This window comes from Streptomyces sp. NPDC044033, from assembly GCF_056434425.1.
Map to the genome: position 1 here is coordinate 1 of NZ_JBWKFF010000031.1, position 57,671 is coordinate 57,671.

The window sequence follows — 57,671 nt, forward strand, 5'->3', positions numbered from 1 at the left end:
GCGTTGACTTTTGGCACGCTGTTGAGTTCTCAAGGAACGGACGCTTCCTTTGTGACCGTTTCACCGGTCTCTCCGGGCGCTTCCCTTCGTGTTCCACCACTCTATCAGTTCTTTTCCCGCTCTCTTACCGCCTGTTTTCCGCAGAAATGCAGACACACAGAAGCGAATCCGAGAATTGGATCAGTATCCGATAGGTGCCGCCCTCCGACTCGCTCGCAGTTGACTGCGTGCCTCGGTCGTGGGCAGGGATACGACAGTACATGCCCCGCAGGACCGAGGCAAATCGATTCCGCGCTCCCCCTGATGATCTGGATGACCGAGTGGGCCTCCAAGGGGGCTCGCATGGGACCGCACTCTTATGGATCTTGTGTGCGGAATCCGCCGTTCCTATGACTTACCCTTCTGACCAGTGCGTCGTCCGGTACAGGTAGTGGCGGCGCGTGATGAATCTCCGCCCCTGGGAGGCTTCCCATGACCACCGTGACGTCCCCGCTCACCGGACGCGCCATCGGACTCGCGGCAGTGCCCGACCCGGTCTTCTCCGGCGCGATGGTGGGACCCGGTACCGCCGTCGACCCGGTTCGTGAACCGTCCGAGGCCGTGGCGCCCGTGGACGGTGTCATCGTCTCCCTGCACCCCCACGCGTTCGTCGTGGTGGACGCCGAGGGACACGGTGTGCTGACCCACCTCGGCATCGACACCGTTCAGCTCAACGGCGAGGGCTTCGAGCTGCTCGTCAACAAGGGCGACACCGTCACCCGCGGCCAGGCCGTCGTGCGCTGGAACCCCGCCGCCGTCGAAGAGGCCGGCAAGTCGCCGGTCTGCCCGGTCATCGCGCTGGAGGCCACCGCCGACGCGCTCGGCGACGTCCGCGAAGAGGGCGACATCAAGACCGGTGACACGCTCTTCACCTGGCAGTGATCCCGGGCCGTCGCTGACGGCGCGTACGACATCCACCGTGGCGGCCGGAGCCGCCGCATCAACTGGAGACAGGTGAAATGGAGACAACGCTGCGAGGCGTCGGTGTGAGCCACGGTGTGGCGATCGGCGAGGTACGGCACATGGGCACGGCGGTCCTGGAGCCGCCGGCGAAGCAGATCCCCACGGACGAGGCTCCGCGTGAACAGGGGCGCGCGCGCCAGGCCGTGGAGGCCGTGTCCGCCGACCTCATCGCACGCGGGAACCTGGCGGGCGGCGAGGCCCAGGCCGTGCTTGAGGCCCAGGCCATGATGGCTCAGGACCCCGAGCTGATGGCCGACGTCGAGCGGCGCATCGCGGTGGGCAGCACCGCGGAGCGGGCGGTGTACGACGCCTTCGCCTCCTACCGGGCGCTGCTGGCCGGGGCCGGCGAGTACCTGGCGGGCCGGGTCGCCGACCTGGACGACGTACGGAACCGCATCGTGGCGCGGCTGCTGGGCGTGCCGATGCCGGGCGTGCCGGACAGCGACGAGCCGTACGTGCTGATCGCGCGGGACCTCGCGCCCGCCGACACCGCGCTGCTGGACCCGGCGCTCGTGCTCGGCTTCGTGACCGAGGAGGGCGGGCCGACCAGCCACAGCGCGATCCTCGCCCGCGCGCTCGGGGTGCCGGCCGTGGTCGCGCTGCCCGGTGCGAGCGAGATCGTCGAGGGCACGGTCGTCGCGGTGGACGGCAGCACGGGCGATGTCTTCGTCGAGCCGGACGCGGCCAAGCGCGCCGAGCTGACCGGCGCCGCGGAGGCCCGTAAGGCCGCTCTCGGCGCGTCGTCCGGGCCGGGGGCCACCTCCGACGGGCACAAGGTGCCGCTGCTGGCGAACATCGGCGGGCCCGGCGATGTACCGGCCGCGGTCGAGGCCGGCGCGGAGGGCGTGGGTCTGTTCCGTACCGAGTTCCTCTTCCTGGACGACAGCTCCAAGGCGCCGTCCGAGGAGAAGCAGGCCGAGGTCTACCGCGAGGTCCTGGCGGCGTTCCCCGAGGGCCGGGTCGTCGTGCGGGTGCTGGACGCCGGGGCGGACAAGCCGCTGGACTTCCTGACGCCGTCGGACGAGCCCAACCCGGCGCTCGGGGTGCGGGGGCTGCGCAGCCTCCTCGACCACCCGGAGGTGCTGCGCACACAGCTGGCGGCGCTCGCCAAGGCTGTCGAGGGGCTGCCGGTCTACCTTGAGGTCATGGCCCCGATGGTGGCCGACCGGGCCGATGCCAAGGCGTTCGCGGACGCGTGCCGCGAGGCCGGGCTCCAGGCGAAGTTCGGCGCGATGGTGGAGATCCCCTCCGCCGCGCTGCGGGCCCGCTCCATCCTCCAGGAGGTGGAGTTCCTGTCGCTGGGCACCAACGACCTCGCGCAGTACACCTTCGCGGCCGACCGTCAGGTCGGCGCGGTCTCCCGGCTGCAGGATCCCTGGCAGCCCGCGCTGCTCGACCTGGTCGCCGCGTCGGCCGAGGCCGCCAAGGCCGAGGGAAAGAGCTGCGGTGTGTGCGGTGAGGCCGCGGCCGATCCGCTGCTCGCCTGCGTGCTGACCGGTCTGGGTGTCACCAGCCTGTCCATGGGCGCCGCGTCCATCGCGTATGTGCGCGCCACGCTGGCCAAGCACACGCTGGCGCAGTGCGAGCGCGCCGCCGCCGCGGCCCGCGCCGTGGACTCCGCCGACGAGGCCCGTCGGGCCGCGCAGGCGGTGCTCTCCGGCGAGTGAGCCGGATGTGAGTTGCCTTGAGGGGCGTTCCACCGTGAGGTGGAACGCCCCTCGTGCGTCAGGACGCCTCCTCCCCCTCCGGTGGCCGTACGAGGGCGGTGCCCGCGAGGTACTCCACTCCGTGCTCGGGTGGGACGGGTTCGCCGGTGTCGGCGTCCGTGCAGTAGGCGGCGAAGACCTCCGCCTCGCTCAGCGGGCGCAGCCAGCCGTCGTGCAGGACCCAGCCGCGGACCCGGTCGTGTCCGCCGGGTGCGGTGGTGCGCAGGACGACGCCGCCGCGGCTCGCGGTCGACAGGCCCGCGGCCAGCACCGTGCAGAAGACGAGGGCCTGCGTCTGCGGCACGTGGAGCAGGCCGTCGGGCCGGGGCTCGGCGTGGAGCACCGCGAGGAGCGGCGCTTCGTCGGCCGGGATGCTGCACACCAGGTGGTGAGCGCCGTGGCCGGCTGCCTCAAGGAGCAGCCGCAGGGCGTGCGAGGCGCGGTCGAACGCGTCGTCGGCGCGGTCGTCGCAGCCCCCGCAGCGGCCGGCCCGGGACAGCAGCCCCGTCGCGTACTCCCAGGTCGCCTGGCGTTCGGCCTCGTCGATGAGGTGCGGCAGCAGGTGGTCGATGGGCTGGCCTTCGTACGGCACCGTGCCGCCGGCGGTGCCCAGTTGGGCCGTGTAGCGGGTGCGGCTGGCGGGGGCGTCGGGGTCGAGCCGGGTGTGCGCGCAGAATTCCTCGTAGCCGACGGGGTCGAAGAGGGCGACGGTGATGTGGACGCCCTGTGCGGCGAGCGTCCTGAGCAGTCCTTCCATCTGCCGCAGGTAGGCCGTGTGGTCGTCGAAGGAGAAGGTCTCGTACCGGCGCATGGCCGTGAAGTCCCGCTCGTCGGCGAGCACGGCCACGGTGCTGGGCACTTCTCGGCGCAGCAGGTGCCGTGCGGTCGGTCGCTTTCCGTCGTTCCCGGTGTGCCCCATGGCTCCCCCTCAGCATGAGCGATCAATGCTCACTCAGCGTAACCGGGGGCACTGACACGGCCTCTCGGCTCAGCTGTCGCGGTCGTGGGCGAGCCGCTCGTAGAAGCGCAGGAGTTCGAGGTCGTCGACCGATCCGGGGTTGACGGCCTTCTCCAGCCGGGTGCCTTGCAGGAGCCGTTTGACCGGGACCTCGATGCGTTTGCCGGTGAGGGTGTGCGGGATTCCGGGGACCTCGATGACCTCGTCGGGGACGTGGCGTGGGGAGAGGTGTTCACGGATGGTGTTCTTGATGCGGGTGCGCAGGCCGTCGTCGAGTGCGGCCCCTGGTGCGAGGTGCACGAAGAGGGGCATCCAGTAGCCGCCGTCGGGCTGTTCGACGCCGATGACGAGGGATTCGCGGATCTCGGGGAGCCGCTCGACCGCCTCGTAGATGTCGGCGGAGCCCATCCGTACGCCCTGGCGGTTGAGGGTGGAGTCGGAGCGGCCGTGGATGACGACGGAGCCGCGGGAGGTGAGGGTGATCCAGTCGCCGTGCCGCCAGGCTCCGGGGAACATCTCGAAGTAGCTGTCGCGGTAGCGGCTGCCGTCGGGGTCGTTCCAGAAGTGGATCGGCATGGATGGCATGGGGTTGGTGATGATCAGTTCGCCGACCTCGTCGATGACGGGTTTGCCGTCGGTGTCCCATGCCTGGAGGTCGGTGCCGAGGCAGGGGGCCTGGAGTTCGCCGATGTGGACGGGGAGGGTGGGGACGGCTCCGGCGAAGCAGCTGCACACGTCCGTGCCGCCGCTGACGGAGGCGGTCCACATGTCCTCGGAGATCTCGTCGTGGATCCAGCGGAAGCCGTCGGGCGGCAGCGGTGAGCCGGTGGTGGCGACGCACTTGACGCTGCTGAGGCCGAGGTCGCGGCCGGGGTGGAGGTCCGCTTTGCGGCAGGCCATGACGTAGGCGGCGGAGGTGCCGAAGAGGGTGGCGCCGGTGCGTTCGGCGATGCGCCACTGGGCGGAGATGTCGGGGTGGCCGGGGCTGCCGTCGTACAGCACGAGGGTGGCGCCGACGAGGAGGCCGGAGACGAGGAAGTTCCACATCATCCAGCCGGTGGAGGTGTACCAGAAGAAGCGGTCGCCGGGGCCGAGGTCGCAGTGCAGGCCGAGCTGTTTGAGGTGTTCGATCAGGATGCCGCCCTGGGACTGGACGATGGCCTTGGGGAGGCCGGTGGTGCCGGAGGAGTAGAGCACCCACAGGGGGTGGTCGAAGGGCACCTGCTCATAGACGGGTTCGGTGCCGGCGGAAGTGAGCGCGTCCCATTCGAGGGCGCCTTCGGGGGCCGGGGTGCCGAGGAGCGGGATGTGCACGACGGCGCGGAGCGTGGGCAGTTCGCGGCGCAGTTCGGCGACGGTCTCGGCGCGGTCGTGGCGCTTGCCGCCGTAACGGTAGCCGTCGACGGTGAACAGGACGACGGGTTCGACCTGCTGGAAGCGGTCGAGGACGCTGCGGGCGCCGAAGTCGGGGGCGCAGGAGGTCCATACGGCGCCGACGGCGGCGGCGGCGAGGAGTGCGGTGACGGCCTGCGGGATGTTGGGGAGGTAGCCGCTGACGCGGTCCCCGGGGCGTACGCCGAGGCGGCGCAGCTCGGCGGCGAGGGAGCCGACCTGGCCGCGGAGTTCGGCCCAGGTGACGGTGTGCGGTTCGTGGGTCTCGTCGACGTGGAGGAGGGCGGGCGTGCCGGCCCGGTCGGGGTCGTCGGCGGCGCGCAGCGCGTGTGCAGCGTAGTTGAGAGTGGCGCCGGGGAACCAGGAGGCGCCGGGCATGGCGCGGTCGGCCAGGACGCGCTCGTACGGGGTGGCGAAGCGTACGTCGAACCATTCGGCCGTGGCCTGCCAGAAGCGTTCCAGTTCCTGTACGGACCAGCGGTGGAGCGCGGCGTAGCTCGCGGCGGGGTCGCCGGGGAGGGCGGCGGGTGCGCCGTGTCGCTCGGCGGCCCACTCCTGGAAGCGGGTGACCTGGGCTGCGGCGATGCGGTCCTCGCCGGGCTGCCACAGGGGTTCCGGCTGGGCTGCGGGCTGCGGTGCGGTCGTCATCTGGCGTCTCCCGGGTCACGCGTCGTGGGCGTCGCCGCGCACGAGCGGGGTGTGCGCGGCACGCGGCTGTTCAGGACGATGCCATGTGATCGACTCTCGCACCAGGTCCGGGCCCTGCGGCGGGGGCGGCCGGGGAGCACCGGGGCCACGATCGGCGGTCGGCGGTGCCGCGCCCGGTGTCGCGCGCGGTGTGTGCGGCGGCGGATCCGGCCGGTGGAGGCCGTGGGCGTGCGGTGACGGCGAGGTGGGACGGCGGGATGACCCTGGGTGAACGTGAGTTGAACGGGCCGCCTCTCCGGCGGCGTCGATGGCAGGGTGAGCAGCATGGATGCGCGTGGCCTGGTGCGGTCGGTGAAATCAGTCGGTTCGGGACGGGGGCTGCGGCCTCTGCGTTCGGCGCTGCGGCGGCGGCGCGCGGACGCGGCCGGGCTGCCTCGGCGCGGGGCGGAGCGGGCGCGGGTGCCGGGTGCGGCGCAGGGGGCCGAGCCGCAGCCGGGCGGTGGTGTGGTGCGGTTCGCGCGGTCGTCGCTGCGGGTGCGGGTCGCGGCGGGCGGCGCGGTGTTCTGCGGCTGGGACGGCGCCGGGCCGGAGCCGTCGTACGCGCTGGCGGGGCCCTGTCCGGCGGTGGACGAGCGGGCGGTGCTGGAGCCGGATACGGACGGCGGCTGGCGGGTGGTGTCGGAGCGGGTGCTGGTGGTGGTGGACCGGCACGGCGCGGTGGAGGTGCGGACGCCCGGGGGCGTGGTGCTGCGGCGGGATCTGCCGCCGCGTTGGTGGGAGCCGGTGGACGGGCGGGGGGCTGTGCCGCATGAGGCGGGGGCGGCGGACGCGCAGGCCGGGGCGCGCTGGGTGCAGCGGTCCGAGGTGGCGGCGGACGCGCGGTTCTTCGGGCTGGGCGGCCGGGCGGCCGGGCCCCGGCTGCGGGACGGTTCGTACCGGCTGTGGAACACCGATCCGGGCGGGTCCTTCGAGCCGGGGGACGATCCGCTGTATCTGACGATGCCGGTGCAGTTGGTGGTGGCGGACGCGGGTTCGCATCTGGTCTTCCACGACAACTCGTGGGACGGGCGGGTGGCGTTGCGGGAGGGGGTGGAGGGCGCGGGTTCGGGGCACGACCGGCCGGGCGGGTGCGAGGTGCGGATGGACGGGGGGCCGCTGCGCTACTGGGTGATGGCGGGGACGCCGGCGCGGGTGCTGCACGCGTGGACGGCGCTCACGGGCCCGCCCGCGCTGCCGCCGACGTGGGCGCTGGGGTATCACCACGCGCGCTGGGGGTTCGGGGACGCGGGCGAGGTGCGGCGGGTGGTGGCCGGGTACCGGCAGCGGGGGCTGCCGCTGTCGGCGCTCCATCTGGACATCGACCACTACCGGGGGCACCGGGTGTTCACGGTGGACGGCGAGCGGTTCCCGGATCTGCCGGGGCTGGCGGCGGAGCTGCGCGGGCAGGGGGTGCGGCTGGTGTCGATCGTGGACCCGGCGGTGAAGGCGGAGCCGGGGAACGCGGTGTACGAGAGCGGGGTGGCGGCGGACGCCTTCGTGCGGGACGCGCGGGGGCGGCGGGTGCGGGGCGAGGTGTGGGCGGGCGAGTCGGTCTTCCCGGACTTCACGGAGCCCAGGGTGCGCAAGTGGTGGGGCGGGCTGTACGGGGAGCGGCTGGCGCGGGGGTTCTCCGGGGTGTGGCACGACATGAACGAGCCGGTGTCGTTCGTGGCCTTCGGCGATCCGACGCTGCCGCGTTCGGCGCGGCACGCCCTGGAGGGCCGGGGTGGTGATCATCGGGAGGCGCACAACGTGTACGGGCTGGCGATGGCGCGGGCCGGTTACGAGGGGCTGTGCGAGCTGCGGCCCCAGGAGCGGCCGTTCCTGTTCTCGCGGTCGGGGTGGGCGGGCGTGCAGCGGTACGGCGGCAGTTGGTCGGGGGATGTGGCCACGGGCTGGCCGGGGCTGCGGGCGTCGCTCGCGCTGGTGCTGGGGCTGGGGTTGTGCGGGGTGCCGTATTCGGGGCCGGATGTCGGGGGGTTCACGGGTTCGCCGTCGCCGGAGCTGTTCCTGCGGTGGTTCCAGCTGGGTTCGCTGCTGCCGTTCTTCCGTACGCACGCGTCGATCGGGGCGGGGCGGCGGGAGCCGTGGGAGTTCGGTCCGCGGGTGCTGGAGCACGCGGGGGCGGCGCTGCGGGAGCGGGAGCGGCTCATGCCGTATTTCGTGACGCTGGCGCAGCTCGCGCACCGGACGGGTGCGCCGTATGTGCGGCCGGTGTGGTGGCGTTCGCCGCGGGACCGGGCGTTGCGCGACTGCGAGGACGCGTTCTTGTTGGGCGATTCGCTGCTGGTGGCGCCGGTGCTGGAGGCGGGTGCCCAGTGCCGGGCGGTGCGGCTGCCGCGCGGGCGGTGGTACGACACGGCGACGGGCCGGGCGTACGAGGGGCAGGTGCTGGTGCCGGCGCCGTTGGAGCGGATTCCGGTACTGGCGCGGGCGGGGTCGGTGGTGCCGGTGGCGGGCGCCGGGGGCGGGGTGGAGCTGGAGGTCTGGGAGCCGGCTCCGGGGCGTACGGGCGGGGGCGTGCTGATCCCGGACGCGGGGGACGGCTGGGAGCAGCCGGCGGCGGTGCGGTTCACGACGCGGTGGCGGGATGGGCGGCTGCGGGTCGAGCAGGAGGGGGCGGACGAGGTGGCGTATCCGGTGCGGGTACGGGGGCGGGCGACGGGGTAACGGCCGGCGGCGGAGCGGCTCCGCGCCCTCGTCCGCAGTGGCGCCGTGCCCTCTCGCGATGGCCTGTGTCCTCTTCCCTGGGGCCGTCGTCGTCTTGCGGTGGCCCTGCGTCCTCTTCCCCGGCAGCCGTCGGGCCTGCTAAGTGGAGGGACGACTGACGATGTGGAGGGACCATGCCAAGAATCGCCGCCGTCTCGCGCGTACGCGCCCTGCCCGCCGTATCCGCCCTGCCCGCCGTGTCCTCCCTGGCCGCACGCGCGCTCGCCCTGTCCACCGCCGCTCTCCTCGCACTGGCCCCGGCCGCCTCGGCGCTGGCGCGCCCGGAGCGGGAGCCCAAGGCCCCGAGGGGATTCGTGGCCCTCGGCGACGTCGACCCGACGATCCTTCAGGAGATCCGCTACATCACCCCGCACAACTTCACCGGCCGCCGTGTGGACGGCTATCTGCAGCCGGTGTGTCTCCTGACCCGGCCTGCCGCGCTGGCCCTGCACCGGGTGCAGAGCGGGCTGCTGCGCCGGGGGTACACGCTCAAGGTCTACGACTGCTACCGGCCGAAGCGCGCGGTGGGGGCCTTCGTGGCGTGGGGCAAGGACCTCTCCGATCAGCGGATGAAGGGCGAGTTCTATCCGCGGGTGGACAAGTCGCGGCTGTTCGAGGACGGCTACATCGCCGAGAAGTCGGGGCACAGCCGGGGCAGCACCATGGACCTGACGGTGGTTCGGCGGCCGGCCGTGCCGACCCGGCCGTACGTTCCCGGTGAGCGGCTCGTGCCCTGCCACGCGCCGAAGTGGCAGCGGTTCCCGGACAACTCGGTGGACATGGGGACGGGGTTCGACTGTATGGACGCCCTCTCCCACACCCTCGATCCGCGGGTGCGGGGGAAGCAGAGGGCCAACCGGCTGCTGCTCAAGTCCGCGATGGAGAAGGCCGGTTTCGTCAACCTGCCGCAGGAGTGGTGGCACTACACGTACCAGCCGGAACCCTTCCCCGGCACCTACTTCGACTTCCCGGTCTCCTACGGGTCCGTACACGGGCGCTGAGCGGACGGTGGCACGGCGGCGGCCGGCGCCGCGCCACCGCCGCTGCGGACGACCTTGACGCTCCGTCAGCACCGGTGAACACTGCCGGGTATCAGTCGGCACCGCCGCAGTAGGGCGTCCCCGGTGGTGCCACCGCTCCCCTGGCGAATGCCCTGTCGCGCTGGTCGCCGACGCCGGGCAGGGGGCACGGGAACCCTCGGCCGCCGGCCGCCGCCTCGATGGGGAGCACCCCCTGCACGGAGGACCGGGACGGGAGTCCCGGGCGAGGGACTGGGAGCCGCAGTGGATCAGTTCTCCAATGGCGACATCTTCATAGGCGAGATCATCGGCACCGCGGTGCTGATTCTCTTCGGCGCGGGAGTATGCGCCGCCGTCACTCTCAAACACTCGAAGGCCAAGGCGGCCGGCTGGGTCGTCATCGCCTTCGGCTGGGGCTTCGGCGTGCTCGCCGGGGCGTACACCGCCGGGCCGCTCTCGGGCGGCCACCTCAATCCGGCGGTGACGCTCGGCATCGCCGTCGACACCGGGCACTGGGACAAGGTGCCGGTCTATGTGGCGGGCCAGCTGGTGGGCGCGGTGCTCGGCGCGGTGCTGTGCTGGCTCGCCTACTACGCGCAGTTCGCGGCCAATGCCGACCAGGACACCGCCCAGCCCACGCTGGGGATCTTCGCGACCGTTCCGGAGGTCCGCAGTCCGGTGGCCAACCTCCTCACCGAGGTCATCGCGACGATGGGGCTGGTGCTGCCGGTGCTGGCCTTCGGGCTCACGAAGGGGCTCGGGCAGTCCGGCACCCAGACGCTGATGGTCGCGTTCGTCGTGGTCGGCATCGGTCTCTCGCTGGGCGGGCCGACCGGCTATGCCATCAACCCGGCCCGCGACCTCGGTCCGCGCCTCGCGCACGCCGTGCTGCCCATCCCCAACAAAGGCACCTCCGACTGGGGGTACTCCTGGATCCCGGTGGCGGGTCCGTTGATCGGGGCTGCGCTGTCCGGTCTCATCTTCAATGCAGCCTACTGACTCGGGAGACGTCATGATCGACAGGACCGGCGAGGCCGGCAAATATGTCGCCGCGATCGACCAGGGCACCACCTCCAGCCGCTGCATCGTCTTCAACCAGGACGGCGCGATCGTCGCCGTCGATCAGCGCGAGCACCGGCAGATCTTTCCCAAGCCGGGCTGGGTGGAGCACGACGCGACCGAGATCTGGTCCAAGGTGCAGGCCGTGGTGGCGGGCGCGCTCGCCAAGGCGGGGCTGCGGGCCGACGAGCTGAGCGCGGTGGGCATCACCAACCAGCGGGAGACGACGGTCCTGTGGGACCGTACGACGGGCAAGCCGGTGCACAACGCGGTCGTGTGGCAGGACACGCGTACGTCCGCGCTCTGCCGGGAGCTGGGCGGCGCGGACGGCCAGGACCGGTTCCGGGCGGCGACCGGGCTGCCGCTCGCGAGCTACTTCTCCGGGCCCAAGGCGGCCTGGCTGCTGGACAACGTGCCGGGGCTGCGCCGCCGGGCCGAGCTGGGCGAGATCGCCTTCGGCACCGTGGACTCCTGGCTGATCTGGAATCTGACCGGCGGCACGGACGGCGGTGTGCACGTCACGGACGTCACCAACGCCGCGCGCACGATGCTGATGAACCTCGAAACGCTCCAGTGGGATGCCTCGGTGCTCGCCGCGATGAACCTGCCCGAGGTGATGCTGCCCGAGATCAGGTCCTCGGCCGAGGTGTACGGGACCGCGGTCGGCCAGCTCTCCGGGGTCCCGGTCGCCGCCGCGCTGGGCGATCAGCAGGCCGCCGTCTTCGGGCAGACCTGCTTCGGCGTGGGCGAGGCCAAGAACACCTATGGGACGGGTTCCTTCCTGCTGCTCAACACGGGCGAGAGGCCGGTGGCGTCCAAGAACGGGCTGCTGACGACGGTGGGCTACCGGCTGGGCGGCGAGGATGCCGTCTACTGCCTGGAGGGCTCGATCGCGATCACGGGCGCGCTGGTGCAGTGGTTCCGCGACCAGTTGGGGATCATCCAGTCCGCCGACGAGATCGAGCCGCTGGCCGCGAGCGTGGAGGACAACGGCGGGGCGTACATCGTGCCGGCGTTCTCCGGGCTGTACGCGCCGTACTGGCGCTCGGACGCGCGGGGCGTGATCACCGGGCTCACCCGGTACGTGACCAAGGCGCACCTGGCGCGCGCCGTGCTGGAGGCGACGAGCTGGCAGACGCGTGAGGTGGTCGACGCGATGTACCAGGATTCCGGGGTGCGGCTCACCTCGCTGAAGGTGGACGGCGGGATGACCGTCAACAATCTGCTGATGCAGCATCAGGCGGATGTGCTGGGCGTGCCGGTGATCCGTCCGGTCGTCGCCGAGACGACGTGCCTGGGCGCCGCCTACGCGGCGGGGCTGGCCACGGGGGTCTGGCAGGACCTCGACGAGCTGCGGGCGCACTGGAAGCGCGACACCGAGTGGACGCCGCGGATGGAGGCCGGGGAGCGCGAGCGGGAGTACGGCAATTGGCGCAAGGCGGTCGAGCGCAGCTTCGGCTGGCACGAGGAGAGCGGCGCCTGACCGCTGCCGCGACGGCGTTCCGGCCCGTGCCCCGGCGATCGCGAGGGGTGCGGGCCGGGGCGCGCGGATCAGGTACGGGCGGGCTCGCGCCGGCTCGCGGATGCCTCCATCGCGTGCTCGACGACCGAGATCAGCACCCTCTTGGCGGATTCCCGCTCGCGCGCGTCGCACAGCAGGACGGGCACCTCGGGGTCGAGGTCGAGCGCGTCGCGCACGGTGTCCTCGGGGTACTGGTCCGCGCCGTCGAAACAGTTGACCGCGACGGTGAAGGCGATGGAGCGCCGCTCGAAGTAGTCGATGGCGGCGAAGCAGTCCTGGAGCCTGCGGGTGTCGGCGAGGACGACGGCGCCGAGGGCGCCCTGGGCCAGTTCGTCCCACAGGAACCAGAAGCGGTCCTGGCCCGGGGTGCCGAAGAGGTAGAGGACCAGGTCCTCGCGGAGCGTGATGCGGCCGAAGTCCATGGCGACGGTGGTGGTGGACTTGGCCTCCACCCCGTCGGTGGAGTCCACCGGCCGCCCCGCCTCGCTGAGCAGCTCCTCGGTGCGCAGCGGCCGGATCTCGCTGACCGCGCCGACCAGCGTCGTCTTGCCGACCCCGAAGCCGCCCGCGACCAGGATCTTGAGCGTCACCGGGTCGGCCTTGGACCGCTTGCGGCTTCGGTCGGAGCGCCCGAAGACCATGAGTCTCTTCTCCTGGATATCCGTGGACAGAGTTGGTTACCAAATGATCAGGGAGTAGTCAGACTTGGAAAGGGAACAGTACAACGTGCTCACCTGCGCTCGCACGTCAACTGCGGTCCGCCGGGGGCCGATCGCGGCAGGCGGCGTGCGGCGCGCGCCGGCACCGTACGGGCGCGGAGCCCCGTCACAGCGCCCGCAGACCGTCGATCACCTCGCGGAGGATGGTCTCGTCCGGCAGCTCCGCCGGGGGCACGGGTCTGGAGACGCGGACCAGCTCCGCGTCGATCAGGTCGCCGACCAGCACCCGGACCACCCCGACGGGCAGGTCGAGCTCGGCGGCGAGTTCCGCGATGGACTGCGGGGCGTCGACGCTGAGTTCGACGATGTCGAGGTGTTCCGGCGAGAGCGTCTGGTCCACGGCGGCGTGCGCCCCGCCGGGGTGCGCGTCCAGGGACTCGTCGGCTATGACGACCGCGATCAGGTCGAGCTTCGCCTCGGCCGCACTGCGGGTGCGGCCGCGCGTCATGGCGTACGGCCGTACCACTGGACCTGCCGCGTCGTCGAACCAGTGGACCGAGCCGTCGCCGTCTTCGGTCATGCCCGCAGTCACCCGTCGGCGGCCACGCCGGTCCGCGGAGCGGCGGCCAGGTGCGCCCCCACGCGCTTGACGAGGAGCGTCATCTCGTAGGCGACGAGCCCGACGTCCGAGTCGGCGTCGGCGAGCACGGCCAGACAGCTGCCGTCGCCCGCCGCCGTGACGAAGAGGAAGGCGTCGTCGAGTTCGACGACGGTCTGCCTCACCTTGCCGGCGTCGAAGTGCCGGCCCACGCCCTTGGCAAGGCTGTGGAAGCCGGAGGCTACGGCTGCCAGATGCTCACCGTCTTCACGGGTCAGCTCCTTCGATGTGCCGGTCGGCAGTCCGTCCCCGGAGAGTACGAGCGCCTTGCGGATGCTGCCGACTCGCTCGACGAGCTCGTCGAGCAGCCAGTTCAGCTCGCCGGTGCCGCGGGCCCCACTCGTGGATGCGCTGCGTGCTGCGGCCTTCGGTGCGGTCATCGACCGTCCCCCTCCGATGTCGTTCCTGGTGCGGTACCTGCCGTGCCGTCGGGTTCGAGTGCGTTGTGCTCTCGCCCGCGCTGCCAGCCGCGCTGGAGCGAGGCCATCCTGGCCCGCACCTCGTCGGCATCGCGCTCGGGTTCCGGATCGGCAGGGCCCGCGGTGGCGTCGGCCTGCCCCGCGGGGTCGTTCTTGAGCTGCGGGGCGAGGCTGGCCTGCCGCACCCGCCGGGGCAGTGCGACGGTCTTCTCGTCCCGCTCCGCGCGCCCGCCGCCGTCCTCCGCGGCCGGGCGGCGGTGGTCGGCCGCGCGGGCGGCTTGAGCGGCGGGCCGGCGGCGCGGCAGCGGCACGAAGCCGCCGGGCCGGGTGGGCGCGGGAGCCTCCGCCGCCTGCTGGTGCTGTTCCGGGGCGGGCGAGGAGTCGCGGCGGCGGAACAGCGCGCCCTCCTCCTCGTCGAACGCGCCGAACACGGCCCTGCCCCCGGCCGCCCCGGCGAGCGTCAGCCGGTCCGGGTCGGGCCGCTCGGGCAGCGGTACGGGCACCTGGGCGAGCGCGGCCAGCGGGCTGCCCCCGGTCTCCACCTCGCCGGTGTCCGGGTCCCGCTCGTACCCCGTGCCCCTCCCGGCCTCGGCCAGCAGCGCCTCGGGGATGAGCACGACGGCGGTGGTGCCGCCGTACGGGGAGGGCTGGAGGGAGACGCGCACGCCCTGGCGGCGGGCGAGGCGGCTGACGACGAAGAGGCCGAGCCGGTCGGTGTCGGAGAGCTCGAACTCCGGGGTCTCGGCGAGCCGGAGGTTCGCCTCCAGCTGTGCGTCGGGGGTCATCCCCAGGCCGCGGTCGTGGATCTCCAGGGTGAAGCCGTTGGAGACGCGCTCGCCGAGCACCTGGACCGCGGTGTGCGGCGGGGAGAAGACGGTGGCGTTCTCCAGGAGTTCGGCGACGAGGTGGGTGATGTCGGCGACGGCCGGGCCGCCCACGGCGAGCCGCGGCAGCCGGCGGACCTCGATGCGCTCGTAGTCCTCGACCTCGGCGACGGCCGCCCGTACGACGTCCATGAGCTGGATCGGCTTGCGCCACTGCCGGGACGGTGCCGCGCCGGAGAGGATGACCAGGCCCTCGGCGTGCCGCCGCATGCGGGTGGTGAGGTGGTCGAGGCGGAAGAGGTCGGCGAGTTCGTCGGTGTCCTCGGTGCGCCGCTCCATGGTGTCGAGCAGGGTGAGCTGACGGTGCAGCAGGACCTGGCTGCGGCGGGCGAGGTTGACGAAAACCTCGGAGACGCCGCGGCGCATGTCGGCCTGTTTGACGGCGGCCTCGACGGCGGCGCGTTGCAGGGTGTTGAGGGCCTGGCCGACCTGGCCGAGCTCGTCCTGTCCGTATTCGAGGCGCGGCGCCTCGGTCTCGACGTCGACATGTTCGCCGGCGGCGAGGCGGCGCATCACGCTGGGCAGCCGTACACCCGAGACCTCGTGCGCCTCCTTGCGGACCCGGCGCAGGTCGCGGATGAGGGAGCGGCCGATCCGGGTGGAGATGATGAGGGAGACGGCCAGGGCGATGAAGCCGAGGACGCCGGCCGCGCCCGCCTTGACGAGGACGTTGTCGGCGACGGGCTTGACGCGGTCCTGGTAGCGGTCGGCCGCGTCGGCGCCCATCCGGCGGAGGTCGTCGAGCACCGGGCCCGCGGCTGCCTGCCAGCGCTGGGAGTTGACGGCCCCGGGCGCCTTGACGGGGCCGGCGGCGAGCACGGTCTCCTCGGCCCGCTCCAGGGCGCGCGCGTCGGCGCCGCGCCAGAAGTCCTCGTAGATGTTCTGGTCGGAGGCGGGCAGGACCGGCAGGTTGGTGGCGTAGAGGATCTTGCGCTCGGCCACCCGGTCGGAGAAGGACCGGATCTCCTGGCGGCTCATCGAGCCCGCGGTGAGCCCGGCGGCGAGCAGGGCGTCCTCGCGGGAGAGGGCCTCGCGGGCACGGGTGATGCCGACGAGCGCGCGGCCCTGCTTGTCCATGTCGGCGTCCTGGAGCGTGTGCAGGGTGCCGAGGAACGCGTAGTAGGGGTCGACGAGTTCGTTGTAGCCGCGCAGCGCGCCGTCGCGGGTGACGGTGTTTCCTTCGACCTTGCGGCGCAGGCCGGCGAGGTCGTCGAGACCGTCCTCGATGGTGGTGAACTGGTCGGCGGACTCGGCGCTCATGTCGTCGCGCACCCCGCGGCCGGCGCCCGAACGCAGGTCCGCGGCGGTCTTGTCGGTGACGCGGCGCTGAGCGCGCAACGCCGCCAGTTCGTCGGAGCGGCGGGGGCCGGCGAGGTAGACGAGGGTCTGACGGCGCTCCCTCTGGAGGGCCTGGGCCATGTCCTCGGCGGGATGGCCGAGTCTGCGCATCACGTCCGCCCCGGTCAGGAGCTGAGCCGCCTCCTTGCCGGTGATCACGGTGGCGAAGGCCCACAGGGCCGTCAGCGACACCAGCGGCACCAGCAGCAGCGCCACGATCTTCCGACGGATCGACTTCCCGCGAAAGCGCATGGCCTCCCCAACGTCAACCCCGGCGCGCGGGGGTGGTGTTCCGACAATAAGCGGCGCGAGCCTACTACTGTCGGGCGACCAATCCGAAGACGTGTACGGTCCCTGACACCGTGTGATCAGCGCCTTTGGTGGGGAGTTGTCCGGCGATAACCGGACTTTCCGCTCCCGCTTGTGGTGCATGACACCCCGTCGACGGGGTAAGAGAGCGACCTGTTCTGGCTGGAAAACCACTCCCCATGGGAACCTTTGACCATGGTTGTTCGCTCTTCCTCGGGGAAGGGCGGGGGGAATACGCCCGATGCCCCTCTTTTGGAAAGCGCCCGCGCCGGGCAGTCACTGAGGGGGTGAATCTCCATGGACCAGGATCACGACATCCCGCCCTACAGGGGACGGCCGCTGTGGATCGAGGAGCCCGCCCGGAGACGGCGGATGCCCGATCCGGTCCGTACCGCGGCGGTCCGCGCGGTGATCATCATCGCCCTGACGCTGGCACAGGCCATGGTCGCGGTGCTCTGCGCGCTGGCCGGCGCCTGGTTCGCCTTCCCCGCCACGCTGTGCAGCATAGCGAGCACCGTGGTGGCCACCTGGGCGGTCGTGGACGTCTGGGTCACCCGGCAGGTGTGGAACCAGCGCAACGGCGTGCTCTCCTCGCCCAGCAGCTCCGCCCGGGAGGTGCGCAGGGCCCGGCGGCCGCGCTTCCCCTGATCGCCGACTACCCGGTGAGTTCGCCCGCGCCTCCCGGCCAACGGCCCCCGGTCCCCGGCTCGACCGCTCAGCCCGGCTGCTCCCCCGCCGCCCCGGCGTCCGCTGCCGCCCCGGCCTCCGCTGTCCGCACGGAATCCGCGCCCTGCTCCGCCGCCCGGCGCGGCACCTCCTCCTCGGGGCGGCGGAACATCCGGGTCGCCGTGATCTCGCCGTGCACCGGCTCGGAGCCGGGGTCCTCCCGCGGCAGGCCGGGCCGCAGATGCTCCTCGACGCTGATGTACTTCAGGCCCGCGCGCAGATCCGCGTCATTGCGGAGCCGGATGACCAGCGGGAACTCGGCCAGCGCCGTGGTGTCGAACAGGCCCGTGGTGTAGAGGAGCTGGACGCCGAGCGCGTCGGCGACGGCCCGCTGGAGCTCCAGCAGATACGTGGCGTTGGCGCGGCCGATCGGGTTGTCCAGGAAGAGGGTGCCCGCGTGCCGCTGCTTGTCGCGGCCCCGGTCGTTGCTGCGCAGCGCCGCCATGGTGCAGTACAGCGCGATGGCCGCGGTCAGCAGCTGCCCGCCGGAGAAGACGTCGCCCATCTGCCCGACCGGGACCCGCTCGGCGCGCAGTACCGCGTCCGGCTTGAGGATCTCGACGGCCACGCCGCGCGGCTGGAGGGCGGCGCTCACACCGCGCAGCAGCAGCGACATCCCGTCGCGGCGCAGGTCGGAGTTCTTCTTCACCGCCGACCGGGTCGCCTCGTCGATGACCTCGCCGAGGCGCTCGCTGAGCGTGGCCTGGTCCGGTTCCTCGAAGCGGATGCGCAGGAACTCCTGGCCCGACCACTCCCCCAGCCCCTCGGGCAGCCGGGAGAGCCGCTGCGCGGACCGCAGGGTGGTGAGCGAGGACTCGACCAGGCCGCGCAGCCGGTCGACGATGCTGCCCCGGTTGCGCTCCAGCTGCTCCAACTCGTCGCTGAGCACGCGCAGCCGGGGTGCGAAGGCGTCCGCCCAGGCCGCGGCGTGTTCCGGCAGGGCGGCGGCGGGCAGCTCCCGGATCTGCTGGCGGGCCGGGGTGCGCACCTGCTCGTACCGGGTGGAGTTCGCGTGCCGCACCAGGACGTCGCTCGCCTCGCGGACGGCCGACTCGGCGGCCGACAGGTCGCTCGCGCAGCCGCGCAGCGAGCGGCGGGCCTCGGCCGCGGACTGCCGGGCCGCCTCCAGGTTCCCGGCGTACGGCTCGGGCTGCTCGCCCTCCCCGTCGCCTTCGCCGTCCGTCGCCCGCGGGTTGTCGCGGAGCAGGTCGCGCAGCATGGCCGCGGTCTCGTCGAAGCCGCCGGCCGCGTCCTCGGCGGTGCGGTGGGCGCGCAGCAGTTCGCCGTGCGCGGCGCGGGCGGTCTCCAGGGCGTCGCTGCGGGCCGCGAGCTCGCCGGTGGCGGTGCGCAGCAGTTCCTTGGCCCGTTCGGCGTCGGCGGGGACCAACTCCTCGGGGAGCTCGGTGTGCGCGTCGCCGTGCTCGGGGGCGTGCCGCTCGGCCTCGCCGCGGAGCCTGCCGAGCTGTTCGCTGGCGGTGGAGGCGCGGGTCTCCAGCATCTGCACCAGGGACTCCGCCCGGCCCACCGCGGCCTGGCGGGAGGGGCCGTCGGCGCCGTCGGCGCCTTCCAGGAGCTGGGCGGCGCGGGTGCGGACCTTGTTGGTGAGCCGGTCGAGGGCGGCGAGGGCCGCGCTCTCGTCGCTCTCGGCGCGGGCCTGTTCGGCGCGCAGATCGGCGCCGACGCCGACCTTCTCGTACAGCTGGGAGGCGGCGCGGTACGCCTCGCGCAGCGCGGGCAGCGAGGCCGTGGGGGCGCCCTCCTGGGCGCTCACGTGGTCGGGGGCGCCGGCGATCTCGGCCCGCTCGGCCCGTAGCGCGCGTGCGGTGCGGTGGGCGTCGTCGGCGGTGCGCTGGGCGGCGCGGCGGTCCTCGTCCGCGGCGCGGGCCCGGTCGACGCAGGCGGCGGCGCGCTCCTGCGACTCGGCGGCCTCCTCGGCGAGTTCCCGCAGCCGGGGCTGCCAGCGGGCCCGCTCCCGGAGCCGGAAGGCGAGCCCGGCGAGGGCGTCGGCGACGCGGCGGGCGCGCTGTGCCGCCTCCTGCCGCTCGTCGCGGACGCGGGTGGCCTCGGCCGCCGCCTCGTCGGCCTCGTCCCGTGCCGTACGGGCCTCCTCCAGCGCTTCCTGTGCCGCGTCGGCGGCGGCGCGGGCCGTCTCGGCGGCGGTCCGCAGCTCCGCGAGGCCGCCGGCGGGGCAGCCGTCGCGCCAGGCGCCGAGCCGGGACGCGAGCGTGCGGTCGCCGGACAGGCGGGTCGCGAGGGTGCGGATCTCCTCGTCGCGGGCGGCGGCGCGGGCGCGCAGCGCGTGCCGCTCGCCGTCGGCGGCACCCTCGTCGTGCATCGCCGGGTTCGGCGGTACGAGGAAGACGCCGGTGTCCTGGGCGTCGGGCGCGGGAGTGGGAGCGAGCAGCGCGGCGGAGGTGCCCACGGCGACGGCGGAGCGCGGCAGCAGCGACGCCTTGCCGAGGACCTCGCGGGCGCGGGCGTGGGTGTCGGGGTCGGTGATGACGACGCCGTCGACGAGCTCGGGGCGGGCGGCGAGCACCGAGGCGTGGTCGGCGGGGTCCACGGCCTGCGCGAGGTAGCGCCAGCCGGGGAGCGCGGGGATGCCGTGTTCGCCGAGGTACTCGACGGCGGTCAGCACGTCGGGGCTGGGCGGCAGCAGTCCGCCGTCGCCGAGCGCGCCCAGGATGCGGGAGTCCTCGGCGGCGGCCGTGCGCAGTTCGAAGAGCTGCCGCTCGGCGGCGGCGACGCTCTCGTCGAGGAGTTCGCGCAGGGCGTCCGCGTTGCGGTCCACTTCCTCGGCGGTGAGGGGGCCGTCGGCGGTGCGCTGCCGGGCCAGGCGCACGGCGGACGATCCGGCGGGCCGGCCGGGCGGGCCGTCGGGGTCCGGTGCGCCGGCGTCCGGTGCGGTGCGCGGTCCCGCCACGGTGCGCGGCGCGTCGGCCTCGGGGCCGTCGTCCCGGTCGTTCCCGTGTCCGGAGCGGGGGCCCGGGACGCCGGAGGCGTCCGGCTGGGGCAGGCCCAGCAGATCGGTCAGCCGCTGCTCGGCGCCCAGGGTTTCGGCCGCGCGCCGTTCGAGGTCGTGGGCGGCCTCGGCGGCGGTCGCGGCGTCGGCGGCGCGGGCCGCGGCGAGCTCCGTACGGGCGTGCTCGGCGGTGGTCTCCTTGGCGCGTTCGGTGGCCTGGCGGGCGCTGTCGCGGGCGGTCTCCCAGACCGCGGCGGCGGACTTCTCCGCGTCGCTGGCGGCGAGGGCCGCGCGGGCCGGGTCCGCGTCGGGGGCGCTGTCGTCGAGCCAGCCGGCCCGTACCGCCTCGGCGGTCTCCTGTTCGACCTCGGTCAGCCGCTGGCGCAGGTGCTCGGTCTCGCTGCGGGCGCGCTGGGCGGCGGTCGCGGCGGCGGTGGCGTCGCGGTGGGCGGCCTCGCCCGTCTCCTGGAGGGTGGCCGACCGCTCTTCCTCCTCGGCCGCGACACGCTCGCCGTCCTCGGCCGCCGCGTGCAGGGCCCGTACGAGCTGGGCGGCGGCGTCGGCACGGGCGGCGAGGGCCGGGGCGGCGTCGCGCTCGGCCTCGCGGATCGCGACGGCGACGCGGGCGGAGCGGTCGGCGGCGGCCCGGTGGCGCAGCACGGTCTCGGCGGCCTGCCAGGCCATGTGCAGGGTGCGTGCTTCGCTCAGCTCGCGGCGCTGGGCCGCGGCGCCCTTCTCGGCCGCGGCCAGCGCCAGGGAGGCGTGCCGGTAGGAGAGTTCCGCGGCGACCAGGGAGCTGCGGCCGCGGGCCTGTTCGGCGTCGGTGACGGCGTGTGCGGCGGAGGCGACCTGTTCGGCGAGTTCGGCGGCGTTGCCGCGCTCCCGTGCGCCGCGGGCGGAGAGCCGGCGGGCGAGGGCGCGGGTGCGGCGCTCGGCTCCGGCGTGCACGCCGCGCGCCTGCTCACGGCTGAGCGCGGACTCGGCGATGCGGGAGAGGAGGTCGAGGGAGCCGGCGGTGAAGTCCCGCTCGGCGGTCAGTTCGGCGCGGCGGCCGAGCTTGTGGGCGAAGCCGTGGACGAGGTCGGCGAGGCCGTCGGTGTCGCGGGTGTCGGTGACGGCGCGCAGCAGCAGGTCGGTGAAGTCGGAGTCGTTCTTGACGGCGAAGAGGCCGGCTGCCTCGCCCTCGTCGGCGTTCATCTCGCGCTGGTAGCGGAAGAGTTCGGGGTCGAGGCCCAGTTCGCCGAGGTGTTCGTTCCAGCGCTCGTGGATCTCCTCCCACACCACGTCGAGGTTCGGGTACGCCTTGTCGGCCTCGGTGATGGCGTCGCGGAACCCCTTCATGGTCCGGCGGCGGCCGCGGGCCCCGGAGGCGCCCTCGGTGCCGCGGCGCATGGCGGTGGACTCGGCGACGGGCAGCGAGTCGAGGCTCAGGCCGGGGCCGGGGCGGAAGGAGTACCAGGCTTCGGCGAATTTGCGGGGGTCGCCGGAGACCTGTCGTCCGCGCCATTCGCTGGCCTTGCCGACGACGATGCTCTCGCCGGTGAGGACGTGCTGCCATTCCAGGGCGACGTGTCCGCAGTCGTCGGCGAGGAGGAATTTGCGCAGTACGCCGGAGCTCGCGCCGCCCAGGGTGTTGCGGTGGCCGGGCAGCATGACGGAGAAGATGAGTTTGAGGAGTACGGACTTGCCTCCGCCGTTCTCCAGGAAGAGCACTCCGGCGGGGGCGGGGCGGCGCGGCGGCCCGACGGGCTCGTCCTCGAAGAAGTCCGCCTGCGTCGGCGCGGGGGTGGGCACGGGCGCGCCGACCCCGCGCAGGTCCAGCACGGTGTCGGCGTAGCGCGCGCCGGCGGGTCCGATGGAGTAGAGGCGGACCCGGGACAGCTCGTACATGGCGGCGGACTCTCGTTGCGTGCGGGCGGGGCGGGGGCAGCGGGGTGTGCTGGGGTCAGGCGTGGAACGGCAGGCCGGCGTCGGCGACCAGGTCGAGGTCGTCGGCGTCCTGCGGCGGCAGCAGGGTGGCGCCGCCGTCGCCGACGGGCACGATGCCCAGCTCCAGCAGTTCGGCCATGGCGGCGCTGCCCGCCATGTCGCGGACCTGGAGCTGGTAGCGGGCGGTGGTGCGGAAGGCGCCGCCGGAGTCGTCGCCGGTGCGCTGGAGGAAGCCGGAGTCGACGAGGAAGGCGACGGCCTTGGCGATGATGCCGGTGGTCGAACCGGCGAGCCGCCGGGCGTCCTTGGTGGCGCCGGTGGCGCTGCGGCGCGCGTACACCCGCCAGGCCGCTTCGAGTCCGGGCGCGTCGGTGGCGGGGTCGGTGTTGTCGCCCTGTTCTTCGGCGCGCTCCTCCAGGCGGCGGCATGCCTGCCGGACGAACGCGTCGACGCCGTTGACCGTGACGCGGCCGATGTATCCGTCGTCGGCGAGGTCCTCGGGGCGCGGGAACGCCAGGGCGGCGACGGCGAGATGGGCCAGTCCGTGCAGGAAGCGGTCGGCGGAGTCCGCGGTGGCGCGGCGGGCGTAGTCGCCTATGCGGACGGCGAAGACGGAGTCCTCGGCGGCGGCGACGGCCATTCCGGCGCGGGGGGACACTTCGAGGACGATCAGCCCGAGCCCGGCGGCGACGGCGTCGGCGAGCCGCGCGAAGGCGGGCTCGTCGCGGTGGCGGCGCAGCAGTTCGGCGTAGTCCGCGTCGCGGGCGAGCAGCAGCTTGGGCTGGAGTCCGTAGGCGACGAGGCGGGCGGCGTCGGCGGCGTCCGCGGGGGTGACCTGCGCGGCGGGGGCGGCTTGGGCCGGTTGCGCGGGTTCCGTGTGGGCGAACGGCGCGCGGGCCGGTTCCGCCTCGTCGGCGGGCGCGTCCGACTGCGCGGCGCCGTCGGCGTCGTACTCGGTCACGGTTGGAGCTCCTGTCGGGTGTGGCGTGAGGTCGTCGGTCGGTCGCCGGCTGTCGGCGGCCGGTGGCGCGGCTCCCCGCGCGCCTCGCGGGGCGCGTCCGCGCGTCCGCCCGGCCACCGCGGGCGGCCGGGGTCGGTGGCGGGCCACTGGTGCGAGGGGCCGCGCTCAGCTTCCGACCGCCGCGGGCCGCCGGTGGTGGCGGGCCGCCGGGGCGCGATGCCGCGCCGCCCGGGGGCGCTCACGCCGCCTCCTTACGGTCCGCGGCCATGCCCACAGCGTCCAGCAGGGCCGTGCCGACGACGAGATCGGCGCCGCCGAACTCCGGGTCGTCCAGTTCCGTGCCGTCGTCGACGGCGAAGAGCAGCTTCTCCTCGCCCTGCCGGTAGGCGGTGCCGACCGCGGGGCTCGCGGCGTGCACGGCCAGCAGGGCGAGCAGGTAAGGGAGTTCGGGGTCGCGGCGGCGGGCGTCGGCGAGGAGGCCGGAGAGCCGGCGGGGCGCGTCGGCGGGCAGGTCGAGCAGCTCCATCGCCTCGGCGAGCTGCGCCTCGCTGAAGCGGCTGTCGTCGGGGGTGGCGATGAGGTCCGGTTCGGGCATCTCCGCGCCGAGGTGTTCGCGCTCGGCGGGCGGGGTCAGCAGCATGTCGACGAGGTCGCCGACGCGGACGGCGGCGGGGGTGCGCAGTCCGGTGCCGCGGGCGAAGAAGGCGCCGGTGACGCGGCCGGCCTGTTCGACGGAGAGCGGCAGGAGGGGCGCGAGGAGCTGGCCGTACAGGTCGAGTCCGGCGTGGGCGGTGGGGGTCGCGAACGCCTGGCGGTCCTGTTCGGCGCGGAAGAGGGGGCCTGCCTCCAGGAGCCGGGACTGGAGCTGGGTGTGGCGGCGGATGCAGTCCTTGACGATGTCGACGAGCTCGGCGGCGCGGCGCTTGTGCTCGGGCTCCTCGGCCTCGTCGCGGGCCTTGCGGATGTTGGTGAGGATCGCGTTCTCGTGGCGGTAGCGGTCGGCGACGTGGTCGAGCGCTTCGGCGATCATGTCGGGGACGGTGCTGAGCCAGTCGACGGCGCGGACGTTGCGGCGGGTCGCGTCGAGGGTCTTGCGGAGCGTTTCCGCGTACTGCACGGTGCGGTAGCGGGCCTGTTCGGCAGCGAGCTGGGCGTCGGCGAGCCGGCCTCGGCTGATGAGCACCTCAAGCTTGACCTCGGCGGCGATCTGGGCGCTGGTGACGTCCGTGTCGAGGGCGCCGACCAGGACGTTGACGGCCTCGTCGGTGGCGCGCAGGAAGACGGTGCCGCCGTGGCCGGGGACCTCTTCGATGAGTTTGAAGTCGTAGTCCCGGCGTACGTACGCGCCGTCGGCGCCGAAGGTGCCGTACACGGCGCGGAAGCCGCGGTCGACACTGCCGACGTTGATGAGGTTCTCCAGCACCCAGCGGGCGACCCGGTCGTGCTCGGCGGCGGGCCGCTGGGGCCCCTGGGCCGCGACCCGCGGCAGCAGCTTGGCCACTATCTGCTCGTGGTCGGCCCCGGTGTCGAAGTCCATGTTGAGCGTTACCACGTCGATGGCCGAGAGGGCGACCTCGGCCATGGCGTAGATCCCGTACTCGCCCGCGAGGTTGGCCTTGCGCACATCGAGGTCGTGCAGTGGCGCGGTGCAGGCCAGCGCGCGCAGCCGCCGGGCCAGGCCCTCGTCGGCGGCCGGTCCCGGTGCTGGTCGCGTTTCCCCGTTGAGCTGGGGCGCAGCGGCCGTGGGGGCTTGAGAAGTCACGTCGCACAGAGTAGGCGGTCGCACTGACAACGGACGAAACGGCACGGGGTGAACGGGTCAGTGTGTGGCGCCGCCCACAGCCCGGATGTCCTCGGTGCGGGTCGCCGCGGTGACGGTGATCACACGCAGGGCCTCGGCGGTGACGGCCACCGGCAGCGAGGGCAGGAGCTTGTCGGTGACCTGCTCGGGGGCGAACGGCACGTGCACGAATCCGCCGCGCAGGCCGGGCCGTTCGGTCGCGGCGAGGTGCATCAGCGCGTAGAAGACCTGGTTGCAGACGAAGGTGCCGGCGGTCTGCGACACGGACGCGGGCAGCCCGGCCGCCCGTACGGCCGCGACGCACGCCTTCACCGGGAGTGCGGCGAAGTAGGCGGCGGGGCCGCCGGGCACGATGGGCTCGTCGACGGGCTGGGCGCCCGCGTTGTCGGGGATGCGGGCGTCGTCGATGTTGACGGCGACGCGCTCCACGGTGATGTCGGGGCGGCCGCCGGCCTGTCCGACGCTGATCACGACCTCGGGGTCGTGGGTCTCGACGGCGGCGCGCAGCGCGTCGACGGCGTCGCCGAAGACGCAGGGCAGGCAGGCGGTGGAGAGCTCCACCCCGTCCGGCGGGTTGTCGGCGACGGCGCGCACGGCTTCCCAGGCGGGATTGGTGCCCTCGCCCCCGAAGGGTTCGAATCCGGTCAGCAGTACCCGGGTCATAGGGGGCTCCAGGGGGTCGGGCACGGTGGTGCGGGAGGAACGGGTGGTGGGCGGGCGCGGCCGCAGGTCGGCGCGCCGTGCGTCAGAAGGCGTGCGTCAGAAACCGTGCGTCAGAAGGCGAAGGCGTACATGATCACGATGTTGCAGACGAGCAGCGCGCCGGCGGTGGGCAGTTGGGCCTTGATGGGCCCGTACTGGTCCTTGAGTTCCAGGAGCGCGGCGGGTACGACGTTGAAGTTGGCGGCCATGGGGGTGGCCAGTGTGCCGCAGAAGCCGCAGAGCATGCCGATGGCGAGGACGACGGCGGGTTCGCCGTGGGACTGCTGCACCAGGACGGGCCAGCCGACGGCCGCGGTCATCACGGGGAAGGCCGCGAAGCCGTTGCCCATGACCACGGTGAACAGGAACATGCCCGCGCAGTAGACGATGACGGCGATGAGCACCGAGCCGTCGGGCAGCACCGACTTGGTGATCTTCCCGACCTGCTCGCCGACGCCCGAGACCGAGAAGATGGTGCCGAGGGTGGCCAGCAGCTGCGGCAGCAGCATCGCCCAGCCCATCGCCTCCAGCATGGCGCGGCCCGCGTGCAGGGGGGTGGAGATCTTCTTCTCGCGCATCATCATCATGGCGACGATGAGCGCGACGACGGCGCCGATGCCGAGCCCGAGGATCGTCTCACTGCCCGCCTGGAGGACGGGTTGGCCGCCGATGCGCAGCTTCTTGACGCCGACCGCGCAGATCAGGGCGACGACGGGGATGGTGAGGGCGGGGATGAAGATCTTGCTGCCGAGCCGGTCGGCGCTCGCGGTCCGCTCCTCGGGCGTGCTGGTACGAACCTTGCCGCGGCCGGTAAAGCCGAAGCCCGCGAGGCAGACCATGACGAGGACGGCCACGCCCAGCGGCTCGGGCGGCGCCGACTTGTCGACGACCCAGGTGCTGTAGACGAAGCCGAGTCCGAGCAGGCCCCAGAAGGCGGCGGTGCCGAAGCGCTTGGGGTTGGTGCGGTCGATGGCCATCTGCGCGGCCATCACCAGGAAGATCGCGCCGACCAGCCAGTAGAACCATTCTGCCTTGATCACTTGGTGGTCCCCCGTGCGCTGTTCTTGGGAGCGGTCTTCGCGGCGCCCTTGGTGGTGCTGGTGCCGGCCTCGGCGCCGCCCTTGCCGCCGTTCTTGGCGGCCGGCGCGCCGAGCTCGCGCTCCAGCTGGCGGTCGAGGCGCAGCAGCCTGCCGCCGTGGATGACGAGCGCGCACACCGCGCTCGGGATGGCCCAGAGCGCGAGCTGAAGCGGTTCGAGGTGGGTGTGGTATGTGGTGTTGACGAACCCGGTGATCAGCAGGATCGAGCCGACCGCGAGGAAGACGTCCTCACCGAAGAAGAGCCCGACGTTGTCGGCGCTCGCGGCGAAGGAGCGCACCTTCTCGCGGGCCTTGTCGGTCAGCGGCCCGTTCTTCCGCTCGGCGGCGCCCTCCGCCATGGGCGCCGCGAGCGGGCGCACCGTCTGGGCGTGGCCGAAGACGCTCTGCAGGCCGAGGGCCGCGGTGATCTGCCGCAGCAGCAGGTAGAGGGCGAGGAACCGGCCGGTGGTGAGCCCGGCGAAGCGGGTGATCAGCCGGCGGGCCTGCTCCTGGAGCCCGTACCGCTCCAGGAGGCCGATGACCGGGAGCGTGATCGCGAAGATCGTCACGGCGCGGCTGGAGGCGAAGCCGTCGCCGAAGGCGGCGATCACCTCGCGCGGCGAGAGGCCGCCGAGCAGTCCGGTGGCGATGCCCGCCACTCCGACGACCAGCAGGGGGTTGCGTCTCGTGGCGAAGCCGATGATCACCACGAGGACGCCGAGCAGAACGATCATGTGCCCCGCCTTCCGCGTTCCAGGACCTCACCTGGAGCGTGAGGAGACTGCCCCGGAGGTTAGAGGATCGTTCAACGATCAGACAAGAGCTTGACACCAGCCGCTCTCTTCGTATCGTTTCGCCTCTCGCCTCGCCCGGCGGCCGCCCCGGCTCGATCCCGGCTCGATCCCGGCTCGATCCCGGCTCGATCCCGGCTCGATCCCGGCTCAGCACCGGCGGTCTTCCGGGCTCATCCCCCAGCGGGCACCTCGGCGGCGTAGGCGCCCGAGAGCTGCCGGAGCGAGTCGTCCAGATATCCGGCCAGCAGCCGCTCCGCCTCGGCGACGGCGCCCGACTGGAGCGCCTCCAAGATGTGCCGGTTGCGCGAGAGGTAGGGCTCGTGGAAGCGGCGCGGATCGTCCATCACGTGGAAGACCAGCCGGAGTTCGGCGAGGACGCCACGCATCAGCTCGTCCGTTCGCGGGCTGCCGGCCAGCCCGACGAGCGCCTGGTGGAACCGGATATTGGCGGTGGACAGATCCCGCCAGGCCCGGTCGCGCGCGGCCAGCTCCCCCGCGGCGACGGCGGCCTCGACCGCGCCCAGCCGGTGGGGCGGCTCCCCGATGCCGCGCACCGCCGCGCACTCCACGAGCGCGCGCACCCGGTAGATGTCGGCCAGGTCCTCGACCGTCACGACGCGCACGAAGACCCCGCGGTTGAGCTCGTGCACCAGCAGCCGCTCGTGCGTGAGCAGCCGGAACGCCTCCCGGAGGGTGTTGCGCGAGACGCCCAGCGCGCCGCAGATGCTCTCCTCGGAGAGCCGCACCCCCGGTGGGAAATACCCCGAGGCGATCCGGTCGCGCAGTATGTCGGCGACCCGCTCCGCCGTGCTGAGCCGCCCCAGCAGCACCCGGTCGCCCTCCAGCCCGGAGACCTCGATGAGTCCCGGGTCGACCGCTTTCACCACGCCGTGCCTGCCTTTCGCCCTGACGGGCCCCGGCCGGGGCCGCGTTGACGCCAGAAGTCAATCCCAGATCGAAGGTCGAGACAACCAGAATGCGGCCCGAGGCGCCGCTCCCCTTGTCTAATCGTTCAACGATCCTCTAACTTGACGGGAAGGCCGCTCGGCCCGGCTGCCCTCCAGCGTCCTCCAGTGGGAAATCCACCGCGGACACAGACGCGGACACAGACGCGGATACGGACATGGGTAGGGATACGGGTCGGGGGCGGCCGCCCCCGACCCGGCACCTCTGGAACGGACGCACATGACCGACCCGGTGATAGACCTCAACGCCGACCTCGGCGAGGGTTTCGGACGGTGGACTCTCACCGACGACGACAGCCTGCTCTCCGTCGTCACCAGCGCCAACGTCGCCTGCGGCTTCCACGCCGGGGACCCGAGCACCATGCGCCGGGTCTGCGACCTGGCCGCCGAGCGCGGCGTCGGCATCGGGGCCCAGGTCTCCTACCGCGACCTCGCCGGGTTCGGGCGGCGCTCCATGGACGTGCCGCCGGACGAACTCGCCGCCGAGATCGCCTACCAGATCGGCGCGCTGGAGGTCTTCGCCCGCGCCGCCGGCGCCCGCGTCACCTATGTGAAGCCGCACGGCGCGCTCTACAACCGCAGCGTGCACGACGAGGAACAGGCCGGAGCCGTCGTCGAGGGGGTGCGGCTCGCGGGCGGACCGTACCCCGTGCTCGGACTGCCGGGCTCCCAGCTCCATCAGGCGGCCGGGCGCGCGGGGCTGGACGTGGTCACCGAGGCCTTCGCCGACCGCGCGTACACCGCGGCCGGCACCCTCGTCCCGCGCCGCGAGGCGGGCGCCGTGATCACCGACCCGGACGCCGTCGTCAAGCGCTCCGTCACCCTGGCCCGCGAGGGGTCGGTGGTCTCGGCCGGCGGCGACGTCGTGCGCGTGCGCGCCCGCTCCCTGTGCCTGCATGGCGACACTCCCGGCGCCGCGGCCCTCGCCCGCCGGGTACGGGCCGAACTGGAGGCCGCGGGCGTGCGCGTGGCGGCCTTCGCGTGAGGACCCTGCCCGTCGGGGACAGCGCCCTGCTCGTCGAGCTCGACAGCGGCGCGGCCGCCGAGGCCCTGCACGCCGAGCTGCTGCGCCGGGCCGCCGCGCACGAGCTGCCCCCCATCCGCGAGATCGTCCCGGCCGCGCGCACGGTGCTGCTCTCCGGGCTCGCCGAGCCCGCCCGCCTCGCCGCGGAGCTGCCCACCTGGACCGTCCCGCCGCTCGCCCGCGACCAGCGCGGCGCCCTCGACATCGCGGTCCGCTACGACGGCCCCGACCTCGCCGACGTCGCCGAGCTGTGGGACACCTCCCCCGAGGCGGTCGTGCGGATCCTGTCCGACACCGAATTCCGCGTCGCCTTCTGCGGCTTCGCCCCCGGCTTCGGCTATCTCACCGGTCTGCCGCCCCGGTACCACGTGCCGCGCAGGGCCACCCCCAGGACCCGGGTCCCCATCGGCTCCATCGGCCTCGCGGGCCCGTACGCCGGCGCCTACCCGCGCCCCTCGCCGGGCGGCTGGCAGCTCGTCGGCTCCACCGACGCCGTGCTGTGGGACCACTCGCGGGAGCCCGCGGCGCTCTTCGCCCCGGGTACCGCGGTCCGCTTCGTACCGGAGGCCGCCCGATGAGCCGCCGCGCGATCACCGTCGTACGGGCCGGCGCGCTCAGCACCGTCCAGGACCTGGGACGGCCCGGCCACGCCCACCTCGGGGTCGGGCGCTCGGGCGCCCTCGACGAGCCGGCGCACCGGCTCGCCAACCGGCTCGTCGGCAACCCCGCCGAAGCGGCCACCGTGGAGACGACGCTGACGGGGTGCGCCGTACGGGCGCGCGGCGCCGTGACGGTCGCGGTCACCGGCGCGCCCTGCCCGGTCGCCGTGGACGGCCGCCCGGTGGCATGGGGAGCGCCCGTGCGCGTACCGGACGGCTCCGTGCTCGACGTCGGCGCGCCCACCCACGGGCTCCGCGGCTATCTGGCGTTCTCCGGCGGGATCGACGTCGCGCCGGTGCTCGGCAGCCGTGCCACCGACGTCCTGTCCGGGCTCGGCCCGCCGCCGCTGGCCGACGGAGCCGTCCTCGCGCTCGGCCCGGCGCACCCGGCGCCCGCCGGCGCGGACGCGGTGCCCTTCCCGGGCCCCGCACGGGAGTTGGTGCTGCCGGTGCTGCTCGGGCCCCGGGACGACTGGTTCACCCCCGCGGCCCTGCGCACCCTGGCCTCGGGCGGCTTCTCGGTGTCCGCGGCGAGCAACCGCATCGGGATGCGCACCGAGGGGCCGGCGCTGGAACGGGCCGAGGAAGGCGAACTCCCCAGCGAGGGCATGGTGCTGGGAGCGGTTCAGGTGCCGCCCGACGGCCGGCCGGTGCTGTTCCTCGCCGACCACCCCACGACCGGGGGCTACCCCGTCGTGGGCGTCGTACCGGAGCGGTGGCTGGCGGGTGCCGCCCAGGCGGTACCGGGAACCCCCGTCCGCTTCGTGCCCCGGCGGCCCTGACCGGCCCCGTCCCTACACCCCCGGCGGCGGTCACGCGGCGCCGTAGCCACCGCCGCCGGGGGTGCGGACGACGAGCACGTCCCCCGCCCGCGCCTCCGTCACATCGCAGCCGGCCAGCGGCTCCACCGAGCCGTCCGCCCGCTCGATGAGGTTCTCGCCCCGCGCGCCCGGCTCACCGCCCGCCATGCCGTACGGCGCGACCCTGCGGTGACCGGTGAGCAGCGCGACGGTCATGGGCTCAAGGAAGCGGACCCGCCGCTCCACGCCCCGGCCACCGTGCCACCGGCCGCGCCCGCCGCCGTCCGCCCGTACCGAGAAGCTCTCCACCCGCACCGGATAGCGCCACTCCAGCACCTCGGGGTCGGTCAGCCGGGAGTTGGTCATATGGGTCTGGACGGCGTCGGCGCCGTCGAAGCCGCTGCCCGCGCCGGAGCCGCTCGCCAAGGTCTCGTAGTACTGCGTGCGGTCGTTGCCGAAGGTGACGTTGTTCATGGTGCCCGACCCCTCCGCCTGCACGCCGAGCGCCGAGTACAGGGCGCCGGTGACGGCCTGCGAGGTCTCCACGTTCCCGGCGACGGTGGCCGCCGGGAAGACCGGTGCGAGCATCGACCCCTCGGGGATGAGCACGGTGAGGGGTTTGAGGCAGCCGCCGTTGAGCGGGATGTCCTCGGCCACGAGGGTCCTGAAGACATAGAGCACGGCCGCCGTCACCACCGAGCTGGGCGCGTTCGCGTTGCCCCGCTGCTGCGGTGACGTCCCGGCGAAGTCCAGTACGGCGCTGCGCCGCGCGCGGTCCACGCGCAGCGCTACCCGGATCACCGCGCCGCTGTCCGTCTCGTAGCGGCAGGATCCGTCGTGGAGCCCCGCCACGATGCGGCGCACCGACTCCTCCGCGTTGTCCTGCACGTGCCCCATATAGGCCCGCACCACGTCCAGCCCGAACTGCCCGACCATGCCGCGCAGTTCCTGGACGCCCTTCTCGTTGGCGGCGATCTGAGCGCGCAGGTCGGCGATGTTGGCGTCGGGCGCGCGGGAGGGGTACGGGCCCGAGCCGAGCAGTTCGCGGGTCTCCTCCTCGCGGAACCGGCCGTCGCGGACCAGCGGCCAGTTGTCGAAGAGGATGCCCTCCTCCTGGATCGTGCGGCTGAAGGCGGGCATCGAGCCGGGGGTGATTCCGCCGATCTCCGCGTGGTGGCCGCGCGAGGCGACGAGGAAGAGCAGTTCCTCGCCCGGCTCGTCGAAGACGGGCGTGATCACGGTGACGTCCGGCAGGTGGGTGCCGCCGTGGTAGGGGTCGTTGATGGCGTACACGTCGCCGGGCCGTATGCCGTCGCCGTTGCGCCGCAGCACCTCCTTGATGGAGTCCGCCATCGAGCCGAGGTGCACCGGCATGTGCGGGGCGTTGGCGATCAGGTTGCCGTCGGCGTCGAAGAGGGCGCAGGAGAAGTCGAGCCGCTCCTTGATGTTGACGGAGTGCGCGGTGCTCTCCAGGCGCAGCCCCATCTGCTCGGCGATGGTCATGAAGAGGCTGTTGAAGACCTCCAGCATGACCGGGTCGACGTCGGTGCCGACGGCGGCGGCGCGGGGCCTCGGCCGTACGCGCGTGAGCAGGAGGTGGCCCCGGCCGCCCATGGCCGCCTGCCACCCGGGGTCGACGACGGTGGTGGCGTCGGGCTCGGCGACGATCGCGGGGCCGGTGAGGGTGTCGCCCGAACCCAGGCCGGCGCGCTCGTACAGCGGGGTGTCCTGCCACCGGCCCGCCGCGAAGGTCCGTACGGTCGCGAGGGGCTCCAGCGCCCCTTCGCGCTCCGCTGCCCCGACGGCCTGGCCTGCCGTGCCGCCCGCCGCTCCGACCGCCTCCACCGACACCGCCTCGGCGACGATCGGCTTGTCCATGGCGAAGCCGTACCGGGCCCGGTGGATGCGCAGGAACTCCTCGGTCATCGCGCCGACCTCGTCCAGCGGTACGGCGAGGCCCGCGTCCGTGCCCGCGTAGCGCAGCTGGACCTTGGCCGACGTGGTGAGGGCCCGCTCCTCGACGCCGTCCGCGAGGAGGTCGGCGCGGGTCCGCCCGGCCAGCCGCTCGGCCTCCGCGCGCAGTCTGGGGAGCGTCTCCTCGCTCAGCTCGATCTCGACGGACTGCTCGCGCATCGCGGTGGCGTCGGCGACCCCGATGCCGTAGGCGGAGAGCACACCGGCGAACGGCGGCACGATCACCGTGGTGACGCCGAGGGCGTCGGCGACCGCGCACGCGTGCTGGCCGCCGGCGCCGCCGAAGGTGGTGAGCGCGTAGCGGGTGACGTCCCGGCCGCGCTGCACGGAGATCTTCTTGACGGCGTTCGCCATGTTGAGCACGGCGATCTCCAGGAACCCGGCGGCGACCTCCTCGGGGCCGCGGCGGTCGCCCACCGCGTCCGCGACCTCCTCGGCGAGTGCGGCGAACCGCTCGGCGACGGTCTCCGCGTCGAGCGTCCGGTCCCCGTCGGGCCCGAACACCGCCGGGAAGTGGTCGGGCTGCACCCGGCCCAGCATGACGTTGGCGTCGGTGACCGTCAGCGGGCCGCCGCGCCGGTAACTGGCGGGGCCCGGATCGGCCCCGGCCGAGTCGGGGCCCACCCGGTAGCGCCGCCCGTCGAAGTGCAGGACGGAGCCGCCGCCCGCCGCCACCGTGTGGATGTTCATCATGGGGGCGCGCATCCGCACTCCGGCGACCTCCGTGCCGAAGACCCGCTCGAACTCCCCCGCGTAGTGCGACACATCGGTGGAGGTACCGCCCATGTCGAAGCCGATGACGCGGTCGTGGCCGGCCTCGGCGGCGGAGCGCGCCATGCCCACGACGCCGCCCGCCGGCCCGGACAGGACCGCGTCCTTGCCGCGGAAGTGAGCGGCCTCGCGCAGCCCCCCGTTGGACTGCATGAACATCAGCCGTACGCCGCGCAGTTCGCTCGCGACCTCCTCGACATAGCGGCCGAGGACCGGGGAGAGGTAGGCGTCGACCACCGTGGTGTCGCCGCGCGGTACGAGCCGCATCAGCGGACTGACCTCGTGCGAGCAGCTGACCTGCGTGAAGCCGAGGCGGCGGGCCTCCTCTGCGGCCTCCCGCTCGTGCGCGGCGTAGCGGTAGCCGTGCAGGAAGACGACGGCCGCGCTCCGGTAGCCGTCGCGGCGCGCCGCGCTCAGCTCCGCGCTCACCGCGTCGAGGTCCAGCGGCCGTACGACGCCGCCGTCGGCCCCGACCCGCTCCCGGGCCTCGATGACCCGCCCGTACAGCGCGTCGGGCAGCACGATGCGGCGGTCGAAGAGGCGCGGCCGGTTCTGGTAGGCGATGCGCAGCGCGTCCCGGAACCCTTCGGTGGTGACGAGCACGGTGGGCTCGCCCTTGCGTTCGAGGAGGGCGTTGGTGGCCACGGTGGTGCCCATCTTGACCACGGCGATCCGGTCCGCGGGGACCGGTTCGCCGGGGCCGAGCTCCAGGGCCAGCCGGATACCGGCGACGGCGGCGTCCCGGTACCGCTCGGGGTTGTGGGACAGCAGTTTCCGCGTGTGCAGGCTGCCGTCCGGCCGCTTGCCCACCACATCGGTGAAGGTGCCACCGCGGTCGACCCAAAACTCCCAGAGCCCTGTCATCCGGCCATTGTGGCAGCGTCGTTCGCCGTTGTGCGGGAGCGTTCCCGGCCCGGGCGGGCGGGTTCTCCGGGTGGCTGTCGCCCCGTCCGGTCGGCCGTCCGGCCGCTCTGTTGACGGCTGGTCGGTTCCGTGGCCCCGGCCGGCCGTCCAGCCGCTACACCGCGGGCGCGTCCGGGCCGATGCGGCTGCGTACCGCGGTCTGGACCTCGGCTTCCTCGGCCGGGTCCGCGGCGAGCCGGCGGAGCTGGTCGACGACGCGGTCGTCCGCGGTGGCGGCGTGCCGGGCGGCCAGCTCGCGGGTGGTCTCCTCGCAGTCCCACAGGCACTCGACGGCGAAGCCCGCCGCGAAGGAGGGGTCGGTGGCGGCGAGCGCGCGGGCGGCGCGGCCGCGCAGATGGGAGGAGGACGTCTCGCGGTAGACATGGCGCAGGACGGGCGCGGCGCAGCCGATGGAGAGGCGGCCGGCGCCGTCGACGAGGTCCCACAGGACGCCGGCGTCGGGGCCCTCGGTCCGTACGGTCCGGCGCAGCGCGCCCAGCACGGGCCCGGCGTCGTACTGCGCGCCCCGGCAGGCCAGCATTCCGGCCGCGGCGTCGCCGAGGCCGTCGGTGCGGTGCAGCCAGGCCCGGGCCCGTACCAGGGCGGCGGTGCTGCGCATCCGCTCGAACGCGGTGACGGCGGCGTCCGAGACGAGGGTGCTGGGGTCCTCCGCGGCGCTCTCGATGAGGTCGAGGGCGCGCGGGTCGTGGTGCTCGGCGAGGTAGCGCAGGGCCGTGGCGCGGGCGGCTTCGGGGCCGGTGACCGCGGCCTCGATGATCTCCAGGCGGTCCTCGGGGCCGGCGACGGCGGTCAGGCAGCGGGTCGCGGGGACGTGGCGGTGCTGGGTGGGGTGCATGTCCAGGCCCTGCTGAGCCCAGTCGAGGACTTCCCGGACGCTCCAGCCCGGGCCGGGGCCGGCCGGCCGGAGCTGGCGTCGCCAGCGGTCGAAGGAGCCCTGTTCGCCGGCGGCGCGCACCCGGGCGGCCGTCGCCGGGGAGAAGGTGTCGTCGGCCCATAGCCGCCAGGGTCGCGGCTCGAACGCGTCGCGTACGGCGGCGGTGAGGGCCGCTTCCCCGTCGGGGGTGTGCGGGAATCTGGCGAGGATGAGCTCGCCGAGACCGGCCAGGCCCGTGTCGTCGTCCCTCAGGGCGAGCTCGTCGAGGGCCCAGGCCCAGCTCGTGCCGGTGGCGGCGTAGCGGCGGAGCAGCAGCAGCGCGTCGCGGCGGCCGTAGGAGGCGAGGTGGCCGAGGACCGAGAGGGAGAGGCCGGTGCGCTCCTCCTGGGGGTCGAGGAGGTCCTCGGGGTGGAAGAGGTGGTGTTCGATCTCGTCCAGCGGGCCGTCGAGCTCCATGTGGAGGCGCGCGTAGTAGAGCGAGCGGTTCTCGACCTGCCAGTCGCGCCGGGGATCGCGGAGCACGCAGTGGTGCAGCGCGGCGAGCGCCTCGGCCCGCGGGGCCGCGAGGGCGTGCAGGGTCCCGTCGCCGCGGCCTCGCTGCAGGAGGCCGAGCAGGGTGCCGCTGGGCGCTATGTCTGGATCGAACATGGGGTCAGCATCCGGTGCGGGGACTTCGGTGGCAACGGGATTTCCGTCGTCCGGCATTCTTGCCGGTGTCCACCCGTCCTATGCCGGGTGAACAGTGCGGACCTCGTTGCTTCCGCGCGGCGCAGCCTACCCGGAACAGTGGATTCCGCGGAGTTCCGGTCAGCGCTTACCGGCCGGGCCAGTGGCATATGTCAGAAGCACCACCGTATCGGGTAGCGCCGAATCCCTTACGCGGCATCGCTCCCTGTGCAACAGTCGTAACCGGCCCACTTCGCAGATCCGCCCGAGCCGGCAGCGCCGCGCGTCAATCGGAGTACGTACATGCCGTCCCCCCTCTTCGCGGACCGTTCACCCGCCCAGCCGCCGGAGCGCGGCGCGGTGGACGCCCTCATCTCGCAGACCCGCAAGCTCCGCGGCGGCGTCGACGCCGTCCGCCGGGAGACCGCGGTGGACGAGGAGCAGCTGGACGATCCGCAGGTCCGCTGGCAGCGCGCGCTGTGCGAGCTGGCCGTGCATCACCTCGACGACCTCGGCGCACACCTCGGCCAGCTGCGCGAAGGGGTGCCCGCCGAGCTGCTGGAGCCGGAGCCGTACCGGCCGCCGCTGCCCGCCGCACCGCCCGAGCCGGAGCGCGGGTCGCTGCTCAAGCGGGTCGGCAGCGCCGAGTGGAATCTGCTGACCGACGACGTGACCTGGTCCGAGGAGCTGTTCCAGATCTTCGGCCGGAGCCGCGCGGACGGCGCGCCGACCCTGGACGAGCTGTCCTCCTGCCTCCACCCGGAGGACCAGGAGCTGCTAACGGCCAGGGTCACCGACTGCCTGGTGGACGGCAAGCCGATCGACGACGAATTCCGCATCCTGCGCCCCGACGGCGGCCGGCGCACGGTGCACATGATGGGCGAGCCCGTGCTCGCCTCCGACGGCAGCACGGCGTCCATGTGGGCGGTGCTGCGCGACGTCAGCGAACTGCGGCGAAGCCAGCGCGCGGTGCACGAGAGCCGTGACTCTCTGCAGCGTCAGCGGCACATCGCGCGGACCGAGCACCGGCTCGCGGTCGAGTTGCAGGAGGCCGTACTTCCGCCCTGGCGCGGTTCCCTGCGGCTCCCGCAGGGCGGTCCGGCCTCCCTCGACCTCGCCGGGCACTACCTCCCTTCCTCGACCAGCGCCCTGGTCGGCGGCGACTGGTTCGACGCGCTCCAACTGCCCGACGGGCAGACCCTGCTCAGCGTCGGCGACCTCACCGGGCATGGTGTGAGCGCCACTTCCGGCGTGGCGATGCTGCTCGGCGCGCTGCGCGGGATGGCGGTGGCCGGCGCAGCGCCCGGTCCGCTGATGGGCTGGCTCAACCAGATGCTCGACGCCTCCGCGCAGCCCGCCCTGGGCAGCGCGATCTGCTGCCGGTACGAGCCCGTCGCCCGCACCCTGTCCTGGTCCCAGGCCGGCCACCCCGCGCCGCTGCTGTTCCGCGACGGGACGGGGCGCGCCCTCCAGCCGCCGGAGGGCGTGCTGCTCGGCGCGACCTCCGGCGCCCACTACGCGCAGGCCGAGGAGCGGTTGCTCCCCGGGGACCTGCTCGTGCTGCACACCGACGGACTCTCACCCCGCAGCCCCGAACTGGATGTCGACAGGGGCCCGGACCGGCTGCTGGCCCTCGCCCCGCGGCTCGCCGCCGCCCGCGGCGCACAGGAGTGCGTACGGGCCGTGGTGGAGGAGTTCGGCGGCGAGGAGCGGGAAGACGACGCGTGCGTGCTGATCGCGCGCGTCGGCCCATAGCCCGGCCCCCGAGGCGGCCCGGCCGCGGTCGATACGGCACGCGGTCCCTGGTGTGCTGCCCGCGCCTCACACCGGGGTGCTCCGGCCCTGCGGCCCGCTCTTCGGCGCTTTCGGCAGGGCCTGCCGGATCTCGGCGCGCAGCTCCCGGACGCTGCCGTCGCTCGCGTACCGCCCGGTCAGGCGGTACATCTCGCGCAGCCGGTCCCAGGTGCGGTGGGACGAGGTATGGCCGATGGTCTCCAGCGCCTTACGAGCGTACCGGTCGGCCTGCTCCGGGTCACTGCCGATGAAGCAGGCCGACGCCAGTGAGATGTAGTCGAAGACCTTCGACCGCTCGCGGTCTTCCCCCCGCAGCTTCAGCGCCGTCTTCGCGTGCCACTGCGCGACGCCCGCCGCCGACGGATCTCGCTCCGCGAGTGTGCGGAATGCCAGGGCCTGCATGCCGTGCATGTCCGCCTCGTCGAACATCTGCATCCAACTCGGCGGCGGCACATCGCCCTTGTCCGCGGTGAAGAGCTCCTCCGCCCTGCCCAGGGTGCGGCGCGTGGCCTGGCCCCGGCCCATCGACGCCTGGGCCCACGCCTCGATGGTGCAGAACATCGCCCGGGTACGCGGCAGGGCTTCCTCGCCGGAGCCGTGCTGCGCCAGTTTCATGAGGTCCAGTGCCTCGTCCGGGCGGCTGAGGTGGATCATCTGGCGGGCGGCACGGGAGAGCGCCTCGCCGGCCCGCGGCCGGTCGCCGCCCTCGCGGGCCGCGTGAGCGGCGATCACGAAGTACTTCTGGGCGGTGGGCTCCAGGCCGACGTCGTGGGACATCCAGCCGGCGAGAACCGCCAGATTGGCGGCCACCCCCCACAACCTGCGCTGCAGCTGCTCGGGGTGGTGGTAGGCGAGCATGCCGCCCACCTCGTTGAGTTGGCCGATGACGGCCTTGCGCTGCAGGCCGCCGCCCCGGGACGCGTCCCAGACGCGGAACACGTCGACCGAACTCTCCAGGGCGTCGATCTCCTGGGACCCCACGGGGGCCGCTTCGTACCGGTCGTAACTGGCCGGATCCGATGTCATCGCGGACAGGGAGGACAGCGGGTCGTCGAGGCGGGGGGCGTCGGAGGCCAGGGTCTGATCGGATTTCAGCCAGTCGTGCAGTGTGCTGCTGAGTGCGGAACCTGTGGCGAGCGCGGCGCCCGCGCCCACCAAGCCACGTCGATTGAGCATGAGGTCCATTCCCGTGAATTCGGTGAGGACCGCGGCCGTACGCCCGGGGGGCCAGTGCAGTCCGTCCGCGGACTGCTTCTTCCCTGCACGCCCCTGCTTCGCGAAGCCGAGGTCCTCAGTGGTCACGACACGACCGAGACGCTCGGTGAAGAGGGCGGCCAGCACCTTCGGCACGGGGTCGCGGGGGCGCTCCCCCGTGTCGATCCAGCGCCGCACCCGCGAGGTGTCGGTGGCCAGCTGCGGGTGGCCCATGGCCGCCGCCTGCCGGTTCACCATCCTCGCGAGCTCCCCTTTGGACCAGCCGGCCAGGCCGAACAGGTCCGAAAGTCGGGTGTTGGGTTCCCTCATCACGTCAAGCCCCCAGGTTCCTCGGCTGACTTGAAGGTATCGGCCCGTCATGGGCCACGCGAGTATTCGCCAGGCTTCGCCAGGGTGCGCCAGATGGTGTGCCACCCGCGGGCGGGTGTCGTGTAGGAACGCGCCACCCGGGCCCGGCGGTCGGACCGCATTCCCCAGGGTGCCCATGGCAGCCGGGGCCGGGGGGCGCACGCAATTCGTCGGCACACGAAGGGATCTGTATCGCCCATGTACGCAGCATCGTCCTCCGTGTCCGCTCCGCCCCGGCCCTACCGACCACCGCCCGCCGGCGGCGGGCCCTATCTCGACCCCACCCATGCCGCCGGAGCGGGCGTCGTCCCCGGTTCCCCCGGCGTCGTCCCCGGCGGACGACTCAAGCGGCCCCAGGGGGCGGGCCGCTCCCAGCCGCTCAGTGGGAGAATCGACTTGTCCGGCCCGCAGGGCGCCCAGCTGCGCGCGGCCATCGCCTCGGTGCACCGCATCTGTCCGGAGTTCAGCCCCGTGCAGGTCCTGCGGCACAGCGGCCGGTCCGTGATCCTGATCGGCACGACCGGGCGCAGCACAGCGGTCGCCAAGTGTTTACTGGACCACTCGCCCGTCTGGGCCGAGCGCTTCCAGCACGAAATAGCCGCATACCGCGCGTTCGTGCGGCACCGTCCGCCGGTGCGCGTCCCCCGGCTCATCGCGGCCGACCCCGACAACTGCGCCCTGGTCGTCGAGCGGATGCCCGGGCGGGTGACGGCCTCGCAGCGGCATCCGGTCGAGGCGCCGCCCCGCGCGGACGTACGGGCGGCGCTCGGCGCCGTGCACCGGATCAACCAGTGGCGGCCCCCGGCCGGCCTGTTCGAGATGCCGCTGGACTACGGCAAGCGCATCGCCCGCTTCCATGAACTGGGGCTGCTGACCGACCGGGACCTCGGCGATCTCCAGCAGCTGCTGCGCGGGCTCTCCCACGCGCAGGGGCAGTTCTGCCACGGCGACGCCCTGCTCTCGAACATCCTCCTGTCCCCCGCCGGGCCGGTGCTCGTGGACTGGGACCAGGCAGGCTGGTATCTGCCGGGCTATGACCTGGCCACCTTGTGGACCGTCCTCGGCGACGCTCCCGTGGCGCGCCGTCAGATCAGCCAGCACGCCCAGCAGAGCGGTTCCGCCGCCCGGGACGCCTTCCTGGTGAACCTGATGCTGGTGCTGACCCGCGAGATCCGCACCTATGAGACGGCCGTGCAGCGCACCATGCACGACCCTGCCCCGGCGGCTCCGGGCGGGGCCGAGAGCGGTGAGGAGCAGCGGTTGCTGCTCCGGCGGCTGCACGACGACTGCGCGCTCGCACGGCGTGCCGTGCGAGCCGCGGTCGGCACCCGCTGACCGGGCCGGGCCCGGCCTCTTCGCGGCGCGTCACCGGTCTGGACCTGTGACGCGCCGCAGGTCTGTGCGCCCGTCCCGGGAAACCCTCCAGCATGGGCACTGATGTGCGAAATCCCGTCCCTCACGCATGATTGACGCGGCCTCGGCCAGGGGTACCTCTAAGTGGATCCGGCTCCGCCCGCCCATCCGCGCACCATCCGCCCCGGCGCACGACACGGCCCGGCTTGAGGAGGCTGCGTTGCCCGCACTGCCCGCACCGCCCCCGCGCTCAGCACCGTCAGAATCGCGAAGAAACGATTCGGGGCCGTGGAGACGCCGGCGCCGAACCCTGCGCACCGCCGGCGCCGCGGCGACCGCCGCCCTGCTGCTGCCGCTGGTATCGACCGCCCCGTCCGCCACCGCCGCGCCACCGCCCTCCGACGCGCTGCAGCGCTCGTTCGCCGACGCGGCGGCCGCCTACCATGTGCCGCCGAGCGTCCTGCTCGGCGTCGCCTATCTGGAGTCCCGCTGGGACGGCCACGGCGGCGCGCCGAGCGTCTCCGGCGGCTACGGCCCGATGCACCTCACGGACGCCCGTACCGCCCTGGCCGAGGCCCCGCACCACAGCGACGCCCGCGAGGACCCCCGCGGCGACGGCGCACGGCCCTGGACGCCCATACGCGACCGGCTCCCCGGGGCCGTCGAGCCGCCCGCCCGGCTGCACACCCTGGACCGGGCCGCCGCCCTGACCGGCCTGCCGGGCGAGACGCTGCGGCGGGACGCCGCGGCCAACGTCCGGGGCGGCGCCGCGCTGCTCGCCGCCGAGCAGCGCCGGCTGGGGCTGCCGCCGAGCGCGGACCCCGCCGACTGGTACGGGGCGGTGGCGAGCTATTCGGGCGCCTCGGACGCCGCGACCGCCGCCGTGTTCGCGGGCGAGGTCTACGACGTCCTGCGCGGCGGCGAGTCCCGCACCACCGACGAGGGGCAGCGCGTGGTGCTCCCCGCCGACAGGGCGCTGCGGCCCGACTCCGCGCAGCTGGGGCGCCTCGGCCTGCCCGCCGGCGCTCCGGCGGGCGGGAAGGGCCGCGTCGAGTGCCCGCGCTCCGTGGCATGCGAGTCGGTCCCCGCCCCGTACGAGCGGTTCGGGGACGGTGACTTCGGCAACCACGACCTGGCCGACCGCCCGAAGTCGCAGCGGGTCGACTACATCGTCATCCATGACACCGAGGGCAGCTGGGACACCGCTCTCAAGCTGATCAAGGACCCGACGTACGTCTCCTGGAACTACACGGTGCGCTCCGCCGACGGGCACATCGCGCAGCACGTGCCGACCAAGGACGTCGCCTGGCACGCCGGCAACTGGTACGTGAACTCCAAGTCCGTCGGCATCGAGCACGAGGGTTTCCTCACCGCGCCCGACGCCTGGTACACGGAGGCGATGTACCGCACCTCGGCCCGGTTGGTGAAGTACCTGTCGCACAAGCTGGGCATCCCGCTGGACCGGCAGCACATCCTGGGCCACGACAATGTGCCGGGCACGACGGCCGCCACGGTCAAGGGCATGCACACCGACCCGGGCCCGTACTGGGACTGGGCGCACTACTTCCAGCTGCTGGGCAGGCCCTTCCGGCGCACCGCGGGCCCGCACGGCGGGCTGGTGACCGTGGCACCGGACTACGCGCGCCACCGGCCCGTGTACACGGGCTGCGCGAAGGCCGGACAGACCTGTGCGCCGCACGGGTCGGGAGCGGTGCGGCTGCACACCGCGCCGAGCGAGGGCGCCCCGCTGGTGAAGGACATCGGGCTGCGCCCCGACGGCGGCGACTCCACGGCCGACGTCAACGACACCGGCGCCCGCGCCTCCACCGGGCAGCGGTTCGCGGTGGCCGGGCGCCATGGCGACTGGACGGCGATCTGGTACCTCGGGCAGCGGGCGTGGTTCCACAACCCCCGCACCCGGCCGACCGCCGTGGACGCCAAGGGCCTCGTCGCCACCCCGAAGCCGCGCCCCGGCGGGGTTCCGGTGTACGGGCGCGCGTACCCGGAGAAGGCCGCGTATCCGGCCGGGGTGCCGGTGCAGAGCGTCTCGCCGCTGCCGTACCGGCTGCTCGCCGGGCAGGCGTACGCGGTGGGCGGCCGGGCGTCGGCCGAGTATCTGTGGGCGGCGACGTTCGATCCGGCCGGGCACGAGGTGGTGCGCGGCAAGGACGGGTACTACGAGATCCAGCTGGGGCACCGGGTGGGCTACGTACGGGCCGCCGATGTGACGCTGCGGCCCTCCGGCCGGTGATTCACGCGGACGGATGACGCGGAGCCCCGGCCGCCGGGGCTCCGTGCTCAGCCCTGCTGGAAGAGCTCCGCGGGGAGCGGCTTGAGCAGCTGGTACAGCTCGTCGGTGATCGGCCGGTCCCAGGTGGCGATGGTGACGAGCACGCCGTCGCTGCGGTCGAACTGGGCGCAGGAGACGCGGCTCTCGGAGCACTTGACGCGCCGCACGATCAGCAGGTTGTCCTCGTGCATGACCGGGGTGTCCTCGGTCTCCACCACGTGCGCCGGCTCGTCGTTGTCGAGCGCGGCCAGCAGCTGCGCCACCTCGAACGGCACCTGTCCGTCCGAGAGGTCGCGCGCCGGGGAGCCCTCGGGCAGATTGCCGATGATCATCGCCGGTCCGCGCCCGCCGAAGAGGTCGTAGCGCAGGAAGACGCCCTGGCAGCTGCCGTCGGGCGCGGGCAGCAGCCCGGCTCCGAGGTCCCCGGGCCAGTCCCCCGGGTCCATGGCGAGGACGTCGAAGTCCGGCCCGGTGGGCGTGGCGGCGCTGCGGCGGCGGAGGAACGACATGCCCACATCGTACGTGCCCGGCGCCCTCTCGCGTCCCCGGGCCCGGGGCGGTCGCGGCGTGCCCCGCGCCCGGTGGACCGGGGCCGGGACCGGCCGGGGAGGTTCCGGAGCGGCCGGGCGGGCCGACCGCCGGGGCCGGCCCCGGCCCGTCGCGCCGGATGTGTCAGGTGAGGTCGAATTCCCCGTCCCGCGCGCCGAGTACGAACGCGCGCCACTCGCCGGGGTTGAAGATCAGCGACGGGCCCTCCGGACTGCGGCCGTCGCGCATGGCGATGTACCCCTCCACGAAGGCGACCTGGACATCACCGGATCCCTGACTGCTCGATTGCCACTGCGCGTTGCTGAGGTCGAGCTGCGGCTTCACGCTGCCTGCCGGATGCTCAGTCGTGCTCTCCGCCACGTCCGTGCTCCTCCCGGTTCGTCGTCCGGCCCCACCCTAGCGATCGGGGCGGACGCCGGACAGACCGCGGCGGTATGTCCGTACGCCCTCCTTTCGCGGGCCGTGCGGGTCGCGGTTCAGGAGGCCGCCGGCTCGGCCCCGACGAGCCACATGGAGAAGAACTGCGCGCCGCCTCCGTAGGCGTGGCCGAGGGCTTTGCGCGCCCCGTCCACCTGGTGCTCCCCCGCCTGTCCGCGCACCTGGAGGGCGGCCTCCGCGAAGCGGAGCATGCCGGAGGCGCCGATGGGGTTGGTGGACAGGACGCCGCCGGAGGGGTTGACGGGCAGGTCTCCGCCGAGTTCGGTGACGCCGGCCTCGGTGAGTTTCCAGCCCTCGCCCTCGGCGGCGAAGCCGAGGTTCTCCAGCCACATCGGCTCGTACCAGCTGAACGGCACGTACATCTCGACGACGTCGATCTCGCGGCGCGGGTCGGTGATGCCCGCCTGCCGGTAGACGTCGGCGGCGCAGTCCTTGCCGGCCTGCGGCGACACGAAGTCCTTGCCCGCGAAGAGGGTGGGCTCGCTGCGCATCGCGCCGCCGTGCACCCAGGCGGGCGGGTGCGGTGAACGGTCCGCGCCGCCCCGGTCGGTGAGGATCATGGCGCAGGCGCCGTCGGAGGAGGGGCACGTCTCGGAGTAGCGGACGGGGTCCCACAGCATCGGCGAGGACTGCACCTTCTCCAGGGTGATGTCCCGCTCGTGGAGGTGGGCGTAGGGGTTCTTCAGGGCGTTGCGCCGGTCCTTGTAGGCGACGAGGGAGCCGACGGTGCCGGGGGCCCCGGTGCGCCGCATGTACGCCCGGATGTGCGGCGCGAAGAAGCCGCCGGCGCCGGCCAGCAGCGGCTGCTGGAAGGGGACGGGCAGGGAGAGGCCCCACATGGCGTTGGACTCGGACTGCTTCTCGAAGGCGAGGGTCAGTACGGTGCGGTGGACGCGGGCGGCGACGAGGTTGGCGGCGACGAGGGCGGTGGAGCCGCCGACGGAGCCCGCGGTGTGCACGCGCATCATGGGTTTGCCGACGGCGCCGAGGGCGTCGGCGAGGTAGAGCTCCGGCATCATGACGCCCTCGAAGAAGTCGGGGGCCTTGCCGATGACGACGGCGTCGATGTCGGGCCAGCCGAGCCCGGCGTCCAGCAGCGCCCGGGCGGCCGCTTCCCGCACCAGCCCGGCGATGGACACGTCTCGCCGCGCGGCGACGTGTTTGGTCTGGCCGATCCCGACGACCGCGACGGGCTCCTTGCTCATCGGGGGTCTCCTTCCAGTACGGCGACCAGGTTCTGCTGGAGGCAGGGGCCCGAGGTGGCGTGGGCGAGCGCGCGGTCGGAGGCGCCGCGGTGGATGCGGGCCGCGGCCTCTCCGAGGCGGATGAGTCCCGCCGCCATCATCGGGTTGGCGGCGAGGGCGCCGCCGGAGGGGTTGACCGCCACGTCGTCGGTGAGCCGCAGCGCCTTGCGCAGGACGACTTCCTGGGAGGTGAAGGGGGCGTGCAGCTCGGCGGTGTCGACGGGGGCGCCGAAGGCGCCGGCGCGCTCGGCGGCGAGGCGGGTGGAGGGCGAGTCGGTGAGATCGCGCACGCCCAGGGAGTGCGGTTCGACGCGGTGGTCGATGCCCTTGATCCACGCGGGCCGGGGGCAGAGCCGGCGTGCCGTGTCCCCGGCGGCGAGGACGACGGCGGCGGCGCCGTCGCCGATGGGCGGCGCGTCGTGCCCGCGCAGCGGCCGTACGAGGTAGTCGGCGCCGAGCAGCCGGTCGGGCGCCTGCGAGCCGCGCAGCTGGGCGTGCGGGTTGCTCTCGGCGGACCTGCGGCTGCGGGCGGCGATCTCGGCGAGGGCGCGCTCGTCGGTGTCGCCCGCGTCGATGAGCGCCTGGGCCTGGAGCGCGGCGAGGGAGACGGAGTCGGGCCACAGGGGCGCGAGGTAGTAGGGGTCGAGCTGCCGGGTGAGGACGTCGCGGAGTTCGCCGGGCGAGGACTTTCCGTAGGAGTAGACGAGCGCGGTCTCGGCCTCGCCGGTGCGGAGTTTGACCCATGCCTCGTACAGCGCCCAGGCCCCGTCCATCTCGACATGGGACTCGGATATGGGCGGCCAGGCCCCCACTCCGTCGAGGGCCATGGTGAAGGAGAAGGCGCGGCCGGCCAGGTAGTCGCTCGATCCGGAGCAGGTGAAGTCGGTTTCGCCCGCGGTGAGTCCGACCTGTCCGAGGGTCTGTGTGAGGACGGGGAGCAGCATCTCGACTTCGGAGAGGTCCGCGGTGGTCCTGCGGTGCGCGCTCTGCCCGAAGGCCACGATGGCCACTTCCGGTGCGTCGGGCATCACAGCAGCTCCTTGTACGCGTCGTAGTCGGCGTCCGGTTCGCCGGTGGGCCGGTAGTGGTCGGGGAAGCGGCTGCCTGACGAGGGGTCGGGCCATACGGGCTCGACGCGCATGCCCATCCGCACCTGGTCGTACGGGATGCCGCCGATCCGCCCGTGCAAGGCGAGGTCGGCGCCGTCGAGGGCGATGTGCCCGTAGACGTACGGCACCTCGATGTCGAGGTTGCGGGCCTTGATGTTGACGACGCAGAAGGTGGTGACGGTGCCGCGCGGGCCGACCTCGACCTGCTCGGCGGTGGCGACGCCGCAGGTGGGGCAGGCGCCGCGGGGCGGCACGTAGACCTTGCGGCAGGAGGGGCAGCGTTCGCCGACGGTCTTGTGGTCGGCGAGCGCCGCGAGGTAGCGGGTCTGGGCGCGGCCGGGCGAGTAGCGGTAGTCGAGGCGGGCGGGTGCGACGATGCCGGTGACGGGGTCGGCGAACCGCCCGTCGTGGGGCCGGGCCTCGCCGGCCGGCGGGCTCTCGTGCGGTTCGAAGCAGGCGATGTCGGTGATGGCTCCGGTGGGTTCGGCGGCCCAGCGGATACGGACGCGCAGTCCGGTGTGCACGGCGTCGGGCCCCGGTGCGTCGAGCGCGTGGAGGAGGGCGGTGTCGGCGCCGTCGAGCCGGACGAGGACCCAGGCGAAGGGGGTGGGCAGGGGCTGGCCGGGGCGAGGCGCCGGGTTCCAGGCCCAGGTGGTGACGGTGCCGGTGGGGGCGACTTCGACGAGTTCGCGCAGCTCTTCGGCGGTGGCCGGGTCGTACTCTACGGGCGGCACGAGGACGCGGCCGTCGCCGGTCCTGACCCCGAGCGGGGTGCGCCCGCGCAGCCCGGTGAGGAAGGCGCTCTGCACGGGCCCGAGGGAGCGGGTGAAGGGGAATTCGACGGTGAGGGGTGCGCTGAGCGCCTCGGGCGCCGGGGAGGGTGGCATGCGGTGGTCTCCTTCACTCAGGGCCGGAGGGGCCCGCGGCTGCCGTGGACGGTCGCGGCTTCCCGGCGGGAGCGCGGCATCAGGTCCGCCGGAAGACGGCCGGGCGCTTCTCGGCGAAGGCGCGGGCGCCTTCCTTGGCGTCGGCGGTGTCGAACACCGGCCAGCCGCTGGTCAGTTCGTGGGCGAGCCCGTCGGCCTCCGTCATGGCGGCCGTGTCGTACACCGATGCCTTGACGGCTTCGACGGCCAGCGGCCCGTTGGCGTTGACGGCCTCGGCGATCTCCAGCGCCTTGGACAGGGCGGTGCCGTCCGGGACGACATGGCCGATGAGTCCGATGCGGGCCGCCTCGGCGGCGGGGTACGGGCGTCCGGTGAGCAGCATTTCCAGGGCGTGGGTGCGCGGTATCTGGCGGGCGAGGCGGACCGTGGAGCCGCCGATGGGGAAGAGGCCGCGGCGCACCTCGTAGAGGCCGAAGGTGGCGCTCTCGCCCGCGACGCGGATGTCCGTGCCCTGGAGGATCTCGGTGCCGCCCGCGACGCAGTGGCCCTCGACGGCGGCGATGACGGGCTTGCGCGGCCGGTGGTGGCGGAGCATCGCCTTCCAGTGCAGGTCGGGGTCGGCTTCGAGCCGGTGCCGGTACTGCTCGCCCATGCCCTTTCCGGCCAGGGCCTTGAGGTCCATGCCGGCGCAGAACGCGCCGCCCGCGCCGGTCAGCACGATCGAGCGGATCTCGTCGTCCGCGTCGGCGGCGAGCCAGCCGTCGTAGAGCCCGACCAGCATCGGCAGGGAGAGCGCGTTCTTCGCCTCCGGCCGGTTCAGGGTCAGTACCAGTGTGGCGCCGACGCGTTCCACGCCGAGGTGTTCCGTTTCCCCGCCCATGGCAAGTCCTCTCGTCTCAAGACCTAGAACAGGTTGCAGCAGGCGCGGGCGGAGTACAAGAGTTATCTGACAGGCAGTCAGTTTTCTTCGGTGCGCGCCCTTCCCACCTGTACGGCCAGGCGCTCTAATGACCGCCAAGCCGCTCGGTCGCCCCGGTCAGCCCCGGTCTGGAGGACACGTGGAGTACAACCTTGCCGACCTCTTCGAATCGATCGTCGATACGGTGCCCGACCGCGAGGCGCTGGTCTTCGCCGATCACCCGGGCACCGGGGCCGAACGCCGGCTGACCTACGCGCAGCTCGACGCGGCGGCCAACCGGCTCGCCCACCACCTCGGCGAGCGCGGCGTACGGCCCGGCGCACACGTCGGCCTGCACCTCTACAACAGCGTCGAGTACCTCCAGACGCTCTGGGCCTGCCTGAAGATCCGCGCCGTCCCGGTCAACGTCAACTACCGCTATGTCGAAGAAGAGTTGGCCTACCTCTACCGGGACGCGGACCTGGTGGCGCTCGTCTTCGACGGGGAGTTCACCGCGCGGGTCGCGGCGGCGCTCCCCCGCGCGGAGCGGCTGCGCCACCTCATACGGGCGGGCGAGCCCCCCGAGGGCGCGCCGGAGCCCCGTATCGCGCCCGTCGGCTTCGCCGAGGCCGAGGCCGCCGGTTCGCCCGAACGCGGCTTCGGCCCCCGGTCCGCGGACGACCAGATCATCATCTACACCGGGGGCACCACCGGCATGCCCAAGGGCGTGATGTGGCGCCAGGAGGATCTCTTCTTCTCCGGCCTGGGCGGCGGCGCGCCGACCGGCGAGCCCGTGAAGCGCCCCGAGGAGCTGGCGGAGCGGGTGGCCGCGGGCGGCGAGGGCCTCGTCTTCTTCCCCGCCCCGCCGCTGATGCACGGCACCTCCACGCTCACCGCCCTCATCGCCTTCGACTTCGGCCAGAAGGTGGTCATCCACCGGAAGTACGTGCCGCACGAGGTGCTGCGCACGATCGAGAAGGAGAAGGTCACCAGCGTCTCCCTGGTGGGGGACGCGATGCTGCGCCCCCTGGTGGACGCGCTCGGCGGCCCGCTGCGCGGCACCGACTGCTCGTCGCTGTTCACCGTCAGCAGTTCGGGCGCGATCCTGTCGGAGACCGTACGGGCCCAGTTCCAGGAGCTCGTGCCGAACGTGCTGCTGCTCAACAACTTCGGCTCCTCGGAGTCCGGTTTCAACGGCACCGCGACCGAGGACTCGGGCCCCGACCGGGGGTTCCGGCTGCGCGTCAACGACCGTACGGCCGTGGTCGACCCGGCGACGCACGAACCGGTCGCGCCCGGCGAGCCCGGCCGGCTGGCGCAGCGCGGACATGTGCCGCTGGGCTACTACAACGACCCGGAGAAGACCGCCGAGACGTTCTTCGAGGCCCGGGGCGAACGGTGGGTCCTGCTCGGCGACATGGCGACCGTCGACGCGGACGGCGTGGTCACGATCCTCGGGCGCGGCTCGCAGTGCATCAACACGGGCGGCGAGAAGGTGTATCCGGAGGAGGTCGAGCAGGCGCTGAAGGCGCATCCGGATGTGTACGACGCGCTGGTCGCGGGCGTGCCGGACCCGCGATGGGGCAACCGGGTGGCGGCCGTCGTGCAGCCGCGCGAGGGGGCCGGGCCGCTGAGTCCGGAGGCCGTGCGGGCGCACTGCCGGACCCGGCTGGCCGGTTACAAGATCCCGCGCAGCGTGGTGTTCACGGACCGCATCCAGCGCTCCCCCAGCGGCAAGGCGGACTACCGCTGGGCGAAGGCGAAGGCCGCCGAGGAGGGGTGAGCGGGCGGCGCGCCCATCCCGGATGGCTCACAGACCGAGGGCAGCGCGCGGGCGAGGGCCACCGTGTGCGGCGTGTCCAGGTGGCGCGCCTGCCGGGTCCGCGCCGCGCCCAGGGCCAGCAGGCCGCCGCAGGAGCGGTCGGCGCGGGCCCGGCCGGAGTCAGCGACGGCCCGTACCAGTTCGCCGTTGAGCCGGTTGATCTTCAGCCGGACCTCGGCGAGGTCGGGTCGCTCGGAGGGGGCCGTCGAGGGGTCCGCTTTCCACCGGCGGTGCAGGGCGCGCTGCACGATCTTGCTCGCCTCGATCTGGTCCCGGAAGATCCGCACCGTCGCCGCCGGGTCCGCGCCCGCTTCGGCCGCCTGCCGCGCCACCGCGTCCAGCACCTGCCGCTCGCGGGCGGGATCGTCGATGGGGCCGCCGGTCCCCCACTTCGCGGCGGCGACGAGGTCCCCGGTCGCCAGGCGCCGCGCGGACAGGTCGGCGAGCGGCAGCAGCCGGGCGTACGTACCGGATGCGCCGGTCGCGGACGGGGTCGCGGGCCGGGGCCCGGCGGCCGCCGTTCCCGCGCCCGCTCCCACCCCCGCGACCATGACGGCGGCGACGGAGACCGGGACCAGCAAGCGGCGCAGTGATGTACGCGGCGACACGGGCGCACCCTTTCATCGATGTGGAGGACGGTACGGAGGTCGGTACGGGCAGCGGTGCTCGCGCGAGCCTACGGCGTCCCCCCGCGCGCGCCGGACTTCCGGACGGCGAGCCGTCCATCCACAGCCCGGCCGCCCTCCTTGACGCGTGGGCCGCCTCCTGATTATTTGATCGGAGACACAGCGACCGAATGATCGGTCGGCTCATTGGGGCGGTGATGTCATGACAGGTCCGCAGGACCTCCTCGACGGAGCGGAACGGTTGTCCCGCGAGGAGCTCGAAGCGCTGCAGCTGCGGCGGATGCGCGCGTCCCTGCGCCACGCGTACGACAACGTCGGCTTCTACCGGCGCGCGTTCGACGCGGCGGCGGTGGCACCGGAGGACTGCGAGACGCTCGCCGACATCGCGCGGTTCCCGTTCACCGTCAAGGCGGATCTGCGGGACAACTACCCGTTCGGGATGTTCGCCGTCCCCGAGTCCGACATCCGGCGCATCCACGCCTCCAGCGGCACGACGGGCCTCCCCACCGTCGTCGGCTACACCGAACGCGACCTGGACATCTGGGCCGAGGTCGTGGCCCGGTCGCTGCGCGCGGCCGGCGCCCGGCCGGGCCACAAGGTCCATGTGGCGTACGGATACGGCCTGTTCACCGGCGGCCTCGGCGCGCACTACGGAGCCGAGCGGCTCGGCTGCACCGTGATCCCGGCGTCCGGGGGCATGACCGCGCGCCAGGTGCGGATCATTCAGGACTTCCGCCCCGAGATCATCATGGTGACGCCGTCCTACATGCTCACCCTCCTCGACGAGTTCGAGCGGCAGGGCATCGATCCGCGCACCACGTCCCTCAAGGTCGGCGTCTTCGGCGCCGAACCGTGGACGGAGGAGATGCGCCGCGAGATCGAGGAGCGGTTCGCCATCGACGCGGTCGACATCTACGGCCTCTCGGAGGTCATCGGTCCGGGCGTGGCACAGGAGTGCGCGGCGACCAAGGACGGGCTGCATCTGTGGGAGGACCATTTCTACCCGGAGGTCGTCGACCCCATCACGGGTGAGGTGCTGCCCGACGGCGCCCACGGTGAGCTGGTTCTGACCTCGCTCACCAAGGAGGCCATGCCGGTCGTCCGCTACCGCACCCGCGACCTCACCCGGCTGCTGCCGGGCACGGCCCGCGCGCCCTTCCGCCGGATGGAGAAGGTCACCGGCCGCAGCGACGACATGATCATCCTGCGCGGCGTCAACCTCTTCCCCGCCCAGGTGGAGGAGATCGTGCTGCGCACGCCCGGCATCGCGCCCCACTTCCAGCTGCGGCTGACCCGCGAAGGCCGGTTGGACCACCTGACCGTACGGGCCGAGGCACGGCCCGGCGCGTCGCCCGAGCAGCGGACGGCCGCGGTCGGGCTGATCACGTGCGGCGTGAAGGACGGCATCGGGGTGTCGGTGGCGGTCGAGATCGTCGATCCGGAAACGCTGGAGCGGTCGGTGGGCAAGTTCAGGCGCATCGTGGACGCCAGGCCGTCGTCATAACCGAGCGCCCTGCCCGCCGTTGCGACCCGAGACCTTCCCCGGCTACCGCCGGGAGGCGCCCCCCGCCCGCGACGCGAAGCGGTCGCGCAGTTCCCGCTTGAGGATCTTCCCACTGGCGTTGCGCGGCAGTTCGGTGACGAACAGGACGCGCTTGGGCGCCTTGAAGTGCGCGAGCCGCTCGCGGACGTGGTCGATCAGCTCCTGCTCGCCGACCGTGCCGCGCCGGACCACGACGGCCGTGACCGCCTCGATCCAGCGCGCGTCCGGGAGGCCGATCACCGCCGCCTCCACCACGGCCGGGTGCTCGTACAGCGCGTCCTCGACCTGCCGGGAGGCGACGAGCACGCCGCCGGAGTTGATGACGTCCTTCACCCGGTCGACGACGGTGAGATAGCCCTCGGCGTCCCGCACGGCGAGGTCGCCGGAGTGGAACCAGCCGTCGCGGAACGCCTCCGCGGTCTCCTCCGGTTTGTCCCAGTACCCCTCGCACAGCTGCGGCGAGCGGTAGACGATCTCGCCCGTGACGCCGGCGTCCACCTCGACGCCCCGCTTGTCGACGACCTGGGCCTCCACGAACAGCACCGGACGGCCGCAGGAATCCATCCGGCCTTCGTGTTCGTCGGGGCCGAGGACAGTGGCCAGGGGGCCGATCTCGCTCTGGCCGAAGCAGTTGTAGAAGGCCAGGTCCGGCAGGCGGGTGCGGAGTCGTTCCAGGACCGGTACGGGCATGATCGAGGCGCCGTAGTACGCCTTGCGCAGCCCGCTGAGGTCGCGGTTGACGAACTCGGGGTGGCCTGCGAGCGCGATCCAGACCGTGGGCGGCGCGAAGAAGCTGTCGGCGCGGCCCGCCCCCACCAGTTCGAAGATCCGGTACGGGTCGGGCTCGTCGATGATGGTGTTCTCCGCGCCCACGGCCAGATAGGGCAGCAGGAAGACGTGCAGCTGCGCCGAGTGGTAGAGCGGGAGGCAGTGCAGCGGCCGGTCGCTCTCCCTGAGGTCCAGCGCGGTGATGGCGCTGACGTACGCGTGGACGAGGGCGCGGTGCGACATCATCGCGCCCTTGGGCTGGGCGGTGGTCCCCGACGTGTAGAGCAGCTGGACCACCTCCTCGCCGTCCCCGCCGATGGACAAGATGCCGGCCGCGCTCCGCTCCCGCGCCCTCTCCAGCAGCGAGCCGGTGGCGTCGCGCAGCGCCATGACCGGTACGGAATCGGGCAGCCGGTGTTCGATGACCGGGTCGGTGAGGACGAGCGAGCTGCCCGACTGCTCGATGACGTACCGCAGCTCCTCGCCGGTGAGGTGGTGGTTGACCGGCACATGGACGTACCCCGCGCGGGCGCAGGCGAGGAAGGCGATCAGATAGGCGTCGGAGTTGTGCCCGTACGCGGCGACGCGGGCGCCGCTCGCCAGTCCGCCGCGATCCGCCAGCGTCCAGGCGGCCACGGTCACCGCGTCGTCGAGTTCCCGGTAGGTCCAGGCCCGCTCGCCGTACCGCACCGCCGTGCGGTCGGGCACCCGCCGGGCGCTGCGCCGCAGGATGTCGTCCACCGTGCTGCTGCGTACTCCTCCGGTCATGGTCGGATCTTGTGCGCGGCGCGGGCGCGGGTCAAGTACTCACGCCGGACCGGTACCGGAGTCGCCGCCACCCTGTCCTCTGCCGCCACACGCCACCCATCGGGCGACAATCCTCCCGCTTGGTAACATCCGGCAACTTCCGTACCTCAGTACCTCGTTGGGGGATAAGTTGAACTTACGTATCCGTATGCGCGCGCTGGTACTCGTCGGCACCGCGCTGCTGACCGTGTCGACCGTGCTGCCGCCGGGCGCGGCGGCGGCCGGGCCGGACCGTACGCACCGGCCCTCGGGCGGCGGGCTGTCCGCCGTCATCCGCTACACCGAGTACGGCGTTCCGCACATCACGGCCGAGGACTATCCGGACCTGGGCTTCGGCGAGGGCTGGGCGCAGGCCGCCGACCAGGTGTGCGTGCTGGCCGACGGGTTCGTCACCGGACGCGGCGAGCGCTCGCGCTACTTCGGCCCCGACGCCGCGACCGACTACTCCATGTCGTCCGCCTCCACGAACCTCACCAGCGACCTCTTCTTCCGCGGCGTGAAGGAGGCGGGCACGGTCGAGAAGCTGCTCGCCCAGCCCGCGCCGGCCGGCCCCAGCCGGCAGACGAAGGAGCTGATGCGCGGCTTCGCGGCCGGTTACAACGCCTGGCTCAGACAGCACCGGATATCCGACCCGGCCTGCCGGGGAGCCGCCTGGGTCACACCCATCACCACACTCGACGTGGCCCGGCGCGGCTATTCGCTCGCCCTGCTCTCCGGGCAGGGCGCGGCCGTGGACGGCATCACCGGGGCCCGGCCGCCGGTCGCCGGCGCGCAGCCGCCGAAGCGCGGGCAGGACCCCGTCGAGACGGCCCGCGGCCTCTTCGCCCAGGGCCGTTCGGACATGGGCTCCAACGCCGTCGCGTTCAGCGGGGAGACCACCGCGAACGGGCGCGGGCTGCTGCTCGGCAATCCGCACTACCCCTGGAAAGGCGGCCGCCGCTTCTGGCAGTCCCAGGTCACCATCCCGGGCGAGCTGGACGCGGCGGGCGGCTCCCTGCTGGGCGTCACATCGATCTCCATCGGCCACAACTCCCGTATCGCGTGGAGCCATACGGTCGCCATGGGCGTGCCGTTGACGCTGCGCGAGCTGAAGCTCGCGCCGTCCGATCCGACGTCCTACCTGGTGGACGGCGAGGCCGTGAAGATGACCAAGCGCACGGTCACCGTCGCGGCGCGGGGCGCGGACGGCCGCCCCACCCAGGTCACCCGCCCCCAGTGGTGGACCCGCTACGGCCCCGTGACCACGTCCTACGGTGATGTCGACCTGCCCTGGACCAGCGGCTCGGCGTACGCGCTCGACGACGCCAACTCCGCCAACCTGCGGTTCAGCGACGCGGGGCTGAGCCTCAGCAAGGCCCGCAGCGTCGACGGCGTCCGCGACGCGCTGAACCGCACCCAGGGCCTGCCCTGGGTCAACACCATTGCGGCGGACTCCGGCGGCCACAGCCTCTACACCCAGTCGCAGGTGCTGCCGCGCGTCACCGACGAGCTCGTCGCACGCTGTTCCACGCCGCTGGGCAAGCGGATCTACCCGGTGTCCGGCCTCGCGGTGCTGGACGGCTCGCGTGATTCCTGCGGGCTGGGCCGGGACGCCGACGCCGTGCAGGACGGGATCTACGGGCCATCCGCGATGCCGACGCTCAAGGACGCGCCGTACGCGGAGAACTCCAACGACAGCGCCTGGCTGGCCAACCCGGACCAGCCGCTCACCGGCTACCCGCGGGTCTTCGGCGACGTCGGCACAGCGCGCTCGATGCGCACCCGCGGTGCGATCGAGGACGTGGACGCCATGGCGGAGCGGGGCCGGCTGACCGTGGCCGATCTCCAGAAGCAGCAGTTCGCCAATGGCGTGCCCGCGGCGGACCTGGCCGCGGCCGACGCCGCGAAGGCGTGCGGGGCGCTGCCGGGCGGCACGGCGGTGGACAGCCGCGGCAAGCGCGTGGACGTCTCGGCGGCCTGCGACGTGCTGGCCGAGTGGGACCGTACGGTACGGACCGGCAGCAAGGGGGCGCTGCTCTTCGACCGCTTCTGGCGGAAGCTCTCCGACGCCGTGCCGGAGCGGGAGTTGTGGCGGGTGCCGTTCTCCGCCGCCGATCCGGTGGCCACCCCTAACACCCTGAACACGGCCGACCCGCGGTTCGCGCGCTCGCTGGCCGACGCGGTCGGCGAGCTGCGGGCGGCCCGTATCGCGCTCGACGCGCCGCTGGGTGAGCACCAGTTCGTGGTGCGCGGCGGCAAGCGCATCCCGCTGTCGGGCGGCACCGAGTCGCTGGGCGTCTGGAACAAGACCGAGGCGCGCTGGGACGCGGCGAAGGGCGGCTACCGCGAGGTGTCCCTGGGCTCCAGCTATATCCAGGCGGTCGGCTTCGACGGCAGCTCTTGCCCGGTCGCCCGTACGCTGCTGACGTATTCGCAGTCCTCGAACCCGAACTCGCCGCACCACAGCGACCAGACGGAGCTGTATTCGGCCGGCCAGATGGTCAAGGAGCGGTTCTGCGCGAAGGACATCCTCGCGTCGCCAAAGCTGCGGGTGGTGCGGGCGAGCGAGCACTGAGGTGACCGCTCATCCCTGAGGTGGCTACACGGCGCGCTCCCGGCCCGCCCAGTGCGGGTCGCGGAGCCGCCGCTTGTAGAGCTTGCCGTTGGGGTCGCGCGGCATGGCCGCGATGAAGTCGACGGTCTTGGGGCGCTTGTAGCCGGCGAGCTGCCGCTCGCAGTGCGCGAGGATCTCCTGGGCCAGTTCCGGGCCCGCCGGGTGCCCCTCGGCGGGCTCGACCACGGCCTTGACCTCCTCGCCCCAGTCGTCGTTCGGGATCCCGAAGGCCGCGGCGTCGGCGACGGCCGGGTGGGCGAGCAGCGCGGACTCGATCTCGGCGGGGTAGATGTTGACGCCGCCGGAGATGATCATGTCGATCTTGCGGTCGCGGAGGTAGAGATAGCCGTCCTCGTCGAGGTAGCCGAGATCGCCGACGGTGAAGAAGTCGCCTATCCGGTTCTTCCGCGTCTTGTTCTCGTCCTTGTGGTAGGTGAATCCGCCGGTGGTCATCTTCATGTAGACGGTGCCGAGTTCGCCCGCGGGCAGCCGGCGCCCGTCGTCGTCGAAGACGGCGAGTTCGCTGATGGACCAGGGTTTGCCGACGGTGCCGGGCTTCTTCAGCCAGTCCTCGGCGGTGGCGAAGGCCCCGCCGCCCTCGCTGGCCGCGTAGTACTCCTCCACGCACGTCCCCCACCAGTCGATCATCGCGCGCTTGACGTGGTCGGGGCAGGGGGCGGCCCCGTGGATGGCGTGCCGCATGGAGGAGACGTCGTACGAGGCCCGTACGGACTCCGGGAGGGCGAGCAGCCGGTGGAACTGGGTCGGCACCATGTGCGTGTGCGTGCACCCGTGGCGGTCGATGGTCCGCAGCATGTCCTCGGGCGTCCACTTGTCCATCAGCACCAGCCGGTGCCCGATGTGCAGTGAGGCGCCCGCGAATTGGAGGACCGCCGTGTGGTAGAGCGGCGAGCAGACGAGGTGCGCGTTGCCGTCGAAGGGCTTGATGCCGAAGATGGCGAGGAAGCCGCCGAGGTACGTCTCTTCGGGTGGTTTTCCGGGCAGCGGGCGGCGTATGCCACGCGGGCGGCCCGTGGTACCGGAGGTGTAGTTCATGACCCAGCCGAGCGTGCGGCCCTCGGGCGGGGTGTCGGACTGCCCCTCCAGGAGGGTGCCGTACGGGCGGAAGCCGGGAATCTCGCCGATCGCGTAGCGGTGGGCGGCGGGCAGTTCCGCCTCGTCGGCCGCTGCCGTCGCCGCGTCGCCGAACCGCTCGTGCGCGATGAGCGCCTTCGCGCCGGAGTCGGCGACGATCCAGGCGATCTCCGGGCCGACGAGGTGGTGGTTGACGGGCACGAGGTAGAAACCGGCCTGGGACGCGGCGAGATAGGCCGTGAAGAACTCGACGCCGTTGGGGAGCACGGCCGCGAACGCGTCGCCGCGCTCCAGTCCCGCCGCGCGCAGCCCGTGCACGAGCCGGTTGCAGTCGGCGTGCAGCCGGCCCGCGCTCCACTC

Annotated in this window: 41 protein-coding genes (1 of these 41 running past the window's edge); 16 read left to right on the plus strand and 25 right to left on the minus strand. The window is 73.3% G+C overall.

From position 1 onward, the window contains the following. Positions 1–471: 471 nt before the first annotated feature. Positions 472–921 (plus strand): PTS sugar transporter subunit IIA, encoded by a 450-nt coding sequence (locus AC07AB_RS36045; RefSeq protein ID WP_478576095.1) that lies wholly within the window; start codon positions 472–474, stop codon positions 919–921. A 77-nt stretch (positions 922–998) separates the two neighbouring features. Beyond that, positions 999–2,669 (plus strand): phosphoenolpyruvate--protein phosphotransferase, encoded by a 1,671-nt coding sequence (gene ptsP / locus AC07AB_RS36050; protein WP_478576096.1) that lies wholly within the window; start codon positions 999–1,001, stop codon positions 2,667–2,669. 58 nt (positions 2,670–2,727) lie between these two features. Here the strand turns inward: ptsP and AC07AB_RS36055 are convergent, their stop codons facing one another. Both AC07AB_RS36055 and AC07AB_RS36060 read right to left on the minus strand, forming a co-directional pair. Then, a complete protein-coding gene (locus AC07AB_RS36055) occupies positions 2,728–3,627 on the minus strand; it encodes a hypothetical protein (RefSeq protein ID WP_478576098.1) in 900 nt (299 codons plus the stop codon). 69 nt (positions 3,628–3,696) lie between these two features. Then, positions 3,697–5,706 carry an acetoacetate--CoA ligase gene (locus AC07AB_RS36060; RefSeq protein WP_478576099.1) on the minus strand — a complete coding sequence of 670 codons (2,010 nt, stop codon included), beginning with the start codon at positions 5,704–5,706 and terminating at the stop codon, positions 3,697–3,699. Between the two features lie 324 nt (positions 5,707–6,030). On the opposite strand from AC07AB_RS36060, the gene AC07AB_RS36065 reads away from it, so the two are divergent. The 4 genes from AC07AB_RS36065 to glpK all read left to right on the plus strand — a co-directional run bounded on the left by AC07AB_RS36065 (position 6,031) and on the right by glpK (position 12,015). Then, the gene (locus tag AC07AB_RS36065) at positions 6,031–8,415 is read left to right on the plus strand and encodes a glycoside hydrolase family 31 protein (protein WP_478576101.1); all 2,385 of its coding nucleotides are present in this window, start codon (positions 6,031–6,033) and stop codon (positions 8,413–8,415) included. 173 nt (positions 8,416–8,588) lie between these two features. Continuing rightward, positions 8,589–9,455, plus strand: a complete 867-nt coding sequence (locus tag AC07AB_RS36070) for a M15 family metallopeptidase (RefSeq protein WP_478576102.1) — start codon at positions 8,589–8,591, stop codon at positions 9,453–9,455. 282 nt (positions 9,456–9,737) lie between these two features. Next, positions 9,738–10,472 (plus strand): MIP/aquaporin family protein, encoded by a 735-nt coding sequence (locus tag AC07AB_RS36075; protein ID WP_478576104.1) that lies wholly within the window; start codon positions 9,738–9,740, stop codon positions 10,470–10,472. A 13-nt stretch (positions 10,473–10,485) separates the two neighbouring features. After that, on the plus strand, positions 10,486–12,015 hold the full coding sequence (gene glpK / locus AC07AB_RS36080; RefSeq protein WP_478576105.1) for a glycerol kinase GlpK: 1,530 nt from the start codon (positions 10,486–10,488) through the stop codon (positions 12,013–12,015). Between the two features lie 68 nt (positions 12,016–12,083). Here the strand turns inward: glpK and AC07AB_RS36085 are convergent, their stop codons facing one another. From AC07AB_RS36085 to AC07AB_RS36100, 4 genes are all read right to left on the minus strand, one after another. Further along, positions 12,084–12,695, minus strand: coding sequence for a GTP-binding protein (locus AC07AB_RS36085; protein ID WP_478576106.1), 612 nt, complete (start codon positions 12,693–12,695; stop codon positions 12,084–12,086). A 184-nt stretch (positions 12,696–12,879) separates the two neighbouring features. Continuing rightward, positions 12,880–13,293, minus strand: a complete 414-nt coding sequence (locus tag AC07AB_RS36090; RefSeq protein WP_478576108.1) for a DUF742 domain-containing protein — start codon at positions 13,291–13,293, stop codon at positions 12,880–12,882. Between the two features lie 8 nt (positions 13,294–13,301). After that, a complete protein-coding gene (locus AC07AB_RS36095) occupies positions 13,302–13,751 on the minus strand; it encodes a roadblock/LC7 domain-containing protein (protein ID WP_478576109.1) in 450 nt (149 codons plus the stop codon). Continuing rightward, positions 13,748–16,264 (minus strand): nitrate- and nitrite sensing domain-containing protein, encoded by a 2,517-nt coding sequence (locus tag AC07AB_RS36100; protein ID WP_478576111.1) that lies wholly within the window; start codon positions 16,262–16,264, stop codon positions 13,748–13,750. Before AC07AB_RS36100 ends, AC07AB_RS36095 begins: the two co-directional genes overlap by 4 nt. Before the next feature lie 354 nt (positions 16,265–16,618). Here AC07AB_RS36100 and AC07AB_RS36105 point away from each other — a divergent pair, with 354 nt between their 5' ends. Continuing rightward, positions 16,619–16,969, plus strand: a complete 351-nt coding sequence (locus AC07AB_RS36105) for a hypothetical protein (RefSeq protein ID WP_478576113.1) — start codon at positions 16,619–16,621, stop codon at positions 16,967–16,969. Between the two features lie 67 nt (positions 16,970–17,036). On the opposite strand, the gene AC07AB_RS36110 is transcribed toward AC07AB_RS36105, so the two are convergent. From AC07AB_RS36110 to AC07AB_RS36140, 7 genes are all read right to left on the minus strand, one after another. Next, the gene (locus AC07AB_RS36110; protein WP_478576114.1) at positions 17,037–21,899 is read right to left on the minus strand and encodes a hypothetical protein; all 4,863 of its coding nucleotides are present in this window, start codon (positions 21,897–21,899) and stop codon (positions 17,037–17,039) included. A 55-nt stretch (positions 21,900–21,954) separates the two neighbouring features. Further along, positions 21,955–22,899 (minus strand): hypothetical protein, encoded by a 945-nt coding sequence (locus AC07AB_RS36115; protein ID WP_478576116.1) that lies wholly within the window; start codon positions 22,897–22,899, stop codon positions 21,955–21,957. 238 nt (positions 22,900–23,137) lie between these two features. After that, the gene (locus tag AC07AB_RS36120) at positions 23,138–24,661 is read right to left on the minus strand and encodes a hypothetical protein (protein ID WP_478576118.1); all 1,524 of its coding nucleotides are present in this window, start codon (positions 24,659–24,661) and stop codon (positions 23,138–23,140) included. A gap of 57 nt (positions 24,662–24,718) precedes the next feature. After that, positions 24,719–25,363: a pyroglutamyl-peptidase I gene (gene pcp / locus AC07AB_RS36125; RefSeq protein ID WP_478576120.1), complete on the minus strand. Its 645-nt coding sequence runs from the start codon at positions 25,361–25,363 to the stop codon at positions 24,719–24,721. 110 nt (positions 25,364–25,473) lie between these two features. Then, on the minus strand, positions 25,474–26,442 hold the full coding sequence (locus tag AC07AB_RS36130) for a DUF979 domain-containing protein (RefSeq protein WP_478576121.1): 969 nt from the start codon (positions 26,440–26,442) through the stop codon (positions 25,474–25,476). Continuing rightward, on the minus strand, positions 26,439–27,215 hold the full coding sequence (locus AC07AB_RS36135; RefSeq protein WP_478576123.1) for a DUF969 domain-containing protein: 777 nt from the start codon (positions 27,213–27,215) through the stop codon (positions 26,439–26,441). Before AC07AB_RS36135 ends, AC07AB_RS36130 begins: the two co-directional genes overlap by 4 nt. A 230-nt stretch (positions 27,216–27,445) precedes the next feature. Then, positions 27,446–28,162 (minus strand): GntR family transcriptional regulator, encoded by a 717-nt coding sequence (locus AC07AB_RS36140; protein WP_478576125.1) that lies wholly within the window; start codon positions 28,160–28,162, stop codon positions 27,446–27,448. Positions 28,163–28,460: 298 nt separating this feature from the next. On the opposite strand from AC07AB_RS36140, the gene AC07AB_RS36145 reads away from it, so the two are divergent. Genes AC07AB_RS36145 through AC07AB_RS36155 form a run of 3 tightly spaced genes read left to right on the plus strand, consistent with a single transcriptional unit; the run spans position 28,461 to position 30,705 of the window. Further along, positions 28,461–29,225: a LamB/YcsF family protein gene (locus tag AC07AB_RS36145; protein ID WP_478576126.1), complete on the plus strand. Its 765-nt coding sequence runs from the start codon at positions 28,461–28,463 to the stop codon at positions 29,223–29,225. Continuing rightward, positions 29,222–29,842, plus strand: a complete 621-nt coding sequence (locus AC07AB_RS36150) for a 5-oxoprolinase subunit B family protein (RefSeq protein ID WP_478576128.1) — start codon at positions 29,222–29,224, stop codon at positions 29,840–29,842. Before AC07AB_RS36145 ends, AC07AB_RS36150 begins: the two co-directional genes overlap by 4 nt. Beyond that, positions 29,839–30,705, plus strand: coding sequence for a 5-oxoprolinase subunit C family protein (locus AC07AB_RS36155; RefSeq protein ID WP_478576129.1), 867 nt, complete (start codon positions 29,839–29,841; stop codon positions 30,703–30,705). Before AC07AB_RS36150 ends, AC07AB_RS36155 begins: the two co-directional genes overlap by 4 nt. Positions 30,706–30,735: 30 nt before the next feature. On the opposite strand, the gene AC07AB_RS36160 is transcribed toward AC07AB_RS36155, so the two are convergent. Next, positions 30,736–34,332, minus strand: a complete 3,597-nt coding sequence (locus AC07AB_RS36160) for a hydantoinase B/oxoprolinase family protein (RefSeq protein ID WP_478576130.1) — start codon at positions 34,330–34,332, stop codon at positions 30,736–30,738. 154 nt (positions 34,333–34,486) lie between these two features. Next, complete coding sequence (locus AC07AB_RS36165; protein ID WP_478576131.1) at positions 34,487–35,914, minus strand: HEAT repeat domain-containing protein; 1,428 nt, start codon at positions 35,912–35,914, stop codon at positions 34,487–34,489. A gap of 321 nt (positions 35,915–36,235) precedes the next feature. On the opposite strand from AC07AB_RS36165, the gene AC07AB_RS36170 reads away from it, so the two are divergent. Then, entirely contained in the window at positions 36,236–37,687 is a 1,452-nt protein-coding gene (locus tag AC07AB_RS36170) for a PP2C family protein-serine/threonine phosphatase (RefSeq protein WP_478576133.1), read from the plus strand. Positions 37,688–37,753: 66 nt separating this feature from the next. Here the strand turns inward: AC07AB_RS36170 and AC07AB_RS36175 are convergent, their stop codons facing one another. Continuing rightward, complete coding sequence (locus tag AC07AB_RS36175) at positions 37,754–39,253, minus strand: DNA-binding protein NsdB (protein ID WP_478576135.1); 1,500 nt, start codon at positions 39,251–39,253, stop codon at positions 37,754–37,756. A gap of 234 nt (positions 39,254–39,487) precedes the next feature. Between AC07AB_RS36175 and AC07AB_RS36180 the strand changes: the two genes are divergently transcribed. Together AC07AB_RS36180 and AC07AB_RS36185 are read left to right on the plus strand one after the other, a co-directional pair. Beyond that, a complete protein-coding gene (locus AC07AB_RS36180) occupies positions 39,488–40,624 on the plus strand; it encodes an aminoglycoside phosphotransferase family protein (RefSeq protein ID WP_478576137.1) in 1,137 nt (378 codons plus the stop codon). A gap of 127 nt (positions 40,625–40,751) precedes the next feature. Beyond that, positions 40,752–42,893, plus strand: a complete 2,142-nt coding sequence (locus AC07AB_RS36185; protein WP_478576138.1) for an N-acetylmuramoyl-L-alanine amidase — start codon at positions 40,752–40,754, stop codon at positions 42,891–42,893. A 47-nt stretch (positions 42,894–42,940) separates the two neighbouring features. Here AC07AB_RS36185 and AC07AB_RS36190 read toward each other — a convergent pair whose 3' ends face one another. The 6 genes from AC07AB_RS36190 to AC07AB_RS36215 all read right to left on the minus strand — a co-directional run bounded on the left by AC07AB_RS36190 (position 42,941) and on the right by AC07AB_RS36215 (position 48,039). Continuing rightward, on the minus strand, positions 42,941–43,441 hold the full coding sequence (locus tag AC07AB_RS36190) for a hypothetical protein (RefSeq protein WP_478576140.1): 501 nt from the start codon (positions 43,439–43,441) through the stop codon (positions 42,941–42,943). A gap of 163 nt (positions 43,442–43,604) precedes the next feature. Then, positions 43,605–43,841, minus strand: coding sequence for a DUF397 domain-containing protein (locus tag AC07AB_RS36195; RefSeq protein ID WP_478576142.1), 237 nt, complete (start codon positions 43,839–43,841; stop codon positions 43,605–43,607). Positions 43,842–43,957: 116 nt separating this feature from the next. After that, positions 43,958–45,124 carry a thiolase domain-containing protein gene (locus AC07AB_RS36200; RefSeq protein WP_478576144.1) on the minus strand — a complete coding sequence of 389 codons (1,167 nt, stop codon included), beginning with the start codon at positions 45,122–45,124 and terminating at the stop codon, positions 43,958–43,960. Then, entirely contained in the window at positions 45,121–46,191 is a 1,071-nt protein-coding gene (locus AC07AB_RS36205; RefSeq protein ID WP_478576145.1) for a thiolase domain-containing protein, read from the minus strand. The genes AC07AB_RS36200 and AC07AB_RS36205 overlap by 4 nt, the downstream gene beginning before the upstream one ends. After that, positions 46,191–47,159, minus strand: a complete 969-nt coding sequence (locus AC07AB_RS36210) for a Zn-ribbon domain-containing OB-fold protein (RefSeq protein WP_478576147.1) — start codon at positions 47,157–47,159, stop codon at positions 46,191–46,193. The genes AC07AB_RS36205 and AC07AB_RS36210 overlap by 1 nt, the downstream gene beginning before the upstream one ends. Positions 47,160–47,238: 79 nt before the next feature. Then, positions 47,239–48,039: a crotonase/enoyl-CoA hydratase family protein gene (locus AC07AB_RS36215; protein ID WP_478576148.1), complete on the minus strand. Its 801-nt coding sequence runs from the start codon at positions 48,037–48,039 to the stop codon at positions 47,239–47,241. Positions 48,040–48,217: 178 nt separating this feature from the next. Between AC07AB_RS36215 and AC07AB_RS36220 the strand changes: the two genes are divergently transcribed. Then, a complete protein-coding gene (locus AC07AB_RS36220; protein WP_478576149.1) occupies positions 48,218–49,840 on the plus strand; it encodes an acyl-CoA synthetase in 1,623 nt (540 codons plus the stop codon). Here the strand turns inward: AC07AB_RS36220 and AC07AB_RS36225 are convergent. Then, positions 49,801–50,430, minus strand: a complete 630-nt coding sequence (locus AC07AB_RS36225) for a chorismate mutase (protein WP_478576193.1) — start codon at positions 50,428–50,430, stop codon at positions 49,801–49,803. The two genes, AC07AB_RS36220 and AC07AB_RS36225, sit on opposite strands and share 40 nt — an antisense overlap. A 277-nt stretch (positions 50,431–50,707) precedes the next feature. On the opposite strand from AC07AB_RS36225, the gene paaK reads away from it, so the two are divergent. After that, positions 50,708–52,009 carry a phenylacetate--CoA ligase PaaK gene (gene paaK / locus AC07AB_RS36230; protein ID WP_478576151.1) on the plus strand — a complete coding sequence of 434 codons (1,302 nt, stop codon included), beginning with the start codon at positions 50,708–50,710 and terminating at the stop codon, positions 52,007–52,009. 42 nt (positions 52,010–52,051) lie between these two features. On the opposite strand, the gene AC07AB_RS36235 is transcribed toward paaK, so the two are convergent. Next, positions 52,052–53,584 (minus strand): fatty acyl-CoA synthetase, encoded by a 1,533-nt coding sequence (locus tag AC07AB_RS36235; RefSeq protein WP_478576153.1) that lies wholly within the window; start codon positions 53,582–53,584, stop codon positions 52,052–52,054. A 187-nt stretch (positions 53,585–53,771) separates the two neighbouring features. Between AC07AB_RS36235 and AC07AB_RS36240 the strand changes: the two genes are divergently transcribed. Continuing rightward, complete coding sequence (locus tag AC07AB_RS36240; protein ID WP_478576154.1) at positions 53,772–56,177, plus strand: penicillin acylase family protein; 2,406 nt, start codon at positions 53,772–53,774, stop codon at positions 56,175–56,177. Positions 56,178–56,201: 24 nt separating this feature from the next. On the opposite strand, the gene AC07AB_RS36245 is transcribed toward AC07AB_RS36240, so the two are convergent. Beyond that, positions 56,202–57,671, minus strand: partial view of an acyl-CoA synthetase gene (locus tag AC07AB_RS36245; protein ID WP_478576156.1) — the 3' portion only. Its footprint extends 81 nt past the window's final position; only the last 1,470 of its 1,551 coding nucleotides appear in the window; the start codon falls outside the window, past its right edge — the gene reads right to left on this strand; the stop codon is at positions 56,202–56,204.

What these genes read in the sequence shown, in the direction of transcription:
- AC07AB_RS36045 (WP_478576095.1), top strand. Translation starts at nt 472, where the DNA reads ATGACCACCGTGACGTCCCCGCTCACCGGACGCGCCATCGGACTCGCG.
- ptsP (WP_478576096.1), top strand. Translation starts at nt 999, where the DNA reads ATGGAGACAACGCTGCGAGGCGTCGGTGTGAGCCACGGTGTGGCGATC.
- AC07AB_RS36055 (WP_478576098.1), bottom strand. Translation starts at nt 3,627, where the DNA reads ATGGGGCACACCGGGAACGACGGAAAGCGACCGACCGCACGGCACCTG.
- AC07AB_RS36060 (WP_478576099.1), bottom strand. Translation starts at nt 5,706, where the DNA reads ATGACGACCGCACCGCAGCCCGCAGCCCAGCCGGAACCCCTGTGGCAG.
- AC07AB_RS36065 (WP_478576101.1), top strand. Translation starts at nt 6,031, where the DNA reads ATGGATGCGCGTGGCCTGGTGCGGTCGGTGAAATCAGTCGGTTCGGGA.
- AC07AB_RS36070 (WP_478576102.1), top strand. Translation starts at nt 8,589, where the DNA reads ATGCCAAGAATCGCCGCCGTCTCGCGCGTACGCGCCCTGCCCGCCGTA.
- glpK (WP_478576105.1), top strand. Translation starts at nt 10,486, where the DNA reads ATGATCGACAGGACCGGCGAGGCCGGCAAATATGTCGCCGCGATCGAC.
- AC07AB_RS36085 (WP_478576106.1), bottom strand. Translation starts at nt 12,695, where the DNA reads ATGGTCTTCGGGCGCTCCGACCGAAGCCGCAAGCGGTCCAAGGCCGAC.
- AC07AB_RS36090 (WP_478576108.1), bottom strand. Translation starts at nt 13,293, where the DNA reads ATGACCGAAGACGGCGACGGCTCGGTCCACTGGTTCGACGACGCGGCA.
- AC07AB_RS36095 (WP_478576109.1), bottom strand. Translation starts at nt 13,751, where the DNA reads ATGACCGCACCGAAGGCCGCAGCACGCAGCGCATCCACGAGTGGGGCC.
- AC07AB_RS36100 (WP_478576111.1), bottom strand. Translation starts at nt 16,264, where the DNA reads ATGCGCTTTCGCGGGAAGTCGATCCGTCGGAAGATCGTGGCGCTGCTG.
- AC07AB_RS36105 (WP_478576113.1), top strand. Translation starts at nt 16,619, where the DNA reads ATGGACCAGGATCACGACATCCCGCCCTACAGGGGACGGCCGCTGTGG.
- AC07AB_RS36110 (WP_478576114.1), bottom strand. Translation starts at nt 21,899, where the DNA reads ATGTACGAGCTGTCCCGGGTCCGCCTCTACTCCATCGGACCCGCCGGC.
- pcp (WP_478576120.1), bottom strand. Translation starts at nt 25,363, where the DNA reads ATGACCCGGGTACTGCTGACCGGATTCGAACCCTTCGGGGGCGAGGGC.
- AC07AB_RS36135 (WP_478576123.1), bottom strand. Translation starts at nt 27,215, where the DNA reads ATGATCGTTCTGCTCGGCGTCCTCGTGGTGATCATCGGCTTCGCCACG.
- AC07AB_RS36145 (WP_478576126.1), top strand. Translation starts at nt 28,461, where the DNA reads ATGACCGACCCGGTGATAGACCTCAACGCCGACCTCGGCGAGGGTTTC.
- AC07AB_RS36155 (WP_478576129.1), top strand. Translation starts at nt 29,839, where the DNA reads ATGAGCCGCCGCGCGATCACCGTCGTACGGGCCGGCGCGCTCAGCACC.
- AC07AB_RS36160 (WP_478576130.1), bottom strand. Translation starts at nt 34,332, where the DNA reads ATGACAGGGCTCTGGGAGTTTTGGGTCGACCGCGGTGGCACCTTCACC.
- AC07AB_RS36165 (WP_478576131.1), bottom strand. Translation starts at nt 35,914, where the DNA reads ATGTTCGATCCAGACATAGCGCCCAGCGGCACCCTGCTCGGCCTCCTG.
- AC07AB_RS36170 (WP_478576133.1), top strand. Translation starts at nt 36,236, where the DNA reads ATGCCGTCCCCCCTCTTCGCGGACCGTTCACCCGCCCAGCCGCCGGAG.
- AC07AB_RS36180 (WP_478576137.1), top strand. Translation starts at nt 39,488, where the DNA reads ATGTACGCAGCATCGTCCTCCGTGTCCGCTCCGCCCCGGCCCTACCGA.
- AC07AB_RS36185 (WP_478576138.1), top strand. Translation starts at nt 40,752, where the DNA reads ATGATTGACGCGGCCTCGGCCAGGGGTACCTCTAAGTGGATCCGGCTC.
- AC07AB_RS36190 (WP_478576140.1), bottom strand. Translation starts at nt 43,441, where the DNA reads ATGTCGTTCCTCCGCCGCCGCAGCGCCGCCACGCCCACCGGGCCGGAC.
- AC07AB_RS36200 (WP_478576144.1), bottom strand. Translation starts at nt 45,124, where the DNA reads ATGAGCAAGGAGCCCGTCGCGGTCGTCGGGATCGGCCAGACCAAACAC.
- AC07AB_RS36205 (WP_478576145.1), bottom strand. Translation starts at nt 46,191, where the DNA reads ATGCCCGACGCACCGGAAGTGGCCATCGTGGCCTTCGGGCAGAGCGCG.
- AC07AB_RS36210 (WP_478576147.1), bottom strand. Translation starts at nt 47,159, where the DNA reads ATGCCACCCTCCCCGGCGCCCGAGGCGCTCAGCGCACCCCTCACCGTC.
- AC07AB_RS36215 (WP_478576148.1), bottom strand. Translation starts at nt 48,039, where the DNA reads ATGGGCGGGGAAACGGAACACCTCGGCGTGGAACGCGTCGGCGCCACA.
- AC07AB_RS36225 (WP_478576193.1), bottom strand. Translation starts at nt 50,430, where the DNA reads ATGGTCGCGGGGGTGGGAGCGGGCGCGGGAACGGCGGCCGCCGGGCCC.
- paaK (WP_478576151.1), top strand. Translation starts at nt 50,708, where the DNA reads ATGACAGGTCCGCAGGACCTCCTCGACGGAGCGGAACGGTTGTCCCGC.
- AC07AB_RS36235 (WP_478576153.1), bottom strand. Translation starts at nt 53,584, where the DNA reads ATGACCGGAGGAGTACGCAGCAGCACGGTGGACGACATCCTGCGGCGC.
- AC07AB_RS36240 (WP_478576154.1), top strand. Translation starts at nt 53,772, where the DNA reads ATGCGCGCGCTGGTACTCGTCGGCACCGCGCTGCTGACCGTGTCGACC.